Below are 55,903 nucleotides of genomic sequence, written 5' to 3'. Positions count from 1 at the left end.
GGATCACCGTCAACGGGCAGCCGCTGGACGAGCCGTATGTCTACCCGGGCAACAAGGCGGCCCCGCAGCCGTTCGACATCACGGTGCCCGCGGGCCGGGTGTGGGTGATGGGCGACCACCGCGAGGCCTCCGCCGACTCGCTGGCCAACTACAACGGCCACAACCAGGACATCATGCAGGCGACGATCCCGCTGGACGCGCTCGTCGGGCGGGCGTTCGTGCTGTTCTGGCCGTTCGACCGGGCCACCTGGCTGACCGTGCCGGAGACCTTCGAGGCCGTGCCGGATCCGTCGCCCGGCAAGTGAGCCCGCCGCGCCCGGCGTGTGCCGGTCCGGCCGCACGAATTAGGCTGCATGACATGCAGGTGGAGCCCCGGCCGAGGCGGGCCGGACGGGTGCTGTTGGTGGACGCGGCCGGACGGGTGCTGCTCTTCCGCGGCAGCGACCCGACGGCCCCCGACGTGTACTACTGGTTCACCCCCGGTGGCGGCCTCGACGACGGCGAGACGACCGCGCAGGCGGCCGCCCGTGAGCTGTACGAGGAGACCGGCCTGGCCGTGCCCACGGCCGAGCTGGGCCCCGCGGTGCACTCGGAGGTCGCGCTGTTCTCGTTCGACGGCGTCTCCTACCGCCAGGAGCAGGACTTCTATCTGGTACGGGTGCCCGAGTGGCGCGTCGACACCAGTGGCTTCGACGAGGTCGAGCAGCAGTGGGTGCACGCCCACCACTGGTGGAGCGTGCCGGAGCTGCGGGAGACCGGCGAGATGATCTACCCGGCCGACCTGGTCGCGGTGCTGGACGGCGCGGGGGTCGGCCCGTGCTGAGCCCGTCGCGCCCGGTGCTGCGCGTGGACGGCGGCGTCTACGCCCTGGAGCGCGCGCTGCAGCGGCGCGGCTTCGCGGTGGTGGCCGGAGCCGACGAGGCGGGCCGGGGCGCCTGTGCGGGGCCGCTGGTGGCCGCGGCGGTGGTGCTGCCCGACGCCAAGCGGGCCGAGATCGAGGGCCTGACCGACTCGAAACTGCTCACCCCGGCGACCCGCGACCGGATCTTCGACGTGGTGAAGGCCACCGCGTCGGCCTACGCGGTGGTGGTCGTCGGTCCCGACGAGATCGACGCGCGCGGGCTGCATGTGTGCAACGTGGCGGCGATGCGGCGGGCGCTGGCCGCGCTGTCGACGCGCCCGGCGTACGTGCTGACCGACGGCTTCCCGGTGGACGGGCTGGGCGTGCCGAACCTCGCGGTGTGGAAGGGCGACCAGGTCGCGGCATGTGTCGCGGCGGCCAGCGTGCTGGCGAAGGTGTCGCGCGACCGGATCATGACACAGCTCGATATGGTGTATCCGCAGTACGGGTTCGCGCTGCACAAGGGGTACAGCACCGCCGAGCACCAGGCGGCGCTGGAGGAGCACGGGCCGAGCCCGGTGCACCGCCGCTCGTACCAGAACGTGGCACGGGCGGAGCGGGGTCGCGTCGGGCCGCGTGGGGTGATCGAGCTGACGGCGTCGACCGGCCTCCGTGGCTAAACGCGCGCCGCTGGGCGCGGCGCGGTACGGTTCATCGGCAGGATGTGGGCCGCAGGAGGGCGAACGATGAGCGCAGAGGATCTCGAGAAGTACGAGACCGACATGGAGCTGCAGCTCTACCGGGAGTATCGCGACATCGTGCGCCAATTCTCCTACGTGGTGGAGACGGAGCGCCGGTTCTATCTGGCCAACCAGGTGGACCTGCATGTGCGCAACTCCGACGGCGAGGTCTACTTCGAGGTGGAGATGCACGACGCCTGGGTCTGGGACATGTACCGTCCCGCCCGGTTTGTGAAGAATGTCCGAGTAATGACCTTCAAGGACGTCAACGTCGAGGAGCTGGAGAAGCCCGACATCTCGCTGCCCACCGAGGGCGGATTCTGAACGTCCGGCCCTAGCACACCGGGCACGTGATCGGGCGGTTGTCCCCAACCGCCCGGTTGTCCACAGGCGCGCCCGGCAGCCCGTCGCGAGACGGCACCGCCGTCCGGCACGCTGCCGCCGTGAGTACGACCATCGCGCCCATGGCGGCGCTACTGCTGATCATCGGTGTCATCCCGCCCGCACCCGCCGTAAAGGCCATGGCGGCGGGTGCCGCCTCCTCCGCGTCGATCCCCCAGGCTGGTGCGGCCGGAGGCGCCAAGTCCCCGGCCGGGGACGTTTCTCTCGAAAGCCGAATCCGGATGGTCGCGCCGACACGTGCGCGCCCGCAGCCGAACCGCCTGACGGCCGAGCTGCGGGCCCCGAACGGCTGGCGGTGGCCGTTGACGGGCACGCCGCACCTGGTCCGCAGGTTCGACCCGCCACCGCAGCCCTGGCTCCCCGGCCACCGCGGCGTCGACCTGGCCGCGGCCGCGGGCTCGCCGGTGCTGGCCGCGAGTGCCGGAACCGTCGTCTACGCAGGCATGCTGGCCGGCCGCGGCGTCGTCAGCGTCGACCATCCGGGTGGCCTGCGCACCACCTACGAACCCGTCGAACCGCTGGTCGAAGCCGGTGATTCCGTCGCCACGGGCACTCCGCTGGGCACGCTCGCCGCCGGGCACGCGGGCTGTCCGACGGCCGCCTGCCTGCACTGGGGCCTGCGGCGCGGCGGCGTCTACCTCGACCCGCTGGCAGTGCTCGGGCTCGGCCGGGTGCGGTTGCTGCCCGGCGGCACCCACAGCCCGGTGGCGATCCCGTTCAGCCGCGCAGCAGGCCCGGCAGCCCCGCGGCGAGCCGCTCGTAGTCGGCGGCGCTGTTGTAGATCTGGGCGCTGATCCGCAGGAAGGCGCGGTCCCGCCACCACATCACGTTGGGCTCGACCCCGAGCTCGACGCTGATCCTGGTGCGCAGCGCGGCAGTGTCGGCGAAGCCGCGCGCCGCCCCCGTCGGCAGCGGAAGCAGCCGCATGGGCACTTCCGGGCCCGGCTCGGGCAACGCGTCCGGGTCCAGGCCCAGGGCCTGCCCGAGCACCCGCTGGCCGTACGCGGCGAGGGCGACGTTGTGCCGCTGGATCGTGTCGAAGCCGTAGCGGTCGAACACGTCGAGCCCGGCCGGCGCGGCCAACCAGGGGCTGTGGTCGAGGGTGCCCTGCTGCTCCAGGAACAGCGGGAAGCCGTCCGGCTGGGAGTGCGACACCACCAGCGGCACCATCCGGTCCCGCCAGTCCGGGGCCACCTGCAGCAGCGCGGTCCCCGGCGGCGCGAACGCCCACTTGTGCAGGTTGCCGACCCAGAAGTCGGCGGCCAGGCCGGCCACCGGGCGGGCCAGCATGCCGGGCGCGTGCGCGCCGTCGACCAGCAGCGGCACGCCCCGATCGCGCAGCGCGGCGGCGATCGTGTGCACCGGGTGCCGCTGCGCGGTCGCCGAGGACACCTGGTCGACGATGACGAGGCGGGTGCGCGGGCCGACCCGGTCCAGCACCGCGGCGACCGTGTCAGCCTCGGACGCGCCCAGCTCGACCGGAACGGTCACCACGCGCACCCCGCGCCGCCGGTGCTGATCGTCGACGGCCAGCTCGACGGCGTGGTAGCCGTGGTCGGTGACCACGATCTCGTCGCCCTCGCCCGGCGCGACCGCCGCCAGCACCAGCGCGGTGCCGGTGGTGGCGTTGGCGACGAACGCGCTGCCCGCGGGATCCGCCCCGCAGAACGCGGCCGCGGCGGCCCGTGCCGCGGCCACCCGCTCCCACAGGTCTGCGGTGACGAACCGGGTGGGATTCGCGTCATGCTCGTCGATCAGCCGCTGCCGGGCCTGACGCACCGGCACCGGGACCGCGCCGAACGAACCGTGGTTGACATGCGCGACGGCCGGGTCGAGCGCGAACAGCTCGCGGGCGCCGTCCAGCGGGGCCGGGGGATCACCGATCATGTACCCGGAGTCTAGGCCGTCCGCCCGGTCCGCAGGGGCCTCGCGAATCCGCCGCCGTGCTCGCGCAGGTGTCCGCGCAGCGCCAGGGACGGCAGGATCGCGAGCGCGGCCCGCAGGGACACGCCGGCGTCGGCGGCGATCTGCTCGGGATACGCCCCGCCGCGCCGCGGCACCGCGTCCACCAGCTGCCGCTCCACCGGGTCCAGCGCATCCAGCGGGCGGTCCGCGCCGCGGGGCACCGGGGCCAGCTCGCCGATGCCGCCGACCTCCTCCAGCACCTGCTCGACGGTGGCGACCGGCCGCACCGGCTCGTGCGGCTCGCGGCGCAGCTCCTCGTGGCAGCCGACGGACATCTCCGAGGTGATTGGGCCCGGCACGGCCATCGCGGCGCGGCGCAGCTGCCGGGCCCGGCGCAGGGTCTGCCGGGCCCCGCTGCGGGCGGCCGCCTCGACCAGCACCGTGCCCCGCGACAGTGCGGCGATGACCCGGTTGCGCACCAGGAAGCGCACCTTGAACGGCGCGGTGCCCGGCGGCCACTCGCTGATCAACAGGCCCTCCTCGGCGACCTGGTCGAACAGGGCGGTGTTGCTCAGCGGATACGGCCGGTCCACGCCGCAGGCCAGCACCGCGACGGTCACACCGCCCGCGGCCAGCGCGGCCCGGTGCGCGATCGCGTCGATGCCGTACGCGCCGCCGGACACCACCGACCAGCTCCGGTCGGCCAGCCCGTAGCCCAGCTCGGTCGCCGCGTGCGCGCCGTAGACGGTGTTGGCCCGTGCGCCGACCATGGCCACGGACCGCTCGACCGCGTCGTCGAGCCGGTGCGGTCCGCGCAGCCACACACACTGCGGCGGGTACGTGTCCCGGTCGATCGTGTTCGGCCCGTCGACGCTGATGTGCCGCAGATCGGCCAGCCGCACAGGCCATTCGCCCGACTCGGGCGTGAGGATGCGTACGCCCAGCCGGTCCGAGCGCTCCCACAACCGGGCAGCGAACTCCGCGGGCGGGCGGCCGTGCAGGCGCAGCGCCGCCGCCTCGGCCAGCGGCCCGTCCTCGTGGCCCTTGACGAGCCGGTCCAGCGCCTCGACCGGCCCGTACGCGGCGACCAGCTCGTACAGGCGGCGGCTGCCCGGCTCGACCAGGCTGCCCAGCACGATGCGGGCGTCGCGGACCGCCTGGTCGTCCGTGGAGCCGGTGGGGATGTCGAGGATGTTCATGTCGTGCCTCCATTGCGCAGGGTGAGGGCGATGTTGATCTCGTCCTTGCCGGGCCGGTCCAAGCCGGCCAGGTCACTCAGGGTCCAGGCCATACGCAGCACCCGGTCGTGGCCGCGGGCGGACATGTCACCGGTGTCCAGTCGGCGGCGCAGCCCCTCGGTGACGTCGTCGGGCAGCCGCCAGCGGCGCTGGCGCAGCACGGTGCCGGGCACCTCGCCGTTGCAGCGCGCGCCCAGCCCGGCCCAGCGCGCCGTGGCCGTCGCCCGCGCCGCGGCCACCCGCTGCGCCACCACGTGCGAGGACTCGCGCATGGACGAGTCGGTGAACAGGTGGGCCGCCTTCAGCGGCGGCAGCGTCAGCTGGATGTCGATGCGGTCCAGCAGCGGCCCGGAGATGCGCCCCAGGTAGCGCCGCTTCACCTGCGGGGTGCAGGCACACCCGGCGTCGCCGGCCGGCCGGGCGCACGGGCACGGGTTGGCCGCGAGCACCACCTGCACCTGCGCCGGATACACCACCACGCCGCGCGAGCGGCCCAGCGTGACGACCCCGTCCTCCAGAGGCTGGCGCAGCGTGTCCAGCGCCTGCCGGGTGAACTCGGGAGCCTCGTCGAGGAACAGCACACCCCGGTGCGCCAGCGACAGCGCGCCGGGCCGGGCCAGCCCGCTGCCGCCGCCCACCAGCGCCGGCACCGAAGCGGTGTGGTGTGGCGCCTGGTAGGGCGGCCTGCGCAGCAGCGGCTCACCCGGCGCGAGCACCCCGGCGATCGAGTGCAGGGCGGTGACCTCCAGCGAGGCCTCGTCGTCCAGGCGAGGCAGCAGCGAGGGCAGCCGCTGCGCCAGCATCGTCTTGCCCGCGCCGGGCGGGCCGAACAACGCCAGGTGATGCCCGCCCGCGGCGGCCAGCTCCACGCCCAGCCGCCCCGTCTCCTGGCCCGCGACGTCGGCCAGATCGGGCTCCGGCCCGCCCGGCCTGGGCAGCGCGTCCGGCGGTTCGAGCAGGGCGCACCGGCCGCGCAGGAAGCCGATCACCCGGCCCAGGGTGTCCGCGGCCAGCACCCGCATCCCGGGCACGAGCGCCGCCTCGGCGGCATTGCCGACCGGCACGACCGCTTTGGTGATGCCCTGCCCGGCGGCCGCGGCCACCATCGGCAGCACTCCGCGTACCGCGCGCACCGAGCCGTCCAGGCCCAGCTCGCCCAGCACCAGCACGTCGTCGAGCCCGGCCAGGGGCAGGGTGCCGGTGCCCCCGAGTATCGAAAGTGCGATGGGAAGATCGAAAGCCGATCCGCGTTTGCGAAGGTCCGCGGGGTCGAGGTTGATGGAGATGCGCTGCTGCGGCCAGCGCTCGCCAGAGTTGGTGATCGCTGCGCGCACCCGCTCGCGGGCCTCGTTGAGCGCCGTGTCGGGCAGCCCGCTCAGCACCACGACCGGCAGCCCCGCGGCCAGGTCGGCCTCGACCCGCACGAGCTGCCCGGTGACCCCTTCCAGCGCGGCGCACAGCACCATCGCGTAGCTCATCGAGTCCCTCCGCTTCGCTGCGGGTCTCGATGAGGCCTGTGCCTGCCGGGTCGCTCGCTGCGCTCGCTCATCGAGCCCCTCCGTTCTGCTCGTGCACGTCAGAACGCGCCGCGGATGTGGTCGACGACCGGGTCGGCGCCGTGCCGGGCGTACACGCTGACGACGTCGAAGCGGACCTCGGCGGGGCGTATGCCGCTGACCGCCAGCCACTGGGCGGCCAGCTGCCGCAGCCGCCGGACCTTGGCCCTGGCCACCGCCTCGGCGGGTGTGCCGTATGTCGCACCGCGGCGGGTCTTCACCTCGCAGAAGACCACCGCGTCGCCGTCGCGCGCGACGATGTCGATCTCCCCGGCCGCGCACCGCCAGTTGCGGTCGAGCAGCACCATGCCCGCGTCCAGTAGATGGGCCGCGGCCAGGCGTTCTCCCCAGGCGCCGAGGGCCTGTGTCACCTTCGTCATGGGCGCCGAGCCAACACGGTGGGCGGGCCGGATCGCACGGCGTCAGGGCCGTCGGCTGTGGACGGTGGGCCGCTTGTGGATATGCGCCTGATCATGTGGTTGATCTGTTAAGGCGGCCGCTTGTTGGCGCGAAGGTGAAATCTGCTCTACGGTGGGCGGCCGTGGACGGACATGACGACTTCGCCGACTGGCCGAACTCTTTTCGCGAGCAGCGCGGCGGCCGGGACGACCGGCGCGCACCGGACCAGTACGCATACGACTTCGATGGGGAATCCCGCGTGCCGGCACCCCGTTCCGGCGACAGCCGTTACGCCTCGCTGGCCGACCTGAGCGCAGGTCCCGGGCCTGGCGGCGGCCGCGACGACCGTGACTGGGACCGTGGCGGGGACCGCTACCAGGCTCCGCCGGACCCGGACTTCGCGCCCCGCGGCCAGCGCTCCGGGCAGCCGCTGCCGCCCCCCGACCCGGACTTCGTCCCGCGCGGGGCCCGCCCGGGCGCGCCGCTGCCCCCGCCGGACCCGGACTACGCGCCGCGCGGCCAGCGTCCGGCCGAGCCGATGCCGGACATCGACTTCGCCCCGCGAAGTCCGCGCGAGCGGGGCCCCGTGTCGCCGCCCGCGCTGGCGGGCCCGCCCATGGGCAACCCTGACCCGATCCAGCAGCCGACCTCGACCGTCGACGCGGCCGCGGTGCGCCGCTCGGTCGCCGAGTCCGACGGGCTCTACCGCAGCAAGCGGCCGGCCCTGCTGGTGGCGTTCTGGGCGCTCGCCGGGTTCGGCGAGCTGATGATGCTGCGCCCGCTGCTGGCGGGCCTGTTCCAGACAGAGGCCGGGCTCGTGCTGGCGCCGCTGCTGGCGATGACGGCCTTCCCGTTCCTCGCGCTCGGCCTGTATGCCCTGACCACGGGCGCGGCCACCGCGGTGCAGTTCCAGGGCCCGCGGGTCTGGCTGCGTACCCCGCTGGCCTATCTGCTGGTGGGTGCGGCGCTGATGTTGGCCGCGGCCACCGCCTCCTAGCGGTCGCCAGGCGTTGAGCGGTGTCCCGGGCGAGGGTGACCCGGGGCACCGCGTACACTTGGGTATCGCGACCACTTCACGTGGTCGACTTCGCGCGCCCTCCCGCCTGTAGTCAGGCAGGGCGGCGGCCTCCCTGGTCCCCGTTCGCGGGGTTCCACCATGGCCGACGACCGGGCGCCAGGCGGCAGCCGCCGGCTGCCGGTTCAACCAGGGAAAGCACGGGCCTGCGTCCGTGCCGAGAGATAGGCCTACACATGGCTGTAGTCAGCATGCGCCAGTTGCTGGAGAGCGGCGTTCACTTCGGGCACCAGACCCGTCGCTGGAACCCGAAGATGAAGCGCTTCATCTTCACCGAGCGCAACGGCATCTACATCATCGACCTGCGCCAGACGCTCGAGTACATCGAGAAGGCGTACGCGTTCGTCCGCAACACCGTCGCCGAGGGCGGCACCGTGCTGTTCGTCGGCACGAAGAAGCAGGCCCAGGAGGCCGTGGCCGAGCAGGCCGCACGCGTGGGCATGCCCTACGTCAACCACCGCTGGCTGGGCGGCATGCTCACCAACTTCCAGACGGTGTACAAGCGGCTGCAGCGGATGAAGGAGCTGGAGTCGATCGACCTGACCGGCACCGCCGCGGGGTACACCAAGAAGGAGACCCTGCAGCTGTCGCGGGAGAAGACGAAGCTCACCAAGACCCTCGGCGGTCTGCGGGACATGACCAAGCTGCCGTCGGCGGTCTGGATCGTGGACACCAAGAAGGAGCACATCGCCGTCGACGAGGCCCGCAAGCTGGGCATCCCGGTGATCGCGATCCTGGACACCAACTGCGACCCGGACGAGGTCGACTTCCCGATCCCGGGCAACGACGACGCGATCCGCTCGGCCGAGCTGCTGACCAAGGTCATCGCGACCGCGGTGGCCGACGGCCTGATCGCCCGCTCGGGCAAGGCCGCGCGTGGCGGCGACGTGAAGCCGGAGCCCGGCACCGTCGCGGCCGACGAGCCGATGGCCGAGTGGGAGCAGGAGCTGCTGGCCGGGGACAAGCCGGCCGCCGAGGCTCCGGCCGCCGAGGCCCCGGCCGCCGAGGCCGCTCCGGCCGAGACCGCGCCCGCCGCTGCCGCTGAGTGATCCGCTGTCACACGGTGCGGGTCGACGACCCGCACCGTGTGGTACGACTTGCGAAGTCTTCTACCAAAGAGGGAACTGATGTCCACTATTTCCGCTGCAGACGTCAAGCGGCTCCGTGAGCTGACCGGCTCCGGCATGATGGACTGCAAGAAGGCGCTCGAGGAGTCCGAGGGCGACTTCGACAAGGCCGTGGAGATCCTGCGCGTCAAGGGCGCCAAGGATGTCGGCAAGCGCGCCGGCCGCTCCACCGCCAACGGCCTGGTCGCCCACAAGGGCGCCGCGCTGCTGGAGCTCAACTGCGAGACGGACTTCGTCGCCAAGAACGACGCGTTCATCGCGCTGGCCGAGCAGCTGGTCGCCCACGTCGCCGAGACCAAGCCGGCCGACGTGGAGGCGCTGCTCGCCTCGAAGATCGGTGACGGCACCGTCGCCGACCTGATGCAGGACCAGTCGGCCAAGATCGGCGAGAAGCTGGTCATCGGCCGCTTCGCGGTGCTGGAGGGCGCGGTCGCGGTGTACATGCACCGCAAGAGCGCCGACCTGCCCCCGCAGGTGGGTGTCGCCGTCCAGTACAGCGGCAAGACCGACGAGGCCGGCGCGGACGACGCCCGCTCGGTGGCGATGCAGATCGCGGCCATGCGGCCGAAGTTCGTCACCCGTGACGAGGTGCCCGCCGAGGTCGTCGAGTCCGAGCGCCGCATCGCCGAGCAGACCGCTCGCGAGGAGGGCAAGCCCGAGGCGGCCCTGCCGAAGATCATCGAGGGCCGGGTGAACTCGTTCTTCAAGGACTTCGTCCTGATCGAGCAGCCGTCGGTCACCGACCAGAAGAAGACGGTGAAGCAGGTGCTGGTCGAGGCCGGTATCGAGGTCACCCGCTTCGCGCGGTTCGAGGTCGGCCAGGCCTGAGCCGCCCCGAGCGGAACGCACTAAAGAAGGGAGGTCGCTGGTGGCAGCCAACGGCCTCCCTTTTCCATACCGTCCGCGGCGTCGCCGACGGTGAGACGAAAGGTCGCTGATGTCCGGACACCAGTTCAATCGGGTCGTGCTGAAGCTCTCCGGCGAGGTCTTCGGCGGTGGTGAGGTAGGCGTCGATCCGGACGTCGTGGCCGGGGTCGCCCGCCAGATCGCCACCGTGGTGCGCCGCGGCGTGCAGGTCGCCGTGGTCGTCGGCGGAGGCAACTTCTTCCGCGGTGCCGAGCTGCAGAAGCGCGGCATGGACCGGGCCCGCGCCGACTACATGGGCATGCTGGGCACGGTGATGAACTGCCTGGCGCTGCAGGACTTCCTGGAGAAGGAGGGCATCGAGACGCGCGTGCAGACCGCGATCACGATGGCCCAGGTCGCGGAGCAGTACATCCCGCTGCGCGCCATCCGGCACCTGGAGAAGGGCCGCGTGGTGATCTTCGGTGGCGGTGCCGGCATGCCGTACTTCACCACCGACACCGTCTCGGCCCAGCGTGCCCTGGAGATCCACGCCGACGTGGTGCTGATGAGCAAGAACGGCGTGGACGCGGTGTACACGGCAGACCCGCGCACCAACCCCGACGCGGTCCGGATCGACCGGATCACGTTCAGCGAGGTGCTGCGGCAGAACATCCGGGTGGCCGACGCCGCCGCGTTCAGCCTCTGCGCCGACAACGGCCTGCCGATGCTGGTGTTCGGCGCCGAGGGCGACGACACCATCGTCCGCGCCGTCGGTGGCGACAAGATCGGCACCCTGATCACCGCCTCCTGACCCTGGCCCACCACCGCCTGGCCTCGCCCCTGCCGCAACTCTCAAAGACTCGCGGCCTGGGACCGACCCGGTAGGCGCGACTATTCAAGAGTTGCGCCGGCGGTCGGCGGTCGGCGGCTCGGCGGTCGGCGGGGTCGGTGGTGGGTGGGGCGGGGCGGACGGGTGGGGTGGACGCCTCGCGCGGGGGCGGACGTGGCGGGCGGTACCCTATGGCCGCGTGACGGACGGGTTCCGTGCGTGGAGACGGTGCGCGACTGCGGACACGTTCACGCGGGCTCGGACGTGATGCGAGCATCACGCCGCCGTCAGGCGGATGATCGAAGACAGAGCACAGCACGGAGTCAGTGCCCGGCGACCAGGTGCGCCGCGGGACGGGGCCCACAGGCCGCCGCGCCGCCACCGGCCGCGCGGCACACGATCAGAGACGGAGAAGCCCGTGATCGACGACACCCTCCTCGAAGCAGAGGAGAAGATGGACCGGGCGGTCGAGCACGCGAAGGAGGAGCTCGCGGCGATCCGCACCGGCCGTGCCAGCGCGGCGATGTTCTCCAAGATCGTGATCGACTACTACGGCACACCGACCCCGCTGCCGCAGATGGCGTCGATCGGCGTGCCCGAGCCGCGCATGGTGATCATCAAGCCGTACGACACGTCCCAGCTGGGCGCCATGGAGCGCGCGATCCGCGACTCGGACCTGGGCGTCAACCCGGGCAACGAGGGCAACCAGCTGCGCATCCTCGTGCCGCCGATGACCGAGGAGCGGCGCCGCGACATGACGAAGGTCGCGCGGAGCAAGGGCGAGGACGCAAAGGTCGCCGTCCGCAACGTGCGCCGCAAGGGCAAGGAGGAGCTCGACCGCATCGTCAAGGACGGTGAGGCGGGCGAGGACGACGGGCGCCGGGCGGAGAAGGAGCTCGACGACCTGACCGCCAAGTACGTGGCGCAGATCGACGAGCTCATCAAGCACAAGGAAGTCGAGCTGCTCGAAGTCTGATGAGCGAGCCATACGACACGGACCCTCGCCGGTCCGGCGCTTCCCGGGCGCGGCAGCCCTACGATGCCGCGCCCGACGCGTATTCCGACCCCTCCGACCTGCCTGCCGACGAGCCGCGGGGCGGTCGCCGCCGGGGCGGGCCGGGGCGCCACGGCGACCCGGCCGAGCAGCCGGATCACGAGCCGTCCGACCGCCGAGACGACGCCGACCGGCCCGAGGCGGCGGCCGAGCCGGTCAAGGACTACGGCCGAGCGGGGCGCAACGTGCCCGTCTCGATCCTGGTCGCGGTCGGCCTGCTGCTCGTCATCCTGGCGCCGCTGTTCTTCTTCAAGCCGCTGTTCCTGGTCATCCTGGTGGCCGCGGCGGGCCTGGGCATCTGGGAGATGACGCGCGCGCTGCGCACCTCCGGGGCACGGCCGCCGCTGATCCCGCTGCTCGGCGGCGGCGTGGCGATGATGTGCCTGGCCTGGTTCTCCGGCGTCGACGCGCTCAGCATCGGCCTGCTGATCACCGTGCTGGCCACCATGGTGTGGCGGATGGGCGACGGCCCGGCCGGTTACCAGCGGGACATGGGCGCTGCGGCGCTGACCATGGTGTACGTCCCGTTCCTGCTCGGCTTCGCCGCTCCGCTGACCACGCCTGACGACGGGCAGTGGCGGATCCTGGCGACGCTGGCCGCGGTCGTGCTCTCCGACACCGGCGGGTTCGTGGCGGGCGTGCTGTTCGGCAAGCATCCGATGGCCCCGACGATCAGCCCGAAGAAGTCCTGGGAGGGCTTCGCCGGCTCGATCGTGGCCACCGCGGCGGGCAGCGCGGCGATCCTGTGGGCGCTGCTGGACGTGGCGCCCTGGAAGGGCGCCCTGTTCGGCATGGTGGTCTCCGTCGCGGCGGTGCTCGGCGACCTCGCCGAGTCGCTGCTGAAGCGAGACCTCGGCATCAAGGACATGAGCAACATCCTGCCCGGCCACGGCGGCATCATGGATCGACTCGACTCGATCGTTTTCGCCGTGCCGACGGCGTACCTGTTGCTGTCCGTGCTCGCCCCACCGGCGTGAGGTGAGACACAGCGCGTGGCACAGGCGGGCGTGGCACGACCCCGAGCAGCACTGTTGGCACCATCGAGGGCTGTCGCCCTCGTGCGAACGTGGGACACTGGACCAGTCATGACGAGCCTTCCGTTGATTTCCGTTACCGATGGTGACGGCGCGACCGCGCGCCGCTCCTCCATGCCGCCGCGCCACCTCGCCGACCTGGACCTAGCGGGTCGGCGCAGCGCCGTGTCCGACCTCGGTGAGCAGGCCTTCCGCGCCACCCAGCTGTCGACGCACTACTTCGGGCGGCTGGAGCGCGACCCGGCCGGCATGACCGACATCCCGGCCGCGGCGCGCGAGCGGCTGACCGAGCAGCTCCTGCCCAAACTGCTGACCCCGGTCCGCGAGCTGGCCTGCGACGACGGCGAGACGCGCAAGGCGCTGTGGCGGCTGCACGACGGCTCGCTGGTCGAGAGCGTGCTGATGGGGTATGGCGACCGGGTCACGGTCTGCATCTCCAGCCAGGCCGGCTGCGGCATGGCGTGCCCGTTCTGCGCCACCGGTCAGGCGGGGCTGACCCGCAACCTGTCCACCGCCGAGATCGTCGACCAGGTGGTGTACCTCGCCGGGGTCGCGCAGTCCGGGGTGATGGGCGGCGAGGCGCGCCGGCTGAGCAACGTGGTCTTCATGGGCATGGGCGAGCCGCTGGCCAACTACAACCGGGTCATCGCCGCGGTGCGCCGTCTGACCAGCCCCGCGCCGGAGGGCCTGGGGCTGTCCCAGCGCCACGTCACGGTCTCCACGGTGGGTCTGGTCCCCGCGATGCGAAAGCTCGCGGAGGAAGACCTCTCCGTGACTCTTGCGCTCTCGCTGCACGCGCCCGATGATGACCTTCGCGACGAACTCGTGCCGGTGAACCAACGGTGGAAGGTCGCCGAAGTGCTCGACGCCGCGTGGGCTTATGCCGCCCGCACCGGTCGCCGGGTCAGCATCGAGTACGCCATGATCAGGGACGTGAACGACCAGCCGTGGCGGGCTGACCTGCTGGGTCGCCTGCTGGCGGGGCGGCTGGCGCACGTCAATCTCATCCCGCTCAACCCCACGCCCGGCAGCAAGTGGGACGCCAGTCCCAAGCCGGTCGAGCGGGAGTTCGTCCGGAGGTTGCGCGCGGCCGGAGTGGCCACTACGGTGCGTGACACCCGGGGACGCGAGATTGACGGCGCATGTGGACAGTTGGCTGCGAGCGAGGTTGAGGCATGAGCTGCAATTACAGGATTGAGGTTCCGGCGTGAGCTCGCATGGTCAGCGGTTCCGCCGCCGGGCGGTCCGTCGCGGTTACAAGGTCGACGAGGTGGACACCTTCCTCGACCGGGTGGAGGCGACGCTCAACGGCGCCCCGGTCGGTCCGGACGTGAGGTCGCAGGAGGTCCGGGACGTCGTGTTCCGGGTGCGCTTCGGCGGATACGACGAATGGCAGGTCGACCTGCACCTCGACCGGGTCGAGCGCCAGCTCGCCGAGCTGGAGGAGCGTCCGCCGGCCCCCGGTCGCGGCGCCGAGCTGCGGGCCGGCCTGGCCGGCCCGGCGCCGGCCCCCGCGCCGACGCCGGAGCGTATGGGCCCGCCGCCCCCGCCCCTGCCGACCCGCACCCCGGCCGCCAACGCGCCGACCGGTGCGCTGCCGCGCTACGAGCCGCGCTTCGACGAGCAGCCCTCGTACGCCGGCCAGAGTTCGATGGGCCCCGGTCCGGGCAGCCAGCAGCAGGCTCCGCCGCCCCCGCCCGGCCCGCAGGGCAGCTTCGACGGCTTCGGCGGCGGTCACGGCCGCGCCGACATGACCAGCGAGATCCGGATGGAGCGCCCGCAGCCGCCGCGTATGCCGGAGCCGCCCCGCAACGAGCCGCCGCGCGTCGACCCGTACGGGCCGAGCAGCGGTTTCGGCTCCGTCACCGCGCAGCAGCCGGTGTACGGCGGCGCGCCGCAGCGCGGCGGGTACGACAACGACGCCACGAACACGTTCGGAGCGGTGCCCCCGGCCTCGGCCAACCCGTCCACGTACGGTGGCGGCGGCGGTTTCGCGCCTCCGCCGCCTCCGCCGCCTGCCGTGCCCGCAGGCCCGGCCTACACGGGCGAGCTGGCCCGGGTGGATCAGCTGCGGCGCACGTTCCAGCTGCGGCGCTTCGGCAGCGGCTACGACCCGCAGCAGGTCGACCGGCTTTTCGAGACCGTCCTGGGCTCGCTGTCCGGCCGCACCGGCGGCGCGGTCAACGAGGGCGAGCTCGACCCGGGCCGGCTGAACCTCGTGCCCGGCGGTTACTACGAGGCCGAGGTCGAGCAGGCGCTGCGCGAGGTGCGCGACATCGTCGGCCGGCGCTGACCCCGACAGCACGACGGCCCCGGCCGCAGCCCGCAAGGGCGCGGCCGGGGCCGTTTTCTGCCAGGTCAGTCGCGCAGGCCGTTGCGGCGCAGCACGATGTCGATGATTATGATCGCGGCCAAGATCCCGGCGGTGCTGATCAGCCAGATGGTCTCGACATTGCCCTCGTGGTTGCCGAACAGCATCAGCAGCAGCAAGACGATCACCACGGTCCCGGCGATCCGGGCGGCCTTCACCGGCGTGGGGGCGTGCTGGTCGGGCGAGGTTACCGGCTCTTCTGCGGCCACGATCAGGTCCTTCTCTCTCGACTCCAGGCCTTCGCCGACGGCGTGCGTCGCGGAGGCGGCAATACAGTTTGGCATGGCGTGATCGAGAGCTCGGGGGGAGTCCGGCATCCCGCGGGCGAGGTGGCGGTGGACGGGCCCTCCGGAGCGCTCAGGTAGCGTCTATCAGGTCCACTACGCGGCGAGAAGGGAAACGGGCAGTGCGGATCACCGGTACGGGACACGCCAGCATGCGGATCGACACGGCGGCGGGTTCGATCCTGTGCGATCCGTGGGTGAACCCGGCGTACTTCGCCTCGTGGTTCCCCTTCCCCGACAACTCGCAGCTCGACTGGGAGCACCTCGGCGACGTCGACTACCTGTACGTGTCGCACCTGCACCGGGACCACTTCGACGCGGCGCACCTGAAGCGCTTCGTCAGCAAGAAGGCGACGGTGCTGCTGCCGGAGTACCCGACCTCGCAGCTGGAGGACGAGCTGCGGGCGCTGGGCTTCACGAAGTTCTTCAAGACCGTGTCGGACGAGGTGCACGAGCTCGACGGCGGCCTGAAGGTCATGATCCAGGCGCTGATCTCGCCGACGGACGGCCCGATCGGCGACTCGTCGCTGTGGGTCGAGCACGACGGCGTACGGGTCCTCAACCAGAACGACGCCCGTCCCACCGACCTCATCCGCTTCACCGAGCTGGGCCACGTGCACGCGCACATGCTGCAGTTCTCGGGCGCGATCTGGTACCCGATGGTCTACGAGCTGCCGCAGTCCGCCAAGACGGCGTTCGGCAAGCAGAAGCGCGAGCGGCAGTACGACCGCACCTGGCGCTACATCGACGACCTGAAGGCGTCGCACGTCTTCCCGATCGCCGGCCCGCCGTGCTTCCTCGACGACGAGCTGTGGCAGTTCAACGACATCCACGGCGACGAGGGCAACATCTTCCCGGACCAGTCGGACTTCGTCCGGGAGTACGCCAAGGTCGGCGGGACCAACGGCGTGGTCCTGCTGCCGGGCTCGGTGTCGGCGCTGACCGCCGACTCGTGCGAGACGACGCACCCGGTGCCGGACCTGGAGGAGTTCTTCGCGCGCAAGGAGGAGCACCTCAAGGCGTACCAGGAGCGCCAGCGGGTGGTCATCGAGCGGGAGAAGGCGTCCTGGTCGCACCCGGAGATCGACGTGCTGGCCGGCATGAAGGCGCGCATCGAGCCGCTGCTGGACGAGTCGGTGCGGCTGGCACAGGGGGTGGGCGGCCCGGTGCGCTTCGACCTGACCGACCCGTCAGGCGAGCTGGTCGAGTCGATCCTGGTGGACTTCCCGAACAAGGAGGTCCGGATCGCCGCGGACGAGAAGGTGCGCTACCGCTTCCGGACCGAGCGGCGGCTGATCGAGCACCTGCTGCACATCGACGAGGGCGACTGGGTGAACTCGCTGTTCCTGTCCTGCCGCTTCTCGGCGGCGCGGATCGGGCAGTACAACGAGTTCGTGTACGCGTTCTTCAAGTGCCTGTCCGAGGAGCGCCTGCAGTACGCGGAGGGCTGGTACGAGTCGCAGCGGCCCGACGCCGAGGACATCACCGTGGGCGGCTGGTCGTTCCAGCGGCGCTGCCCGCACCTGAAGGCGGACCTGACCCGCTTCGGCATCGTCGAGGGCGAGCAGCTCACCTGCCAGCTGCACGGCTGGAAGTGGAACCTCCGGACCGGCCGCTGCCTCACCAGCGTGGGCCACGAGATCCGCTCGGAGCCGGCCGGCCAGACGCAGCCCACTCCGGCCTGAGCCGCAGCCGGATCGCTGCCGGCCGACGCCCGGTCAGGGGTGCTCGCCCCTGGTCCGGGCTGCTTCCACCTGGGCGGCCGACACGATCTCCTGGGCCTCCTGCAGGGCCTTGCGCAGGACCTCCGTGCGGTGGCTGTGAGCCTGCTCCTCGGCCAGCCGCAGGATCTGCTCCACCCGGGTGCCCAGGTGCTCCAGACCCGGCGGTGCGTCCGCCGAGCGGGTCCCGGCGGCCTCCGGCGCACCGGGCACGGCGGCGCCGCTCCCGGGCACGAGATTGAGGAGCACGCCCGCGCACAGCAGGCCGACCCCGATCCAGGGCGCGGCCCCGCCGGCGCACGCGCCGACCAGCGTGCCGATGCCCAGCCAGACGAACGCGGCGGACCACCGCTGTGCCGTCGTCCGCATCCCGCACCTCCCCCTGGTCAATCCCATGAAAGCCGACGCGGTCAAGGCCGAGCGGTGCCACCGTCCCGCCCGTCACCGCGCCTCAGCTCGGCCCGTCGGCGTTTATGCAGGTCGAGAGGGTTTTGAGGGGTGCGGCGGGCCGGGGTGCGGTGACGGCACCGGGTCGGGGAGAGGTTCCCAACCTTCCCAGTGAATCGCAAGACAGCGATAAACATAAGTCTTCAAATATTCATAATCGCTGTATACGTTCCTCCAAACAGTTCCAGCGGGTCCTGCCACGAGCTACGAGCCAGTGCCGCGGGCCGCCGGTCCGACAGGGGAGGAACCAACCATGAAACGTGCCCGCACGTTCGTGCTGGGTGTCGCGGCGCTGCTGGCCGGCGCCACCGCTCTGCCCGCGGCTGCCGCCGCCGCGCCACCGGAAGCCGCCGTGCTCGCCGTCAGCGGCGAGGTCGTGGCCGACAGCTACGTCGTCGTCCTGAAGTCCGGTGCCGACGTCTCCGCCGCGACCGGTCTGGCCGGGCGGCACGGGGCGAGCCTGCGCAAGACGTTCCGGGCCGGGCTGAAGGGCTTCTCGTTCAGCGGCAGCGCCCTGGCCGCCCGCCGCATCGCCGCCGACCCGGCAGTGGCGTACGTGCAGCCCAACATGATCCACCGGGCGAGTGCCATGCAGTCACCCGCCACCTGGGGCATCGACCGCATCGACCAGCGCAACCTGCCGCTGAGCAACTCCTACACCTACTCGAACACCGCGTCGTCGGTGCGGGCGTACATCATCGACACCGGCATCCGGTTCGCGCACGGCGAGTTCGGCGGGCGGGCCGTCACCGGCTTCGACGCCATCGACGGCGGCACGGCCGACGACGCCAACGGGCATGGCACCCACGTCGCGGGCACGGTCGGCGGGACCACGTACGGCGTGGCCAAGGGCGTGACCCTGGTCGCGGTGCGGGTGCTCGACGCCGAGGGCAGCGGCACCACCGAGCAGGTCGTCGCGGGCATCGACTGGGTGACCGGCGACCACGACCCCGGCGAGCCCGCGGTGGCCAACATGAGCCTCGGCGGCGGCGCGGACACGGTGCTGGACAACGCGGTGAAGGCGTCGATCGCCGACGGGGTCACGTACGCCATCGCGGCGGGCAACGGCATCCTGGGCATCTTCGCCGCCAACGCCTGCAACTACTCGCCCGCCCGGGTCCCCGAGGCGATCACGGTGTCGGCGACGCAGAGCAACGACAGCAAGGTCTCCTGGGCCAACCGGGGCACCTGTGTCGACATCTTCGCCCCCGGCGTGAACATCACCTCGTCGTGGTTCACGAACAACACGGCCACCAACACGATCAGCGGCACCTCGATGGCCACCCCGCACGTGGCCGGCGCGGTCGCGCTGTACCTGCAGAACAACCCGGGTGCGACCCCGGCCCAGGTGCAGTCCGCGCTCATCGCCAACGCCACCACCGGCGTCGTCGGCTCGCCCGGCAGCGGGTCGCCGAACCGCCTGCTCTACACGGGCAACTTCTGACCGCACCGCCCCATGCTCCGGCGGGGTCCTCAGACCCCCGGGTCCCGCCGGGCACCGGCAGGGCGTGTCGAGGGGGCCGCCTTGCAACGACGCTGGCCTATCTCATCGAATTTGATCGCGGCTTTTTCGATGAGATAGGCCAGCGTCTATGAAAAATCGGGGTCGTCGCGCTGTGCGGACGGTTGGGTGTCACATTTTGATGCGCTCGTTTTTCGGGTCGTAGAGGGCGCGCAGGGACGCGGTGGCCGGGTACACCCGCTCCGCGATCTCCACGGTCCAGCTGCCCGCGTCGATCCAGGCCTGGTCCAGCGGTACGTCACCGGCGTCGATCATCGCGAGGCCGACTGCTCCGCCGAGCGTGTGGCCGTACGACGCGGCCCGGATGTAGCCGACCGGCACCCCGTCGCGGCGGACCACCTCGGCGTGGAACATCAGCGCCGCCGGGTCGGTGACCAGGATCTGCAGCAGGCGGCGGCGCAGCGGGCCCTCGGCCTTCTTCGCCAGCACCGCCTCGCGGCCGATGAAGCCGCCCGGCTTGTCCAGCGCCACCGCGAACCCGAGGCCTGCCTCCAGCACCGAGTCGGTGTTGTCGATGTCGTGGCCGTAGTCGCGGTAGCCCTTCTCCATGCGCAGGCTCGACAGCGCCTTGAGGCCCGCGTGGCGCAGCCCCAGCGGGCGCCCGGCCTCGACCAGCCGGTCGTACGCGTGCACCGCCTGCTCGGCCGGGATGTACAGCTCGTAGCCCAGCTCGCCCAGGTAGGTGATCCGGATGCAGAGCGCGCGGGCGAAGCCGAGGTCGATCTCGCGGGCGGCGCGGAAAGCGAACGCCTCGTTCGACATGTCCGCCGTGGTCACCGCCGTCAGCAGCTCCCGCGACCGCGGCCCCTGGATGTTGATCTGGGCGTACGCCCCGGTCATGTCGGTCGCGAACGCGTGCGCCCCGGTCGCCTCGAAGTGCCGGCGCATCCGCGTCTCGACGTGCCGGTGCGCGGTGTCGGAGGCGACCACCCAGAACCGGTCGTCGGCCAGCTTGGTGACGGTCAGGTCGGCCTCCAGCGTGCCGCCCTCGTTCAGCCACTGGGTGTACGTGATCACGCCCGGCTCGCCGTCGACCCGGTTCGCGCTCAGCCGCTCCAGCGCCGCCCCCGCATCCCGGCCCTGCACCAGGAACTTCGCCATGAACGACATGTCCATGAGGATCACGTTCTCGCGCGCGGCCCGGTGCTCCTCGGCCCAGTGCCCGAACCAGTTCTGCCGCCCCCAGGACAGCTTCTCGACCTTCGGCTGCCGGCCCTCGGGCGCGTACCAGTCGGGGCTCTCCCAGCCGCTGACGTCCTTGAAGTAGCCGCGCTGGGCGCGCAGGCGCTCGTGGATCGGGGACAGCTTGGCGTCGCGGGCGGTCTCCATGGACTTGCCCGGGTAGTGCGGCGCGTAGACCATGCCCAGCGACTCCACGGTGCGGGTCGCCCGGTAGGCCGGGTTGCTCTGGTACGTGTGCAGGCGGTCGATGTTCATGCCGGTCACGTCGATGTCGGGACGGCCGTTGAGGATCCAGTGCGCCATCGCTCGGCCGATGCCGCCGCCGGTCAGGATGCCGATCGAGTTCAGGCCCGCCGCGACGAAGTAGTTCTTCAGCTCCGGGGCCTCGCCCACGATCGGGGCCAGGTCGGGGGTGAAGCTCTCCGGGCCGCAGAAGAACTTGCGCACGCCGACCTCCGTGGAGATCGGGATGCGGGCCATCGCCTTCTCCAGGTAGGGGGCCATGCGGTCCCAGTCCGGGGGCAGCTCGCCGAAGGAGAACGTGTCCGGGATGCCGTCGACCTTCCACGGCGCGCACAGCGCCTCGAACAGGCCGATCATGAGACCGGCGCCCTCCTCGCGGAAGTAGCCGTACGACGACGGGTCCTCCAGCACCGGCAGGTCGCCGTGCATACCGTCGATGGGCTCAGTGATCAGGTAGTAGTGCTCGGCGGCCTGCAGCGGGATGTTCACGCCGGCCTTCTCGCCGAGCTGGCGGGCCCACATGCCCGCGCAGTTGACCACGAACTCGGCCTCGATGTCGCCGTACGGCGTGCGCACGCCGGTGACCGTGTTGCCCTGCTTCAGGAAGCCGGTGGCGGGGACGTTCTCGATGATGCGTACGCCCTGCATCCGGGCGCCCTTGGCGAGCGACATGGTGACGTCGACCGGGTTGGCCCGGCCGTCCTCGGCGACGTAGAACCCGGCCAGCACGTCGTCCACGTTCGCGAGCGGGAACAGGCCCTTGACCTCGCCGGGGGAGACCTCCTGCACGTCCACGCCGCACAGCCGGTTGAACGCCGACACCCGGCGGTACTCCTCCAGCCGGTCCGCGTCCGTGGCGACCTGCACGAAGCCGACCTGCTTCAGGCCCGTGGCGAGGCCCGTCTCGGCCTCCAGCCGGCTGTACAGGTCGCGGGTGTACTTGCGCATCTCCGTCGAGGTCTCCGACATCGAGCCGAAGGTGACCATGAGCCCGGCGGCGTGCCAGGTGGTGCCGGAGGTGAGCTTGTCCCGCTCCAGCAGCACCACGTCTTTGCAGCCCATGTGCGCCAGGTGGTACGCGATGGAGGTGCCGATGATGCCGCCCCCGACGACCACCACGCGGGCGCGCTCAGGCAACTGGGGACCGGAAGTGTCGCTCGTCATAGCGCGCGAGCCTACCTTCCTGACCCGCCAATCAGTCACCCGCCGGGCGGCTCGCGCCCCACCTGCGACGACTCTTAGCGACCAGCGGTCTCCGGAGCGACCTGAGCCCGCGCGTCGGCAAGAGTCGCGATCGGGGGGATCTGGGCGGCGAAGAAGGCGAGTTCGGCTTCGAACAGCGGCTCGGTGTCGGTGGCGGCCCAGGTCAGCTGGCCGAACAGCTCGGCGGCGAGCACGCCGTAGAGCCGGGTCCATGAGGTCAGGAAGAACGCGGTGACCTCGATCGGCAGCTCGCCCTGCGCGGGCAGGGCCCCGGCCAGCTTGTCCAGGTCCAGGTGGCGGACGTCGGGCAGTCGCCCGGCCTGCCACAGCTCCAGCATGGGCTGCACGAACACGGCGCCGAAGCAGGCGCCCGCGTGCTGGAGGTCCACGCACTGCTCGTGGAACTGCTCGACCCCGGGCACCGGCGGTCCGAAGATCAGCGTCGCCTCGGGCCGGTGTGCCAGCGCCCAGCGCCGCAGGCTCCGGGCCATGGCCGTCAGCTGCTGCACCGGGTCGGCATCGCCGAGGGCGTCCCGGGCGGCCTCGCACTCGGTGCGGACCTCGTTGTAGAGATCCGTGCACAGCTCGATGACCAGGGCGTCCAAGGCCGGGAAGTAGCGGTAGAGCGCGGCGGCGGTCATGCCCATGTCGCGGGCGATGGCGCGCAGCGAGACGCTCGCCGGGCCGCCCGCGACCAGCTGCGCCCGTGCCAGCTCCTTGATCTCGCCCAGGGTGCGCTCGCGCACGCGCTCACGGCGGTGTGAGGTGTCCGACATGGAGCTCCCTTGACTGAAGTGAACGTCGTCCGCGAAAGTAAACACCGTTCACTCAAATGAGTGGCGTAAACAAGCATATCTGTTCCGGGAAGGAACGCGATGTTCGCGTGGTGGGGGCGAGCCGTGGTGCGGCTGCGCTGGCTGGTGCTCGGGATCGCTGCGGCGGTGCTGGTCATCGGGGCGTCGTGGGGCGGCGGCGTGTTCGGCGATCTGATCAGCGGCGGGTTCGACGACCCGGCGAGCGCGTCCAGCCGGGCGCACCGGGAGATCACCGCCCAGCTGGGCCGCCAGGACGTCGACATCCTGGCGCTGTACTCCTCGGACACCGAGTCCTACGACCAGGAACCGTTCCGGGCCGCGGTCACCGAGGTCGCCACGCGGCTGTCCGGCCGGCCCGAGGTGGTCAGCGTGGTCGGCGCGTACACCCCGGGGGTGCCCGGCAGGTTCTCCTCCACCGACGGGCACGCCACCTATCTGGCCGTCCAGCTTCGCGACGGGGACGAGAACAGCAAGCTCGACGACCTCGCCGCGCTGCGCGACGACCTGGTCGCCGAGCGGTTGCACACCGAGATCGGCGGCCTGATCCCGTTCCTGGACGACGCCAACACGCAGATCAACGGCGACATCACCAAGGCCGAGCTGATCAGCCTGCCGATCCTGCTGGTGCTGCTGGTCTTCATCTTCCGCGGCCTGGTCGCCGCGGCCACCCCGCTGTTCGTCGGGGTGCTCGCCGTGCTCGGCGCGTTCATCGCGGTACGCCTGATCGCGCAGGTCACCGACGTCTCCGTGTTCGCCGTCAACATCATCACGATGCTCGGCCTGGGTATGGCGATCGACTACGCGCTGTTCGTGGTCAGCCGGTTCAGAGAAGAGCTTGCGGCGGGGCGCAGCCCGGCCGATGCGGTCGCGCACACCCTGTCCACCGCTGGGCGCACCGTGCTGGTCTCCGGCCTGACCGTGGCGCTCGCCCTGGCCAGTCTGCTGATCTTCCCGATGGACTTCCTCAAGTCCATGGCCTGGGGCGGCATGGCCGCGGTGCTCGTCGCCATGCTGGCCTCGCTCACCGCCCTGCCCGCCCTGCTGGCCGTGCTCGGCCCGAAGATCAATGCGCTGCGCGTGCCGCTGCCGAAGCTGTTCCAGGCACGTCCGGAGGGTGAGGGCGGTTGGGCCCGCATCGCCCGCAGCGTGATGAGCCGGCCCGTGCTGTACGCCCTCGGCGTCGCCGCGATCCTGGCGCTCACCGCGACCCCGTTCCTGCGGGCGCAGTTCGGCGGCTTCGACGAGCGGGTGCTGCCCGCGGGCACCGAGTCGCGCACCGTCACCGAACGCATCGCCGAGGAGTTCCCCGGCGGGAGCGCCGCCCCGATCAGCGTCCTGATCCTCGGCCCCGGCGCGGACACCATGCTGGCCCGCGTCCAGGCCGTCGAGAACGTGCCCGACGCGAGGATCGCGGCGCAGAAGGGGGACGCCACCCTCATCACGGCGTCGTACCCCGGCGAGCCGGCCGACGAGAGCGCCCGCGAGGTCGTGCAGGCGATCCGGGACCTGCCCGTGCCCGCCGGCACGCAGATGCTGGTCGGCGGGCGTACCGCGGCGGACCTGGACCAGCTCGACTCCATCGGCGGGCGGCTGCCGTGGATGCTCGGCATGGTCGCAGTGAGCACGTTCCTGCTGCTGTTCCTGGCGTTCGGCTCGGTCGTGCTGCCGCTGAAGGCCATCATCATGAACGTCATCTCGATCGGGGCCTCGTTCGGCGTGGTCGTCTGGATCTTCCAGGACGGGCACCTGTCCGAGTGGCTCGGCTTCACCGTGACCGGCTTCCTGGAACCCGGCAACATGGTGCTGATGCTGGCGGTCCTGTTCGGACTGGCCACCGACTACGAGGTGTTCCTGCTGTCGCGGGTCCGGGAGGAGTGGGACGCCACCGGCGACAACACCCAGGCCGTCGCGTCCGGGCTGCAGCGCACCGGCGGGATCATCACCGCGGCGGCGCTGCTGCTGATGGTGGTGCTCGGCGGCTTCGCCACCGGCGGCACGACCACGATCAAGGTGCTCGGCATCGGCATGGTGGTCGCCGTGGCCATCGACGCCGCGCTGGTACGGGCGGTGCTGGTGCCCGCCACCATGCGCCTGCTGGGCCGCTGGAACTGGTGGGCCCCCGGCCCGCTGGGCCTGGTCTACCGCCGCTACGGCCTCAAGGAGGCCTGACCCCGCACCATGATCACTGGACTTGCCTGGCAGGTGTGCATATCCGGCGTCAAGATACGCACAGGTGCCAGGCAAGTCCGGCGATCACGGACGGGCGGCGGCCGGACCTTTCCGGGGCGTATCGCGGGAGGGGCTACCGCGGATCGGGGTCTGTGATGCGGTGGCGGATCACGTGGTAGGCGAGGCCGCAGGCGAGGTTCGCGCGGGCTTGGGACGGCCACATTGCTGCGTACTCCTGGCGCTGCTCGGCCGTGGCCTGGCCGCGTGCCTTCAGCGTGCCCAGTTCGCGAGAACGTTGCGTGAGTGCGGCGACCCGATCCGCGTCCCCGACGGCGGCGATGCCCTTGCCCGCCCATTCCTCGACCTGGGCCGTCGCCGCGCTCCGCACCGCGCTGGCGTCGTCGGGCATGGGGGAGTGGTACAGGGCCACGGCGAGCTCGCCGTACGGGAGGTTCGACAGGTGGTCTGTCGGTTCAGTGCCCATGGGAACTCCACTCGAAGGCAGTGACAGCTGTCGCTGCCATACCTTACTGCCTTACTACATAAGTCATCAAGGTTGTCCGCGAGTAGAGTGCGCGGCATGGGACCTCCGGGCGAACGAGCGGCCGAGCCGATCTCCTATGTGCTGCCGCAGCCCGTGGGTGCTTCTGACGCGTGGACGGCGGACGCCGCGCAGCTGGGCCGCGTGGGCTCGCAGCGGCTGCTGGAGGTCGCCGAGGTGGCCGCACCGGCGGTGGTGGCGGACGTCATCGGCGCCCGCGTGGTGGTGCGCCGCCGCCTGGTGCTGCTCGACGGGCAGCCGGTGGAGCTGGCCGACTCGTACTTCCCGCTGGAGGTCGCGCAGGGCACCGGCCTCGCGGAGGCCGGGCGGATTCGCGGCGGCGCGCCGACACTGCTCGCCGCATTGGGGTTCCTGCCCGACGAGGTGGCCGAGGAGCTGGTGGTCAGGCCGGCCACCGGGGCGGAGGCGGCGGCGCTGGATCTGGCAGGCGACAGCCTGGTGGTGGAACTGCGCCGGGTGACCCGCGGACGCGACGGCAGACCGTACGAGGTCGCGGTGATGGTGATGCGGCCCGAGGGTCGCGTGTTCCGTTATCGAATGAAGGTGGACGTCGATGGCGTATCGCGACAGTAGGCCGCGCCACCACCAGATCGCAGCCGAGCTGCGTGCCCTGATCATGTCGGGCGAGTTACCACCCGGTGCCCGCCTGGAGTCGACGCAGCAGCTCATGGCCCGGTTCGCGGTGACCAACCAGACCGTGCAACGTGCCCTGACCGTGCTCAAGGACGAGGGGTTCATCATCGGCCGGGCTGGGCTCGGGGTGTTCGTGCGGGACCTGTCGCCGTTGGTCATCGAGCCTGCCGTCTACATGCCGCCCGCTGTGCCCGGCGCCGGCTCGCGTTGGACGGGCGATGCCGGCGGGCGTCGCGGCCGGGTGCAGCTGATCGATGTGCGAGAGGTCGAGCCGCCCGAGGCCGTGGCTGCCGCCCTGGGGCTCGCCGACCGCGGCTCAGTCCAGTTGCGCCAGCAGGTGCTGCTGCTCGACGACGAGCCGGTCGAGCTGGCCTGGTTGTACTTCCCGCTGGAGCTGGCGCGGGGCACCGCGCTGGCGGAGCGGCGGCTGATCCGCGGTGGCATACCTCGCCTGCTGGCAGATGCGGGGCATCCGCCGGAAGAGTGGACGGACCACATCTCGGCCCGCCCCGCCACCGCCGAGGAGGCGCGGCTGCTCGGCCTGCCCGGCGAGGTCCCGGTGCTGCGCACCGCCCGCACGGTGCTGACCACGGGCCGCCGCCCGATCGAGGCGAGCGTGCTCGTCAAAGGCGCGCACCGGTACGAGCTCTCGTACCGGCAGACGGTGCCGCCGGAGACCGCTGGGGCGTGACACGTTCGGGCGGCTACGATTCGCGGCCATGTCGTCGTTGAGCGAACTCGCCGAGAGTGCCCGGCAGACGCTGGCAGTCGCGCTCGTTCCGGACGCCGAACCGCAGCGGGACCTTCGGCGCATGAAGACTATGGCGCTCAAGCGGCTCAGCTTCACCCGTTTGGAGGCGTTGCAGCGCCTGGACGAGCTGGCCACGCGGCTGCACCTGCACCGCCGCGACGGTGAGGTGCTGGCCGTTGGCCGGGAACTGCTTGCCTACCCCTTCGATGGGAACTTCACCCGCTACGGCCCGGTCGAGAGCGTGCTGGCACTCGCGGCCCGCGTTGCTGGCGAGCACGGAGACAACGTGCTCGCGGATGCGTGCCGGGCGCACATCGTCGGCGTGTACGGCCGCCCGGAGCAGTGGGACGACGCGAGGCGTGACGCGATGCAGCGGCGGCTGGGCGGTTGGCAGGTCGAGTGGCAGGAACGCAACCGCCCGGCGGACGACCTGGCGTACACCAGCGCGCAGCTGGGCGAGTTGGCCTTCCTTCGCCTGTGGGGCGGCCACGGACAGTGGTCGCTGGAGCGGGTCGACCGTGAGTTCGCGGCGAAGACCGTGTATCTGCGGGGGCTGCTCAAGCTTTGATCCGTTTTTGTGGACGCTGGACGTCGCCAGGGCAGCATCCAGCGTCCACAAAAACGGATCATGGGGGATGCCTGCCTCGGCAGGAAACCGTTGGGACATAAGACGTTCATCTGACCACGGGATGGGCGACGTCTGGGGCTCTTAGCGTGCTCGCTGACAGACATCGACCATCGTGGAGGTCTATCGTGGACCGTCGTAACGTGTTGCGCGCCGGGGTCGTGGGCGGCGCCGCTGCCGCCTTCTCGGGCGCACTGTGGAAAGAGGCGTTCGCCGCACCCGCCCAGCCCGGTCCGGGCCCGTACGGGGCGCTGCAGGCCGCCGACGCGAACGGCATCATGCTGCCCTCCGGCTTCACCAGCCGGGTCATCGCACGGTCCAGCCAGACCGTGCCCGGCACCTCGTACACCTGGCACGCCGCGCCCGACGGCGGCGCGTGCTTCGCCGACGGCTCGGGCTGGATCTACGTGTCCAACTCCGAGGTGTCCGCGGGCGGGGCGTCGGCGGTGAAGTTCAACTCCGGCGGCACCGTCACCGGCGCGTACCGGATCCTGTCCGGCACCTCCACCAACTGCGCGGGCGGGCACACCCCCTGGAACACCTGGCTGTCCTGCGAGGAGACGACGACCGGCCGGGTCTGGGAGACCGACCCGTGGGGCGTGAACGCGGCCGTGGCCCGCCCCGCGATGGGCCGCTTCAAGCACGAGGCCGCCGCCTGCGATCCGGTCAACCGCGTCATCTATCTGACCGAGGACGAGAGCAACGGGTGTTTCTACCGGTTCATCCCCAACACCTGGGGAAACCTCGCCTCCGGCGTGCTTCAGGTGGCCAAGGGCGGTTCCGGTACGTCCGTCACGCTCACCTGGGCCACCGTGCCCGACCCGGACGGCTCGCCGACCGCGACCCGCAGCCAGGTCAGCGGCGTGAAGCGGTTCAACGGCGGCGAGGGATGCTGGTACGACAACGGCATCGTCTACTTCACCACCAAGGGCGACAATCGAGTCTGGGCCTACAACACCGCGACGTCGCAGATCGAGCTGGCGTACGACGACTCGCTGGTGAGCGGCACACCGCCGCTGACCGGGGTCGACAACATCACCGGCAGCGCCACCAGCGGAGATCTGTTCGTCGCCGAGGACGGCGGCAACCTGGAGATCTGCGTCATCACCCCGGACGACGTCATCGCGCCGTTCCTGCGCATCACGGGGCAGAGCTCCTCGGAGGTCACCGGACCGGCGTTCAACCCGGCCGGCAACCGCTTCTATTTCTCGTCCCAGCGGGGCACCTCGGGTTCCTCGTCCGGCGGGATCACGTACGAGGTCACCGGGCCGTTCCGGTCCTGAGCCGGACGGGAGGGACGTGATGGACCGACGTCAGGTGCTGCGGGCAGGCGTCGTCGGCGCCGGAGCGGCCGCGTTCTCGGGCGCGCTGTGGCAGGAGGCGTTCGCCGCGGTCGCCCAGCCCGGGCAGAGTCCCTACGGCGGGCTGGTGGCGGCCGACGGCAACGGCGTGCAGCTGCCCGCGGGCTTCACCAGCCGGGTGATCGCGCGCTCCGGGCAGAGCGTGCCGGGCACGGCGTACGGCTGGCACTGGGCGCCCGACGGCGGCGCGTGCTTCGCCGACGGCGCGGGCTGGATCTACGTGTCCAACTCGGAGATCCCGGTCGTCGGCGGCGCGTCGGCGATCAGGTTCGGCCCGGACGGGAGCATCCACTCGGCGTACCGGATCCTGTCCGGCACCAGCGTGAACTGCGCGGGCGGGGCCACGCCGTGGCACACCTGGCTGTCGTGCGAGGAGATCGCCCTCGGCCGGGTCATGGAGACCGACCCGTGGGGCGTGCAGCCGGCCCGCGAGCGCACCCGGATGGGCCGGTTCAAGCACGAGGCCGCCGCGTGCGACCCGGACCGCCGGGTCGTCTACCTCACCGAGGACGAGGGCGACGGCTGCTTCTACCGCTTCGTGCCCGACGTGTGGGGCGACCTGAACACCGGACGGCTCCAGGTGCTCTGCGCTCCGTCGGGCACCACGTCCGGCCCGGTCACCTGGCAGGACGTCCCGGACCGGGACGGCTTCCCGGTGCCCACCCGCAAGCAGGTGAGCGCCGCGCTGCGGTTCGACGGCGGCGAGGGCTGCTGGTACGACCGCGGGACCTGCTACTTCACCACCAAGGGCGACAACCGGGTGTGGGCGTACGACGCCGTCGACTCGACCGTCGGCCTGGCGTACGACGACTCGCTGGTGAGCGGCACGCCTCCGCTGACCGGCGTGGACAACATCACCGGCGCGCCCCGCGGCGCCGACCTGTACGTGGCCGAGGACGGCGGCAACATGGAGATCAACGTCATCACCGCGGAGGGCGTCATCGCGCCGTTCCTGCGCCTGACCGGGCAGGGCGCTTCGGAGATCACCGGCCCGGCCTTCAACCCGGTCGGCAACCGGCTCTACTTCTCCTCCCAGCGCGGCGTATCCGGCGCGAAGTCGGGTTCCGGCGGCATCACGTACGAGGTCACCGGCCCCTTCCGCGGCTGAGTGGATCGGCTTGCCGGGCCCGGCCGCCGCCGGGTCCGGCAGGTTTCGCCGTCGGCAGCCGTAAGCGCTGCCACCCGTAGGCTCCGCCGTTCGCCAGGAGGTGAGCAGGGCCTGACCTGGGGCCGCGGAGTGCGCGTTGACCTTCCACGGGCGCCTGGCGATACTGCCCCGATGCAGCTGCACGGTGAGGATGCGGTCCAGGTGACCTGGCTGTGGGATCGGACCGAATACAGTCGCCTCGCCGGGCAGCACCGTGCGGACCAGAACCGGGTGAGCACGGTGCTGGCGCTGGTGAGCGCCACGGTCACGGCCTGGATGTTCTACCTGTGGGACGAAGGGCTGGCCTGGCCTTTCCCGTTCGGCGCGGTCTGGCTCGGACTGCTCACCGTGATCTTCGCGGGCGATGCGGCGCTGACCGCGTGGCTGATGGTGCGCAACACCCCCGACGTGAAGTACGCCCCGATGACGATCCTGGTCGACGTGCTGGGGGTGCGGCTGACGACCGGCAGCGGGGAGGTCTTCTTCCACTGGTCCGGCCTGTCCCAGGTCGTCCGGCTCGAGCACTTCTGGAAGTTCGTCGCCGCCGGGGTGGGCGAGGTCGCGGTGCCGCGGCGGCTGATCACCCCGGCCGACGACGCGGCGCTGGCCGCCGTCGTCGACCGGTACGCCCACCGGGTGGGCCGACCCGACGACGTGCCCCCACCGGCGGAGGTCTGATGCACCTGGAGACCGGGCGGCTGCTCGTCCGCGAGTGGACCGACAGCCCCGCCGACCTGGCGCGCAACTACGACATCTACCGGCGGCAAGAGGTCACCCGCTGGCTCGGCATGCCCACGCCGCTGGCCGAACCGGCGCAGTCGCAGCTCGTCATCGACCGGCGACGCGAGTTCTACGCCGCCGAACCCGGTTACGGCGTGTGGGCCGTCGAGCAACGCGACACCGGCGTGATCGCCGGGTCGGTGCTGCTCAAGCCGCTGCCCGAGCCGGCCGACGGGCCCGGTCGGGGCGAGGTCGAGATCGGCTGGCACTTCCACCCCGACTGCTGGGGGCACGGGTATGCCACGGAGTCGGCACGGGCCGTGCTCGCGTACGGGTGGGCGCTGGGGCTGGCCGAGATCCACGCCATCGCCCGCCCCGACAACGCGCCCTCGCTGGCCGTGATGCGCCGCATCGGCATGACCCGCGTCGGCCGCACCCACCGCTGGTACGACATCGAGGCCGAGCTCTACATGATCGGGAAAGAGGGGACCGCATGACAGGCGACGTCCGATTGAGCTTCACGCCGACGGCGGGGCATTGGCGTTGGGTGTATCAGACCTGGGGGGCGCGCCGCTGGACGCTGATGCGCACCGCGGCGCTGTGCGTACTCGCGATGGGGCTCCTGGTGCTGGTCACCGGTGGCGGCGTGACCGCGTGGGTGCTCATCGTCGGCGGTGCCGTCTCCTGGTTCCTGCCGCGCGTGGTGGTGCGCCGGGAGGTGCGCGGACTGCCGCCGCTCGCGCTGCTCGCCCGCGAGATGGTCTTGTCCGCCGACACCGTCGAGGTGACGACGGCGCAGTCCTTCAGCCGGTACTCGGCCTCGCTGGCCACCGCTCAGCACGTGGACGGCGACGGCCTGCTGGTGTTCAGCGGTCCCCAGGTGCTGTTCTTCGTCCCGCGCGAAGCCGTGCAGACCGAGCACTTCGAGCAGGCCTGCCGCCTCGCTGCGGCGCTGGTGGAGAACGGCCGTGTCGCGGCGCACGCGGCCTGACACCGCCCTGATCCGATATGCGACACCTGCCGCGGTACGGAATGCGCCGTTAGGCTGGTGTCGGCAGAATCTCCCCGCGGAAGGGGGTGAAGCGCGATGGCGGCACCGGCGAGAGCACGGCAGTTGCACACGATCGAGGAGTGGACCTCGATCGAGGAGTGGACTGCCGACCTTGCGCTGCGGCTCCTCCCGGAAACGAATGGCCGCAAGATCGAGGTCTTCCGCGGGAGTGTGATCGTGTCCCCCCACGCGAATGTGGATCATCAGACCGTCAGCACTGAGCTCGTCTATGCGCTCCGGCAGGCGGCGAAGGCGGTCGGGCTGTTCGCCTATCCGGAGGTCAATCTGATCTCAGGCGATGATCTCTTCATTCCGGACTTCGGAGTCTTCCGGCAGTCGGGTGGCGGCAAGGTGGCCATGAACATCGCGGACGCGCTGTTACTGGGCGAGATCGTCTCGCCCGGGAATCGGCGCAAGGACATCATCGACCGGCCCAAGCAGTACGCGGCGGCGGGCGTGCCCTGGTTCATGCGGGTCGAGTGCCGCAACCGGGTGCCGGTGGTGGCGCTGCACTCCCTCGTCGAGGGGGAGTACCAGCCGGTGGCGGCGGCTGCGGCGGGCACCCGGTTCGTGATGCGGGAGCCGTTCGCGTTCGAGATCGACCCGGCCGACCTGCTCGACGAGTAGCCCGCTCAGTGGGCACCCGGCGGGCTCGGCGAGAATGAAGGCATGATCCCCCGCGAGATCGTGCTGCTCGGCTCCACCGGGTCGATCGGCACCCAGGCCATAGACATCGTGCGCCGCAACCCGGACCGGTTCCGGGTGGTCGCCCTGGGCGCGGGCGGCGGCAACGTGGCCCTGCTGGCACAGCAGGCGCTGGAGCTGGGGGTCGAGGCCGTCGGCGTGGCGAAATCCACCTCCGCGCAGGACCTGCAGCTGGCGTTCTACGCCGAGGCGCAGCGCCGCGGGTGGTCGTCCGGCGACTTCAAGCTGCCGAAGATCCTCGCCGGCCCGCAGGCGATGACGGAACTGGCCCAGTGGCCCGCGGACATCGTGCTCAACGGCGTGGTCGGCTCGCTCGGGCTCGCGCCGACGCTGGCCGCGCTGCGGGCCGGGCGCATCCTCGCGCTGGCCAACAAGGAGTCGCTGGTGGCCGGCGGCCCGCTGGTGCGGGCGGTGGCAAAGCCGGGCCAGCTCGTGCCGGTGGACAGCGAGCACTCGGCGCTGGCGCAGTGCCTGCGCGGCGGCACGCGGGCCGAGGTGCGCAAGCTGATCCTGACCGCGAGCGGGGGCGCGTTCCGCGGCCGCCGCCGCGAGGAGCTGGGCGCGGTCACCGTCGAGGAGGCGCTCAAGCACCCGACCTGGGACATGGGCCCGGTGGTGACGATCAACTCGGCGACGCTGGTGAACAAGGGCCTCGAGGTGATCGAGGCGCACGAGCTGTTCGACGTGGCGTACGACGACATCGAGGTGATGGTGCACCCGCAGTCGGTGCTGCACTCCCTCGTCGAGTTCACCGACGGCTCGACGCTGGCCCAGGCCAGCCCGCCGGACATGCGGCTGCCGATCGCGCTGGCGCTGGGCTGGCCGGACCGGGTGCCCGAGGCGGCCGCGCCGGTCGACTGGACGCTGGCGCACAACTGGGAGCTGCGCCCGCTGGACAACGAGGCGTTCCCGGCGGTGGAGCTGGCCAAGGCCGCGGGCCGGGCCGGGCGCTGCCGACCGGCGATCTACAACGCCGCGAACGAGGAGTGTGTGGCGGCTTTCACAGCGGGCCGTCTGCCGTTCCTGGCCATCGTCGACACCGTCGCGGAGATCCTCGAGGGTGCGCCCGACTTCGACGAACCGGGTACCGTCGAGGACGTGCTCGCCGCGGAGCACTGGGCGCGCACGCGCGCACATGACCTGATCAAGGAGAAGAGCGCCTGATGAACGCCCTGGGGATCACCCTCTTCGCGCTTGTCATCCTGATCTCCGTAAGCCTGCACGAAGCCGGCCACATGGGCACGGCGAAGGCCTTCGGCATGAAGGTGACCCGTTATTTCGTAGGCTTCGGTCCCACTCTCTGGTCGTTCCGCCGCGGCGAGACCGAGTACGGCGTCAAGGGCATCCCGCTCGGCGGCTTCGTCAAGATCGTCGGCATGACGCCGCAGGACGAGGACGCCGACGACCCGAAGGCGATGTGGCGCTTCCCGGTGTGGAAGCGCTCGATCGTGATGTCGGCCGGCTCGATCGTGCACTTCATCCTGGCCGCGGTCGCGATCTGGGGGCTGGCGGTCTTCTCCGGCCTGCCCAACCCGGCACTGCCGGAGGGCAATGCCTCGCAGCCCGCGATCATCAACGTCACCGACTGCGTGGTGCCCAAGGCGGAGCTGCGCGAGTGCGTGCCCGGCCAGGACCCGAAGAGCCCGGCCAGTCTGGCGGGGCTGCGCGACGGCGACAAGCTGATCGCGATCAACGGCAAGCCCGTCGCCGACTACGGCGACGTCATCGAGGGCATCCGCCCGCTGACGGCCGGCCAGGTCGCCACGATGACGGTGCTCCGTGACGGCGCCCCGGCCGAACTGAAGGTCACCCCGCTGCCGGTCGAGCGGGAGATGAGCGACGGCAGCGTGCGCCCGGTGTCCGCGATCGGCGTCGGGTTGACCCCGACGATCGCGCCCCTGGTCAAGTACGGCCCCGGCGAGGCGTTCGGGGCGAGTGCCCGCTACGCCGGCTCGCTGGTGAGCGCCACGTTCGACGCGCTCAAGGAGTTCCCGAAGCGGATCCCGGCACTGTTCTCGGCGATCGGCGGGGAGAAGCGCGACCCGAACACCCCGATCAGCGTGGTGGGCATCAGCCTGCTGGGCGGCGAGGCGGTGCAGGAGGGCGCGTGGGGCATGTTCGTCGGACTGTTCATCGCGTTCAACCTGTTCATCGGCATCTTCAACCTGCTGCCGCTGCTTCCCCTGGACGGGGGACACCTGTTCATCGCCTGGTTCGAGAGAATTCGTTCATGGGTGTACGCGCGGTTGCACAAGCCCGACCCGGGCCGGGTCGACTACTTCAAACTGATGCCCCTGACCTACACGGTCATCCTGATCTTCGGTGCGTTCACCCTGCTGACCGTCACCGCGGACCTCGTCAACCCCATCTCGATCTACAAGTGAGTGTGCTGTGACTGCGATCAACCTTGGTATGCCGGCTGCTCCCCCCGTGCCGCTCGCGCCGCGGCGCCAGAGCCGGCAGATCATGGTCGGCAGCGTGCCGGTCGGCGGCGGAGCGCCGATCAGCGTGCAGTCGATGACGACCACCCTGACCTCCGACGTCAACGCGACCCTGCAGCAGATCGCGGAGCTCACCGCGTCCGGCTGCCAGATCGTGCGGGTGGCGGTGCCGTCCCAGGACGACGTCGAGGCGCTGCCCGCGATCGCGCGCAAGTCGCCGATCCCGGTGATCGCCGACATCCACTTCCAGCCCAAGTACGTGTTCGCGGCGATCGACGCCGGGTGCGCGGCGGTGCGGGTGAACCCGGGCAACATCCGGCAGTTCGACGACAAGGTCAAGGAGATCGCCGCGGCGGCCGCGGCGGCCGGCGTGCCGATCCGCATCGGCGTGAACGCGGGCTCGCTGGACAAGCGCCTGCTGGAGAAGTACGGCAAGCCCACCGCAGAGGCGCTGGTCGAATCGGCGCTGTGGGAGTGCTCGCTGTTCGAGGAGCACGGCTTCCGTGACATCAAGATCAGCGTGAAGCACAACGACCCGGTCGTGATGATCCGGGCGTACCGGCTGCTCGCGCAGCAGTGCGACTATCCGCTGCACCTCGGGGTGACCGAGGCGGGCCCGGCTTTCCAGGGCACCGTGAAGTCGGCGGTCGCTTTCGGCGCGCTGCTGGCCGAGGGCATCGGCGACACCATCCGGGTGTCGCTGTCCGCCCCGCCGGTCGAGGAGATCAAGGTCGGCACCGCGATCCTGGAGTCGCTGAACCTCAAGGAGCGGGGCCTGGAGATCGTGTCCTGCCCGTCCTGCGGCCGCGCCCAGGTCGACGTGTACACGCTCGCCGAGCAGGTCACCGCGGCGCTGGAGGGCTTCCCGGCACCGCTGCGGGTCGCCGTCATGGGCTGCGTCGTCAACGGCCCCGGCGAGGCCCGCGAGGCCGACCTCGGCGTGGCGTCCGGCAACGGCAAGGGCCAGATCTTCGTCAAGGGCCAGGTCATCAAGACCGTCCCCGAGTCGATGATCGTCGAGACCCTGGTCGAAGAAGCCATGAAGATCGCCGCCGACATGGGCATCGACCCCCTCGGCGACGACGCCCCCACCCCCGCGGTTGTCTCCGTCCAGTGACCCCCGAACACCCGAGAAGGCCCCGTTCCTCAGGAACGGGGCCTTCTCTCGTTACCCGCCACCGGCCGTGATCGCGACGATCTTGCGCGAACTGTTGCCCTTCTGTCCGGTAGGGGCGTGTCGTCCCCACGGCTCGCGCAAGATCGTCGCGATCATGGGGCGCGGGGGTCATTCGGCGAGGATGGAGTAGAGCTTGCGTTTGGTGTCCTGGAGGGTTTCCAGGGCTTTTTGGCGCTGGGTGGGGGTGCCGGACATGGCTACCTGGCGTAGGGCGGTCATGATGGCGAAGCCCGCCTCGCGGAATTCCTGGGACTGGGCGATGTGCTCGGCGTCGAAGTCCTGCCAGGGGCGGCCGTGGCCGGACTCGCTGACCTGGGTGGCCTCGGTGCGGCCGGTCTCGGTGAGGGTGAACCGCTTGCGGCCGTGCTTACCGGGGATACCACTGGCGGGCCGCACGGATCTCATTAGGCTGTGGTCATGCTCACCCTTCCGGTGCGGCAGCTGGCCGAAGCTGACCGCGCCGCAGTGGAACGCCTGCTGGCGGCGTATCCGATCGCGGCGGCGCAGGTGGCTGAGCGGGTGGCGATACGCGGGCTGGGCTGGCGGGCCGACGGCCGGCTCTACGGTTACGGCAGCCGCCGGCACCCGGAAGCCGTGCTCTGGTCCGGCGGGCAGGTCTCCCCGGTCGGCGCCGACGCCGCCGCGGTGGCCGCGTTCGCCGAGATGGTCTCCGGGCAGCCGCGGGTGTGCGCGTCACTGGTGGGCGAGTCCGGGGCCGTGCTGGGCCTGTGGGAGCTGCTGCGGCCGGCCTGGGGCCCCGAGCGCACGGTGCGTGCCGAGCAGCCGCTGCTGGTCGTGGAGACCCCGCCCGCGGTGGCGGCCGACCCGCTGGTGCGCCAGGTCCGGCCGGACGAGGTCGACCTCGTCTTCCCGGCGTCGGTGGCGATGTACACCGAGGAGGTCGGCGTCTCGCCGCTGGGCGACGACGGGGGACGGGGTTACCGCGGGCGCGTCGCGGAGCTGGTCAAGGCGGGGCGGTCGTACGCCCGGATCGTCGACGGCACGGTGGTGTTCAAGGCCGAGCTGGCGGTGGTGACCCGGCATACCGCGCAGGTCCAAGGGGTCTGGGTGGACCCGTCGTGGCGCGGGCGCGGCTTCGCGATAGCCGGTATGGCGGCCGTGGTGCGCGACGCGCTGCGCCGGGTCGCGCCGACCGTGAGCCTGTACGTCAACGACTTCAACACCCCGGCCCGCCGGGTGTACCAGCGGCTGGGCTTCCGGCAGGTGGGCGCGTTCGCGACCGTCCTGTTCTGACGGTCCCGCCGGACGGCGCGCCACGCCGAAGCCACGACCATTTTCGTGACTTTGAGCACCTAGCTAACTACGTTAAGTAACGATAGTGGCTGACCAGATGTGACGGCCGGCGAGGTGACTACCCCTATGGGGCGGATCGTTAAACAGCTCTCTGACACCACCACCAAGTACTACTGGTATCCCGGAGAGAAGCAGGAGTGGATCCGCGCCGTGGTCGCCGTCGGCACCGGCGGCGCGTCCGCCGCGTTGCTGATGATGCTGACCCGCAACACCCTCGCCGCCGTGGTGACCGGCTGTGCGGTCACCCTCGCCGTGTCGGGGTTCAACTTCGGACGCCGGGACGCGAAGGCGCTGTCCGGCTTCCCCAACCTCAGCGACAAGGCCGCCCGCCGCGCCGCGATCTCCCACTCCGGCCGTGCCGCCTGGCGGGCGAGCGCGCACGGGGTCGGCGGCGCGGTGGCCGCGATCGTCGTGCTCAACCTGGCCCACCACGGCTGGGTCGCCGACTGGCTGCTGCCCGTGGTGCCGGCCGTGGTCGGCGCGCTGGCCCACCAGACCGGCATGATCTGGGAACAGCTGGCCAGCACCGTCGCCGCCCCCGGCCCCGCCGCCGCCCCGGCCGCCAAACCCTCCACCGAGTGACCCGGACCGATCTCCGTCCGGCTGGCTGGCTGCAGTTTCGGGGAAACTGCGGCAATGGAGCCGCCGATTCCGGCTGTTTCCCTGAAACTGCAGCCCGAGCGGGGTACGTCAGCGGCGCAGCGTGTCGAGGGCGCGGGAGGTGGTCCAGTCGCGGTTGGCGGCGGGGGCGCCGAAGCGCTCGGGAAGCAGGGCGTCGAGCTCCCAGCTCGGGGTGCCCGACGTGATCCACTCGGCGAGGTGTCGGCCGATGCCGCCGGACAGACCCATGCCGTGCAGGCCGAACCCGGCCGCGATCCACAGGCCGGGCAGGGCGGAGCGGCCCGCCAGCGGGGCGCCGTCGGGGGTGAACGCCTCCACCCCGTGCATGATCTTCGCGAGCTTGGTGCGGCGCAGTTCCGGCATACGGTCACCGGCCAGCTGCCACAGCGGGGCGAAGGCCTCCTCGTCGGGCGCGGCCAGCTCGCGGGCCTTGGCCAGGGGTTCGGCGTCGCCGGCCGGCCAGGCGGGCACCGGGTCGGGCCGGCTGCCGCCGACGATGACGCAGCCGTTGGCGGCCCGCAGGTAGAGCGACTGCTCAGGGATGCGGCAGGTCGGAGTCGTGTCCGGGTCCAGCGCGGGGTGCAGCACCTCGCTCACGCCGTACTGGTGCAGGATCGGCACGACCGGGACGACGACGCCGGCCATCGCCCCGACGGCGCCCGCCGCCGCGCCGGCCGCGTTGATCACGAGCGGGGTCTCGATGACGCCGTCGCTGGTGTGCACGGCGCGGACCTGCCCGCCGGTGGTGTCGATGGCGGTCACCCGGACTCCGGTGCGGATGCTCACCCCGTGCGAGACGGCTCCCGCGACCAGCGCGTTCACGAAGTCCTTCGGCCGTACGAAACCCTCGCCGGGCAGCCAGGCCGCGGCCTGCACGTCGGACAGGTCGAGCCGGGGGACCCGGTTCATGGTCGCCGACGCGCCGTGCAGTTCGAGGGGCACGCCCAGCTCATCGGCGCGGTGGGCCAGCCGGCGCAGCTCGTCGACGTGGGTGTGGCTGAGGGCGAGCCGCAGCCCGCCGACCGGGCGCCAGCCGGAGTCGTGTCCCGTCTCGGCGCGCAGCATGGCCGCCAGCGCGGGCAGGTATCCGGCCAGCCGGGCGTGCCAGCCGGGGCCGTCCGGGCCGCGCATGGAGGTCACGAACCCGGCGGTGTGCCAGGTGCTGCCCTCGGTGAGCTCGTGCTGCTCCAGCAGCACGGTGTCGCGCCACCCGGCCCGGCCGAGGTGGTAGGCCAGGGAGCAGCCGACCACGCCGCCCCCGATGATCACCGCCCGTGCACTCGCTCCCATCTGGTCAGTCGTACCCGCTACGACCCCCGAACGGAAGCCCTCCGTCACAACTTTGCGCCCCCGCAGGCCCTCACTCGCCGCAACTCTTGAAGACTCGCGGCCTGAACCGGCGGCGCGAGCGGCAAGTCTTCAAGAGTTGCGGCGGGGGGTGGGGCGGCGCGCGGCGGCGGGTTCGCCACGATCAGCGATGTATTCGGGTTTGTTGACGTGGGTGGGTGGGGGCGGTAGACCTTGTGGGCATGTGGTCGGTGGAGCGCCTGCGCGCGATGGTGGAGGCGGGCGACATCGACACGGTGTTGCTGGCCATGACGGACATGCAGGGCCGCCTGCAGGGCAAGCGGCTGCACGCGGCGTACTTCCTGGACGAGGTGGTGGGGCACGGCAGCGAGGCGTGCAACTACCTGCTGGCGGTGGACGTGGAGATGACCCCGGTGGACGGGTACGCCGTCTCCGGCTGGTCGCAGGGCTACGGCGACTTCGTGCTCCGGCCCGATCTGGACACGCTGCGCCCGATCCCGTGGCTGCCCGGCACGGTGCTGGTGATGTCCGATGTGCTGTGGCACGACGGCTCCCCGGTGGTGCAGTCGCCGCGGCAGATCCTGCGCCGGCAGCTGGAGCGCCTGGCCGAGCGCGGCCTGACCGCGTACATCGGCACGGAGCTGGAGTTCGTGGTCTACGCCGACACTTACGAGCAGGCGGCGGCCAAGCGATACCAGGGGCTGACCCCGGCCAACGGCTACAACGTGGACTACTCGCTGCTCGGCACGTCCCGGGTGGAGCCGCTGCTGCGGGCGATCCGGCTGGGCATGGCCGGGGCGGGGCTGGCCCCGGAGAGCGCCAAGGGCGAGTGCAACCTCGGCCAGCACGAGATCGCCTTCCGGTACGCCGAGGCGCTGAAGACGGCCGACCAGCACTCCATCTACAAGCACGGGGCCAAGGAGATCGCCGCCGAGCAGGGTATGTCGCTGACCTTCATGGCCAAGCCGAACCAGCGCGAGGGCAACTCGTGCCACATCCACTTCTCGCTGCGTGACGAGGAGGGGCGGCCGGTGATGGCCGAGCACGACCGGTTGAGCCCGCTCGGCGAGCAGGTGCTGGCCGGGCTGCTGGCGACCACGGCCGAGATGAGCGTGCTGTACGCGCCGAACATCAACTCGTACAAGCGGTACCAGGCGGGCTCGTTCGCGCCGACGGCGCTGCGCTGGGGGCGCGACAACCGCACCTGCGCGCTGCGCCTGGTCGGCCACGAGCACTCGCTGCGGGTGGAGCACCGCTCCCCGGGCGGCGACGTCAACCCGTACCTGGCGATCGCGGCGCTGGTCGCCGGGGCGCTGCACGGCATGGACAACGAGCTGCCGCTGGAACCGGTGTTCACCGGCAACGCCTACGAGGACCCGGCGGCCGCCCGGATGCCCGCCACGCTGCGCGACGCGCTGCTGCGCTGGGAGTCGAGCGCGGTGGCCCGGGAGGCGTTCGGCGACGCCGTGGTGGAGCACTACGGGCACGCCGCGCAGGTGGAGCTGGCCGCGTACGACGCCGCGGTGACGGACTGGGAACTGGTGCGGGGGTTCGAACGGCTGTGAAGATCATCAACCCGGTCACCGAGGAGCTGATCACCTCGGTGGAGCCGGTCGACGCGGCCGGGGTGGACACGGCCGTACGGGCCGCCGCCAAGGCGTTCGAGAGCTGGCGCGACGTGTCCCCGGGCGACCGGGCCAGGCTGCTGCGCCGCTTCGCGGCCGTGGTCGACGCGCACGTCGAGGAGCTGGCGCTGCTGGAGGTGCGCAACGCCGGGCACACGATCGGCAACGCGCGCTGGGAGGCGGGCAACGTCCGGGACCTGCTCGACTACTACTCCGGCGCGCCGGAGCGGCTGTGCGGGCGGCAGATCCCCGTCGCGGGCGGCGTGGACGTGACGTTCCACGAGCCGCTCGGCGTGGTCGGCGTGATCGTGCCGTGGAACTTCCCGATGCCGATCGCCGCGTGGGGCTTCGCCCCGGCGCTGGCCGCGGGCAACACGGTCATCCTGAAACCGGCCGAGACGACGCCGCTGACCGCGCTGCGGCTGGCCGAGCTGGCCCTCGAAGCGGGCCTGCCCGAAGGCGTGCTGACCGTGCTGCCGGGCCACGGCGAGGTCACCGGGCAGGCGCTGGTGACCCATCCGGGCGTACGCAAGATCTGCTTCACCGGGTCCGCCGAGGTGGGCCGCCAGATCATGGCCGCCTGCGCGGCCGACCTGACCCGGCTGACCCTGGAACTGGGCGGCAAGAACTCCACCCTGCTGTTCGCCGACGCCGACCTGGAGCGGGCCGCCGCCGCGCTGCCCGGGGCCGTCTTCGACAACGCCGGACAGGACTGCTGCGCCCGTTCCCGCCTGCTCGTCCAGCGCGCGGTGTACGACGAGTTCCTGGCCCTGCTGGAGCCCCACGTCTCGGCCTGGCGCTGCGGCGACCCGATGGACCCGGCCACCGGCATGGGCCCGCTGATCACCGCTGAGCAGCGCACCCGGGTCGCGGGTTACGCGGCGGGCGCGGACGTGCTGATGCGCGGCGACGCGCCCACCGGGCCCGGCTACTGGCACCCGGCGACGGTACTGGCCGCTCGTGACCCCGGCGAGCGGCACTGGCGCGAGGAGGTGTTCGGGCCGGTGCTGTCCGTGCTGCCGTTCGACGACGAGGACGAGGCGGTGTGGCTGGCCAACGACACCGAGTACGGCCTGTCCGGTTCGATCTGGACCCGCGACGTGGGCCGCGCGCTACGGCTGGCCCGCAGGGTCGAGGCGGGCGTGCTCAGCGTCAACTCGCACTCCTCGGTGCGCTACTGGACCCCGTTCGGCGGAGCCAAGCAGTCCGGCCTGGGCCGCGAGCTGGGTCCGGACGCCCCGCTGGCGTTCACCGAGACCAAGAACGTCTTCATCTCCACCGAGTGAAACACCAGCGGTGTCCCGCCCGCGTCCCGCACGCTGTAAGCACGGGTCGTGGTCGCCACCGGTCACGCGACAGCGAAGGGCAGGCAGAGGCAGGGCATGGGGCGGTTGCAGGACCGGGTGGCGGTCATCAGCGGAGCGGCCAGCGGCATCGGCGCGGCCACGGCGCGGCGGTTCGCGTCGGAGGGCGCGTACGTCGTCGCCGTCGACCTCGCCGAGCAGGCGGGCAAGAAGATCGCCGAGGAGGTCGGCGGCGAGTTCGTGATGTGCGACGTCTCCGACGAGGCGCAGGTGCGTGAGCTGTTCGACGGCGTCGCGGCGCGGCGCGGGCGCGTGGACATCGCGTTCAACAACGCGGGGATCTCCCCGCCCGACGACGACTCGATCCTCGACACCGGGCTCGACGCCTGGGAGCGGGTGCTGCGGGTCAACACCACCAGCGTCTACCTGTGCTGCAAGTACGCCCTGCCGCACATGCTCGCCGCGGGCAAGGGCTCGATCATCAACACGGCCAGCTTCGTCGCCCTGATGGGTGCGGCCACCAGTCAGATCGCTTACACCGCCAGCAAGGGCGGCGTGCTCGCGATGAGCCGCGAGCTGGGCGTGCAGTTCGCCCGCCAGGGGGTACGCGTCAATGCGCTGTGCCCGGGCCCGGTCGCCACCCCGCTGCTGATGGAGCTGTTCGCGAAGGATCCGGAGCGGGCGGCTCGCCGACTCGTCCATGTGCCGATGGGCCGGTTCGCCGAGCCCGAAGAAATCGCCGCGGCGGTAGCGTTTCTCGCCAGTGACGACTCCTCATTCATCACCGCCTCCCAGTTCGTCGTCGACGGGGGCATTACCGGGGCCTATGTGACGCCGTTGTGAGCGATGTGACCAGACCGTTGATCGGTATCACCACCTATGTGGAAACGACCCGATTCCTCGTGCACGACACCCGCGCCGCGGTGGTGCCCTGGGCCTATACGGAGCAGGTGGCCAAGGCGGGCGGCCGGCCGGTGCTCGTGCCGCCGATGCCCGACGGCGGCGTCGAGGTCCTCGAAGGCCTCGACGGGCTGATCGTCGCGGGCGGCGCCGACGTGGAGCCGGCCCGCTACGGCGAGGCCCCGCACCCGAAGGTGTACACCAGCCCGCTGCGCGACGCGGGCGAGCTGCCGCTGGTGCGCATCGCGCTGAAGACCGGCGTGCCGCTGCTCGGCGTCTGCCGCGGCATGCAGGTGATGGCGGTGGCCTCCGGCGGGCGGCTGCACCAGCACCTGCCCGACGTGGCCGGTGTCGGCGAGCACTCCACCCACGGCCCGATCAAGGTGTACGCCGAGCACCCGGTGCGCTTCGCCACCAGCTCCCGCCTGCGGGAGCTGTACGGGGCGGAGGCGGTCGTGAACTCGTACCACCATCAGGCGGTCAAGGATCCGGGGCGGCTGGTGCCTACGGGCTGGTGCAGCACCGACGACGTGATCGAGGCGGTGGAGCATCCGGATCATCCGTTCGCGGTCGGTGTGCAGTGGCACCCGGAGGACATGGCCGGCAACGCCCTGTTCCAGGCTCTGGTGAACGCGGCCACTCAGGTCCGCCACGCCCGCGCCTCCCGCGCCGAGTTCTTCGCGACCGTCTGACGCGGCCCGTTTTCAATAGACGGTGGCCTATTACATCGACTCCGATCTCCCCTGAGCCGATGTAATAGGCCACCGTCTATGTAGGGCGGGGTGGTGGGAGTCTCGTCAGGTGGCCGGGGGGCGGCGAGGGGGCGCGGGGCGGGGTAGCGTCGCGGGCATGGGCAAGGTGTACGAGAAGATCGACGACCGGATCCGCGACTTCCTGATGGCGCAGCGGGTCTTCTTCGTGGCCACCGCGCCGTCCGACCCGGACGGCCACGTCAACCTCTCGCCCAAGGGCCTGACCGACTCCTTCGCGGTGCTCAGCCCGCATAAGGTGGCGTACTACGAGTACGGCGGCTCGGGCATCGAGACCATGGCACACCTGCGCGACAACAACCGCATCGTGCTGATGGTGTGCGCGTTCGACGGCCCGCCCAAGATCTACCGCCTGCACGGGCACGGTGAGTCGGTGCTCGCCGATGACCCGCGGGCCGTCGAGCTGATCAAGCACTTCCCGGCCCCGCCGCACGTCGGCCTGCGCAGCATCGTCGTGATCGACGTCACCCGCGTGTCCGACTCCTGCGGCTACGGCGTGCCGCTGATGTCCTACGAGGGCGACCGCGACCTGCTCGTCCAGTTCTGGGACCACAAGACGCCCGAACAGCGTGAGCACTACCGGGCCACCCGCAACGCGCACAGCATCGACGGAGCCCCGGTCTTCGCCGAGCGCTAGAGTTCAGGGCATGAACGGCCGTGCGACGCTGACCCCAGGCAAGCTCTCCCCGTGGCGGGAGGTGCCCGCCCACATCCCCCGTCCCGAGTACGTCGGCCGCAAGCAGCCGAAGCGCTGGGACGGGCCGCTGACCCAGGACGCCGAGTCCATCGAGAAGATGCGGGTCGCGGGGCGGATCGCGGCGCAGGCCGTGCAGCTCGCCGGGGAGCACTGCAAGCCGGGTGTCACCACCGACGAGCTCGACCGGCTGGTGCACGAGTTCCTGCTCGACCACGACGCGTACCCGTCGACCCTGGGCTACAAGGGCTTCCCCAAGTCCTGCTGCACCAGCCTCAACGAGGTCATCTGCCACGGCATCCCGGACTCGACCGTGATCGAGGACGGCGACATCATCAACGTCGACGTGACGGCGTTCAAGGACGGGGTGCACGGCGACACCGACGCGACGTTCTGCGTCGGTGACGTCGCCGAGGAGGCCCGGCTGCTGGTCGAGCGCACCCACGAGGCCATGATGCGGGGCATCAAGGCGGTCGCGCCGGGCCGCCCGATCAACGTGATCGGGCGGGTCATCGAGTCGTACGCCAAGCGCTTCGGCTACGGCGTGGTGCGCGACTTCGGTGGGCACGGCATCGGCCAGTCCTTCCACAGCGGACTGTTCGTGCCGCACTACGACAACCCCAACGCCGACACCATCATGGTGCCGGGCATGACGTTCACCATCGAGCCCATGATCACGCTCGGCTCCATCGCGTACGAGACCTGGCGCGACTCCTGGACGGTGGTCACCAAGGACCGCCGCTGGACCGCCCAGTTCGAGCACACGCTGGTGGTCACCGAGTCCGGCGCGGACATCCTGACGCTGCCGTGAACCCCGACAAGCCCGATCCTGCCGTGGCCGCCGAAACCGGCGCGCGCCAGGTCGGGCCCGTGCCGCCGGACGATCGTCCCCGCTTCGCACCCGGGCAGGAGGAGACCGACACGCGCTCCGCGCCCGGGCCGGGTGACGGCGTCGCGCATCCCGGGGCGGTGCCGGCCGACGGTGGTCGGCGCCCGGCCGGGGCCATGGCACCGATCGACCACGAGCATGCGGACGTCTCCGGCGGCTGGCTGCGCGCGGCGACGTTCGGTGCGATGGACGGGCTGGTCACCAACATCGGTCTGATCGCGGGTGTGGGCGGCGCCGGGGTGAGCGCCCACACGGTCGTGCTCACCGGCGTGGCCGGCCTGGTCGCCGGGGCGATCTCGATGGGGCTGGGCGAGTACGCCAGCGTGCGCACCGCCAACGAGCAGATCGAGGCCGAAGTCGCCAAGGAGCGCCGGGAGCTGCGGCACAACCCCGCCGCGGAGGCAGCCGAGCTGGCGCAGCGCTGGATCGACCGGGGCATCTCGCCCGAGCTGGCCCGGCAGCTCGCCGAGGACCTGCGTACCCAGCCGGACGAGGCGCTGCGCATGCACGTGCGCGAGGAGCTGGGCATCGACCCGGACAGCAAACCGAGCCCGTGGACGGCAGCGATCTCGTCGTTCGTCTGCTTCTCGGTCGGCGCGCTGATCCCGCTGCTCAGCTACCTGTTCGGCAGCGAGTCCCTGTGGCTGGCGCTGAGCATCGGCGGCCTGGGCCTCTTCGTCGTGGGCGCCCTGACCGCCCGCTTCACCCGCCGCCGCTGGTGGGCCGCCGGCCTGCGCCAGCTCCTGCTCGGCGCGGCGGCCGCCGGTGCCACCTACCTCATCGGCGCCGCCATCGGCGTCAACACCGCCTGAGAAAGCAAGGGCACCTTCCCATCGCTATGCGTGGAGGAAGGTGCCCTTGTTGACGCTCCTGAGGCCCTGAGCTGGGCGGCAGCGGGTCAGCGGGGGACGAGGCTGAAGATCCGGATCACGCGGTTCGAGGCGCGCTCCTGGTAGGTCTGGTAGGCGGGCCATACCGTCAGCAGCAGTTGCCACAGGCGGTCGCGCTCGGCTCCGTCGGCGAGCACGCCGCGCACCGGGAGCTCGCGGCCGTCGAGGGTGACCACCGCGTCCGGCGTGGCGAGCAGGTTCACCGACCAGGCCGGGTGGCCCTGCTGGCCCCAGTTCGAGCCGGTCACGACGAAGTTCTCGCCGTCGCGCACGTACAGCAGCGGTTGCGTGCGCGGCTGGCCGGACTTGCGGCCGGTGGTGGTGAGAATGAGCGTGGGCAGCAGGCCCAGCGCCACGACCCGTCCCTTGGTCAGCTTGGCGACCGCGCGGTCGGCCGGGACGAGGAACCTGCCCATGCGGGCGAACCAACGGCGATGGCCCAGGTAACGGGCGAGGCGGGGCAGCATCGGCACAGTGTGCCGCAACCACCCGGCCTACGAAAGACCACAACCCCGACCCACTCCACCCCGACCTCTCCGCCGACCCGGGCGGGTCCGTGCCCCCGCCGACCCGGGCGGGTCCGTGCCCCCGCCGACCCGGGCGGGTCCGTGCCCCCGCCGACCCGGGCGGGTCCGTGCCCCCGCCGACCCGGGCGGGTCCGTGCCTCGCCGCGCAGTTTCGGGGAAAGTGCAGGAACGGCCGGGGCCGAAGGCAGTTTCCCCGAAACAGCAACGTCGGCGCGACCGGCCGCAGGTCCCGGCGTCGGCCGGCGCCCCCCGACGTCCGCATCAGCCCAGGTCACGGCCGAATGATGTTAGGAAGGGCACCTTCCTCTACGCATAGCGATGGGAAGGTGCCCTTCCTTTCCTACAGGCGGCGTTCGATGGGGAGGCGGGAACGGGTGAGGAGGCCTGCGCCGGTCATCGCGATCAGGGGGACGGCCAGCACGATGGCGATGGTCTCCCAGGGCAGGAACAGGCGCATCGGGGCGTCGCCGAACCGGATGTGGTCACCGCCCGCGTTGAGCGCGGCGATCAGCACGGCCGTGGTGCCCAGGCCTGCGAGCACCCCGAGCACGGCGCCCAATCCGGAGATCACCCCGGACTGGCTCAGCGACAGCAGACGGCGCACCCTGGGGCTGGCCCCGACAGCGCCGAGGGTGGCCAGGTCGGCACGGCCGTCCGCGACGGCCAGGCCGGTGGCGATGCCTGCGGCGGCCAGCGCGACGAGCGCCGCGACCAGGCCGAGGATCCAGACGATCGGGTCCGCGATGTACTGTGCCCCGAGCTCGACCTCCACGCGGAGGTTCCCGGCCACGGCGTGCACGGCTCCGTTGAGCCGCTCGGTCTCCTCGGTGGTGGCGACGTGCTCGACGGCGGCGATCACCAGGTCGCGGCGCACGCCCAGCCCGAGCCGCTGGATCAGGGCGGGTGTGGCCACGGCGAACGCGGCGGTCTGCGTGCCGCTCGGCAGTGCCACGGCAGGCACCGTCACCGGCGGCCGGTCGGCCGGATCCTGCTGCGCCCGCTTCGCGGTCGGCTGTTGCCATTCGGTCACGATGACCGACACCGTGCCGCCGCTGACATAGCGGGGATCGGCGACCACCAGGCCGCCCGCCGCCAACGTCTGCCGGGCCTGGGCCAGGTCGGCCGCGGGCGCGCTGCTGATCGCCTCCAGAGCCGCCGCATCGTCCACGATGGCGAACTGGATCGAGCCGATGCCCCGCTCCCACCTGCAGCGCGCGTCCTCGATCGCGGCCTGGTCCCGCTGTTCTTTGCCGGGGCCAGAGTAGTCCCAGGCGGGACAGCGCGCAGCGGGCGGCATGTCGAGGCGGAGCGTGCAGCCGCGCCCCTCGGCCGGTTCCGCGCAGACGGGAGACTGCAGCACGTACGCCCGCGCGCCGGGCAGCACCTGGCGCACCGCCTCCTGCACCCGGGCCACGTCCGGCGGCGGAGCGGTGTCCGGAGCGTCCTGTCGCACCAGTACGTTGCCGACCGGCATCCTCGGTTCGTAGCTGTCGAACCGCTGCTGCGCGTCGCTGCCGAGGAACGCCCCGACGGCGACCGCTCCGGCGACCGCGGCCATCACGGCGGAGATCGCGGGCGCGGCCGAGCCGCGGTTGCGGGCGGTGTCGCGCAGCGCGATCCGCGGCGCGAGCGGCAGCCACCGTCCGGTGCGGGCGATGAGCCCGACCAGTGACGGAGTGAGCAGCACCAGACCGAGCTCGCCGAGCACCAGGCCAGCCATGATGGCGGTGGTCCCGCCGACCCCGGCACCGGCGAAGGCGATCACCGCGCCGCCCGCCGCGAGCACCGTGCCGAGGGTGATCCAGCGTTTGCGGGACCGGGTGACGCCCCGGCGGCCCGCGAGCACGGTGACCACGCTCTGCCGCGCGGCGGTGAACGCGGGCACCATGGCGGCCGCCAGGCCCGCGCCGACCGCGAGCAGCACGACGCCGAGCTGGGCGGCGGGGAAGATCCGCAGGCCTCCGGCCCGGGCGTGGACCAGGTACTGCTCGAACAGCGGCAGGGTGAGCACGGCCACGGTGACGCCGAGCGCGACGGCGGCGATCGCCGCGCCGAGGCCCAGCACCACGCCGTCGGCCAGCACGATGCGCCGCAGGTGGGCGGGGGTCCCGCCGGCGGCGGCGACCAGCGCGAGGTCGCGGCTGCGCCGCCGCGCTCCGACGGCGAACGCCGGACCGGCCAGCAGCACGACCTCCAGCATGATCAGTACGACCATGATCGCGCCGATGGCGACCTCCTCGACCTGGTGACGGTCCATGGAGTCGTCCTCGGGGACGGCCGGCGGATCGAGGGCAACCGCCCGGCTCCGGACGACGAGGCCGTGCTCGTTGAGCTTCTGTACGTCGGCCCACAGCACCGGGGACGGGGTGTCGACCAGCCAGTCGACCGGCGGCGGGAGGACGTCCGGCCGGAAGACGACGGTCTCGTGCAGCGAGCCCGGGAACTCGACGACGGCCGTGACGGTGTACGTGTACTCGGGGTTCGCCGTGCGGATCTTCCCGCCGACGCCCACCCCCAGCCGGTCGGCCAGCCCTTCGTTGAGCGCGACCTCGTCGGCACGGGCGGGCGCTACGCCCGACAGCAGCTCCACGAAACCGCTCAGCCGCTTGTCGGCCAGATCGACCCCGCGGGCGCTGACACCGCCGATGCCGTCCGGGGTGAACACGTCGACGCCGCCCTCGGCGACCTGGCTGACCGTCGACCCGGTGGGCAGCACCGCCAGCAGCTCGGCCGCGGTCGGCGGCGACTGGCGCATGCCGCTGTTGGTGGCGTAGCCGTCGCCCAAGGGGGGCTGGGTGACCGGTCCGTCGGCGACCCATTCGACCTGTGCGTCGTGCTGCCCGATCTGGCGGGTCAGCTCCTCGACGGGCGTGAGCCGGTGCATGTCGTAGGTGGCTGCGACGAACGACATCATCGCGACCGGCAATCCGATCATGGCGATGACCAGGACGGAGCGGCCACGGAAGCGCAGCGCCTCCCGGCGCGACATGCGCAGCGCGGGAGCCCAGGCCCGCAGCCACCTCATGACGCGGTCTCCAGCAGCTGCTCGGGCTGGGTCAGCGGGCCGGACGCGTCGACGATCCGGCCGTCGCGCAGGAAGACGACCCGGTCGGCCCAGGCGGCGTGCCGGGCCTCGTGGGTCACCAGCACCGCGGCCGCTCCGGCGTCGACCCGGGCGCGCAGCAGGCGCAGCACCGCCTCACCGGTCACCGAGTCCAGGGCGCCGGTCGGCTCGTCGGCGAGCACCAGGCGGCGCTGCCCGACCAGGGCGCGGGCGATGGCGACGCGCTGCTGCTGGCCGCCGGACATGTCGTCGGGGAAGCGGTCGGCGTACCCGTCGAGTTCCACCTCGGCCAGCGCGGCCTCAACCAGCGGGCGGGCCTTGCGGGCGGCGACGCCCTCCAGCTCCAGGGGCAGTGCCACGTTCTCTGCGGCGGTGAGGCTCGGCAGCAGGTTGAGGGCCTGGAACACGTATCCGATGCTGCGGCGGCGCAGCCCGGCCAGCTCCCGGCGGCGCAGCGTGGACAGGGCGACGCCCTCGACCAGCACCTCGCCCGCGTCCGGCGCGTCGAGCCCGCCGGCGAGGTTCAGCAGCGTCGACTTGCCGGAGCCGGACGGGCCCATCACAGCCACCAGCTCCCCGGCGAGCACGTCGAGGGTGACCCCGGCCAGGGCGTGCACGGCGGCCTCGCCGGTGCCGTGGGTGCGGTGCACGTGACGCAGTTGCAGGACGGCGCTCATCGCCGGGCCTCCCGTGGGGTTTCGTCGTGCGACGGCAGCGGGGCGGCGGCGGGTCTCTCGTAGCGCACCAGGGCCGTCTCGCAGTGGTCGAGCCAGCGCAGCTCGGCCTCGGACTGGAAGATCATCGCCTCGAGCACGAGCCGCCAGGGCAGCCCGGCGTCGGTGCGTTTGAGCCGCGTGTACTCCTGCAGCGCGCGCATGGTCGCGCTGCGCTGGGTCTGCACCACCGCCTGCACGTCGATGCCGGGCGTGGTGATGGCGAGCGCGAGCTTGATGGCCAGCTCGTCGCGCGGCCGGTCGGCGCGGGCGATCGGGGTGGCGAACCAGAGCGTGAGCTCGGTCCGTCCCTCCTCGGTGATCTCGTAGGGGCGCTGCCCCCCGTCGTTCTCCGGCAGCGCACGCACGAGGCCGTCGCGTTCGAGGCGGTTGAGGGTGGTGTAGACCTGGCCGATGTTGAGCGGCCAGGTGGAGCCGGTCGAGTCCTCGAACTCGGCCCGCAACTGGTAGCCGTAGCGAGGACCGCGTTCGAGCAGGGCGAGCAAACCATGCCGGATGGACATAGCTACTGAGTATGCATACTCGGTATGCGGAAGACAAGGCGTCCGGCGGACCGGAGGGAAAGCCCTGCTACTGGGTCTTGCGGCCGGGATACGGCACGGTGGCGGGGGAGACCGCGCCGAGCCGGCGCCAGCGGGTGCCGCGTACCGCGGCGTCGGTGTAGGCGACCAGGACCTGGCGGCGCACCTCCCCCTCGGCGTCGGCCAGCGCGGCGCGCCAGGTCGCCGCCACCCCGTCCTCGACGTAGGCCGCGAGCTTCAGCGCCGTGGCCGGGTCGGTCAGCGGGAACGGCAGCGCGTAACCGGCCTGGGCCACCGGCGCGGCCACCTTCAGTTCGGCGAGCTGCACCAGCAGCGCGTCGCGCCGGGTCCGGTGCATCTCCTCGCCGGCCCGGGCCTCCTTCTGCATGGCCTTGGCGAGCAGCACGCCGAACCGGGCGTACGCGAAGATCGCGCTGTGCTCCGCGTTCAGCGCGGCCTGCAGCCGCTCTGCCAGCTTCTCGCTCACGCCTGCTCCTCGCTGCGCTCGTCGGCGGCCCGCGTCCGCGCCCGTCTGATGAGTTCGCCGCGCCCGCCGGTGACATCGGTCGACGACGTGATCCGCTCGCTCATACCAGCACCTCCACGTGGGTGGCGCGGGCGGCGGCGATCTCGCCGACGAGCACGGCGCGAGCCACGGTGGTGGCCACGCAGGCCTCGACGGCCTGCTTGGCGGCGGACACCTCGGCGGTACGCAGGCTCTTGAGGATCGTCTTGCGGTCGCCGGTGACCGGCGCGGCGCTGGGCGCGCTGAAGGCGCTCGGCGACGGTCGCGGGCTCATGATCGCATCCAGCGCGGCGGCGTGCACGCGGTGCGTCTCGCGCAGCGGGGTGAGCAGCGCGGTGAGGCTGGCGTCGGCCGCCAGCGCGGCGTCGTACGTCGCCACCAGCGCGTGGGTGCCGGCCAGCAGGCCCATCAGCGCGTCCGGCGGCGGCGGCGCGTCCGGAGTGGGGTCGAGCAGGTCGCAACCCGTCAGTGTGGTCGCGGCCACGGCGGCCGTCGCCGTCACCGCGCCGGCCCGCAGCAGCTGCCGTCGATTCGGCCGGGAGCCCCCCGACCAGCTATGATCATTTCCCCGCGTACGCACCGCGCCAGTCTTCCTTAAGCCAGCCGCTGCTGCCACTCCGCCACCAGCGAAGCCTCGACCGCAGCGCGCCGCTGGTCGTTGCCGCGTGCTCGCGGGTTACGCTCTGCGCAGTCGATGAATCACCGAGAGGGGTGCCCCAGATGGCTCAGCGTGGCCGTGCCTCAGGACGTCAGGCGGGCCGGACGCCCGCCCGGGCGGCGGCACCGGCTCCGGCCAGGACCTCTCCGACCGAACTGGCGGCGCGCCGCGCCCGGTTGCAGGCCGTGATCGATCCTGTGGTGGCCGAGACCGGCTACGACCTGGAGGAGCTGTCGGTCAAGCAGGTGGGCCGCCGGCACCTCGTTCGAGTGATCATCGACGGCGACGGCGGGGTCGGGCTCGACGCCATCGCCGAGGTCTCCCGCGCCGTGTCACGAGCGCTGGACGAGGCCGAGGAGTCCGGCACAGATCTGATCATGGGCGAGTACCAGTTGGAGGTCTCCTCGCCCGGGGTGGACCGGCCGCTGACCCTGCCGCGCCACTGGGTCCGCAATGCGGGCCGGCTGGTGAAGGTGAAGGCGGGGGAGAAGACGCTGACCGGCCGCGTGCTCGCCGCCGATGCCGACGGGATCACCCTCGACGTGGACGGCAAGGAGCACGCGCTCGGCTACGACGCGCTGGGCCCCGGACACGTCCAGGTCGAGTTCAAACGCATGAATGAGATCTCCGATGAGGAGCTCGCGGAGTTCGACGACGACTCGTCCGACGACGAGGACCTCGGTGACGACGAACTGGACGACGAGCGGGACGATGAAGGAGAAGAGCGGTGAACATCGATCTTGCGGCGCTTCGTGCGCTGGCACGCGACAAGGAGATCTCCGAGGAGACCATCCTGCAGGCAATCGAGTCTGCGCTGCTCACCGCATACCGGCACACCGAGGGCGCGCAGTCGCACGCGCGCGTGGAGATCAACCGTCAGTCCGGCGCGGCCGTGGTGTACGCGCAGGAGTACGGCGGCGAGAACGAGCTGCTGCGGGAGTGGGACGACACCCCGCACGACTTCGGCCGGATCGCGGCGATGACGGCCAAGCAGGTCATCCTGCAGCGCCTGCGCGAGGCGACCGACGAGGTGCACTTCGGTGAGTACGTCAACCGCGACGGTGACCTGGTCACCGGCGTGATCCAGGCGCACGAGAGCCGCACCGAGAAGGGCATCGTCTCGGTCGACCTGGGCAAGGTCGAGGCCGTGCTGCCGCAGTCGGAGCAGGTGCCCGGCGAGACGTACCCGCACGGCCAGCGCATCCGCTGCGTGGTGGTGCACGTCGCCAAGAGCTTCCGCGGCCCGCAGGTGACCCTTTCGCGCTCGCACCCGGCCCTGGTGAAGAAGCTGTTCGCGCTGGAGGTCCCGGAGATCGCCGACGGCACCGTCGAGATCGCCGCGATCGCGCGCGAGGCCGGCCATCGCACGAAGATCGCGGTGCGGTCCAACGTGCAGGGGGTCAACCCGAAGGGCGCCTGCATCGGCCCGATGGGCCAGCGGGTGCGCGCGGTCATGAGCGAACTGCACGGCGAGAAGATCGACATCATCGACTGGTCGGACGACCCGGCGGAGTTCGTGGGCAACGCGCTCTCCCCGGCGAAGGCGCTGAAGGTCGAAGTGGTGGATCTCGCAACCCGTGCGGCGCGCGTCACCGTGCCTGACTATCAGCTCTCCCTGGCCATCGGGCGGGAAGGGCAGAATGCCAGGTTGGCTGCCCGTCTGACCGGTTGGCGGATCGACATCCGCTCCGATGCGGCCGACTCCGGGGCTGCGCAACCGCGTGGACCGCGCTCCGCGGCTGATCACGAGACGGAGCCGGGCGGCACCCCCGTCTCCGCGTAGGGGTAGACTCATCAGGTGGTACGACGCTCGCGGCCCGCACCGCTTGTGGCGGCCTCATCAGTCACGCCTGTGCCGCCTCCGGTGCGCACGTGCGTCGGATGCAGGCAGCGGGCGTCCGCTACCGAACTGCTCCGCGTCGTGGCGGTGGCGTCGGGAGCTGACCAGTTCAGTCTCCGACCCGACCCGCGACGCAGATTGACCGGCCGGGGTGCCCACGTGCACCCGACAGCGGCCTGTCTCGAGCTGGCGCTGCGGCGTCGTGCCTTCGGGCGCGCGCTGCGGATCACCGGGGTCATCGACACCGGTGAGCTGGCCGAGGCGATCCACGGACCGTGACGGCCCGAGGGTCACGAACCGATCCGAAGGATCACCGTCAGACCAGTCACGGGGTGGCGGACCCACCGTAGGCGGCGGCCTCATCAGCCCCGTCTGAGGATCAAGCAAGGTAGGACTACCGGCATGGGCACACGATGAAGTCGCAAAAATGATCAGGCTTCAAGTGCACAAGTGAGGTCGTAGCGGGTCACTGCCCGTGCGACCTCGGAGTGAGGAGTGCAGTGGCAGGCAAGGCCCGCGTACACGAGCTTGCTAAGGAGCTCGGCGTCGAGAGCAAGAACGTTCTCGCCAAACTCAAAGAGATGGGCGAGTTCGTCAAGTCCGCGTCGAGCACCGTAGAGGCTCCCGTCGCCCGTCGGCTGAAGGACGCCTTCGCGGCCGGCTCGGGAGCGCCCAGCGCCCCGAGTGCGCCGTCGGCGCCCGCTGCGGGGACGACCACGGCGGCGACCGCGAACGAACCCAGGGTGACGGCACGGCCGGCGCCCCCCAAGAAGCCCTCGGCGCCCATGAAGCCGAAGGCACCGACCTCCATGGTCCCGCCCGCCCCGGTGACGAAGCCGGCGAGCGCCCATGACATCGAGGTCGCCGCAGCCGAGGCCCGCGCCTCGGCGCTCAAGGCCGAGCAGGAGGCCTCCGTCCGGGCGGCCCAGCAGGCCGCCAAGCAGCGTGAGGACCAGCCCCGCGGTGACGGCCCGAAGCCCAGCTTCATGCCGCCCCGGCCCGGTTCCAGCGCCGCTCGTCCGGCAGCCGCTCCGACGAGCGGCCGTCCCGGCGCGCCCGGTGGCGAGCGCCGCGACGCACGTCCCGGCGGCCCGCGTCCCGAGGGCGGCCGTGACGGCCGTCCGGCCGGTCCGCGTACGGAGGGCGGCGCCCGTGAGGGCCGTCCCGCCGCGCCCGGTGGCGCTCGCCCGCCGCGCAGCGGCGGCAACAACCCGTTCGGCATCTCGCAGGGCGGCGCTCCGTCGCGTCCGTCCCCGGCGGGCATGCCCCGACCCAACCCGGCTTCCATGCCGCCTCGGCCCAGCCCGGCTTCCATGCCGCCGCGGCCGAACCCGGCGTCGATGCCCAGCCAGCGTCCGGCCCGTCCGGGTGGTGGCGCAGGCCGTCCCGGTGGTCCCGGTGGCGGCGCAGGTCGCCCCGGTGGTCCCGGTGGCGGCGGCTTCCGCGGCGGCCCTGGTGGCGGCGCGGGCGGCGGCGGCTTCCGTGGCGGTCCCGGTGGCGGCGGTGGCGCCGGCACGGGCTTCCGTCCCGGCGGCGGTGCGC

General features: G+C 71.8%; 57 protein-coding genes and 1 pseudogene (2 of these 58 only partly in view). 41 read left to right on the top strand and 17 right to left on the bottom strand.

The features are described from left to right. From lepB to FLL47_RS03745, 5 genes are all read left to right on the top strand, one after another. Window positions 1–305: the 3' portion of a signal peptidase I gene (lepB, locus tag FLL47_RS03765; RefSeq protein WP_144118977.1), read on the top strand. 337 nt of this gene lie to the left of the window's left edge; only the last 305 of its 642 coding nucleotides appear in the window; its start codon lies beyond the left edge, outside the window; it ends in the stop codon at window positions 303–305. A 53-nt stretch (window positions 306–358) separates the two neighbouring features. Beyond that, window positions 359–823 carry an NUDIX hydrolase gene (locus FLL47_RS03760; protein ID WP_144118976.1) on the top strand — a complete coding sequence of 155 codons (465 nt, stop codon included), beginning with the start codon at window positions 359–361 and terminating at the stop codon, window positions 821–823. Continuing rightward, window positions 817–1,521, top strand: coding sequence for a ribonuclease HII (locus tag FLL47_RS03755; RefSeq protein WP_144118975.1), 705 nt, complete (start codon window positions 817–819; stop codon window positions 1,519–1,521). The genes FLL47_RS03760 and FLL47_RS03755 overlap by 7 nt, the downstream gene beginning before the upstream one ends. Before the next feature lie 66 nt (window positions 1,522–1,587). Continuing rightward, window positions 1,588–1,905, top strand: a complete 318-nt coding sequence (locus FLL47_RS03750; RefSeq protein WP_020523399.1) for a DUF2469 domain-containing protein — start codon at window positions 1,588–1,590, stop codon at window positions 1,903–1,905. 140 nt (window positions 1,906–2,045) lie between these two features. Then, entirely contained in the window at window positions 2,046–2,777 is a 732-nt protein-coding gene (locus FLL47_RS03745; RefSeq protein ID WP_144119039.1) for a murein hydrolase activator EnvC family protein, read from the top strand. Here FLL47_RS03745 and FLL47_RS03740 read toward each other — a convergent pair. From FLL47_RS03740 to FLL47_RS03725, 4 genes are all read right to left on the bottom strand, one after another. Further along, window positions 2,701–3,870: an aminotransferase class V-fold PLP-dependent enzyme gene (locus FLL47_RS03740; protein ID WP_144118974.1), complete on the bottom strand. Its 1,170-nt coding sequence runs from the start codon at window positions 3,868–3,870 to the stop codon at window positions 2,701–2,703. The genes FLL47_RS03745 and FLL47_RS03740 overlap by 77 nt on opposite strands. Before the next feature lie 11 nt (window positions 3,871–3,881). Then, complete coding sequence (locus tag FLL47_RS03735; RefSeq protein WP_144118973.1) at window positions 3,882–5,087, bottom strand: DNA-processing protein DprA; 1,206 nt, start codon at window positions 5,085–5,087, stop codon at window positions 3,882–3,884. Then, a complete protein-coding gene (locus tag FLL47_RS03730; protein ID WP_144118972.1) occupies window positions 5,084–6,604 on the bottom strand; it encodes a YifB family Mg chelatase-like AAA ATPase in 1,521 nt (506 codons plus the stop codon). Before FLL47_RS03730 ends, FLL47_RS03735 begins: the two co-directional genes overlap by 4 nt. Window positions 6,605–6,702: 98 nt before the next feature. After that, entirely contained in the window at window positions 6,703–7,062 is a 360-nt protein-coding gene (locus FLL47_RS03725; protein WP_144118971.1) for a YraN family protein, read from the bottom strand. A 161-nt stretch (window positions 7,063–7,223) separates the two neighbouring features. On the opposite strand from FLL47_RS03725, the gene FLL47_RS03720 reads away from it, so the two are divergent. The 8 genes from FLL47_RS03720 (at window position 7,224) to FLL47_RS03685 (ending at window position 15,339) form a co-directional block, all read left to right on the top strand. Beyond that, on the top strand, window positions 7,224–8,078 hold the full coding sequence (locus FLL47_RS03720) for a hypothetical protein (protein ID WP_144118970.1): 855 nt from the start codon (window positions 7,224–7,226) through the stop codon (window positions 8,076–8,078). Between the two features lie 254 nt (window positions 8,079–8,332). Beyond that, complete coding sequence (rpsB, locus tag FLL47_RS03715; RefSeq protein WP_144118969.1) at window positions 8,333–9,205, top strand: 30S ribosomal protein S2; 873 nt, start codon at window positions 8,333–8,335, stop codon at window positions 9,203–9,205. 78 nt (window positions 9,206–9,283) lie between these two features. Next, window positions 9,284–10,111, top strand: coding sequence for a translation elongation factor Ts (gene tsf, locus FLL47_RS03710; protein ID WP_144118968.1), 828 nt, complete (start codon window positions 9,284–9,286; stop codon window positions 10,109–10,111). A gap of 109 nt (window positions 10,112–10,220) precedes the next feature. Further along, window positions 10,221–10,940, top strand: a complete 720-nt coding sequence (gene pyrH, locus FLL47_RS03705; protein WP_144118967.1) for a UMP kinase — start codon at window positions 10,221–10,223, stop codon at window positions 10,938–10,940. Between the two features lie 436 nt (window positions 10,941–11,376). Beyond that, window positions 11,377–11,934, top strand: a complete 558-nt coding sequence (gene frr, locus FLL47_RS03700) for a ribosome recycling factor (RefSeq protein WP_144118966.1) — start codon at window positions 11,377–11,379, stop codon at window positions 11,932–11,934. Continuing rightward, window positions 11,934–12,989: a phosphatidate cytidylyltransferase gene (locus FLL47_RS03695; RefSeq protein WP_144118965.1), complete on the top strand. Its 1,056-nt coding sequence runs from the start codon at window positions 11,934–11,936 to the stop codon at window positions 12,987–12,989. The genes frr and FLL47_RS03695 overlap by 1 nt, the downstream gene beginning before the upstream one ends. Window positions 12,990–13,097: 108 nt before the next feature. Beyond that, complete coding sequence (gene rlmN, locus FLL47_RS03690) at window positions 13,098–14,225, top strand: dual-specificity RNA methyltransferase RlmN (protein ID WP_144118964.1); 1,128 nt, start codon at window positions 13,098–13,100, stop codon at window positions 14,223–14,225. 28 nt (window positions 14,226–14,253) lie between these two features. Further along, window positions 14,254–15,339 carry a DivIVA domain-containing protein gene (locus tag FLL47_RS03685; protein ID WP_144118963.1) on the top strand — a complete coding sequence of 362 codons (1,086 nt, stop codon included), beginning with the start codon at window positions 14,254–14,256 and terminating at the stop codon, window positions 15,337–15,339. A 65-nt stretch (window positions 15,340–15,404) separates the two neighbouring features. Here FLL47_RS03685 and FLL47_RS03680 read toward each other — a convergent pair whose 3' ends face one another. Continuing rightward, window positions 15,405–15,734 (bottom strand): DUF2631 domain-containing protein, encoded by a 330-nt coding sequence (locus tag FLL47_RS03680; RefSeq protein WP_425457649.1) that lies wholly within the window; start codon window positions 15,732–15,734, stop codon window positions 15,405–15,407. Between the two features lie 95 nt (window positions 15,735–15,829). Here FLL47_RS03680 and FLL47_RS03675 point away from each other — a divergent pair, with 95 nt between their 5' ends. Continuing rightward, window positions 15,830–17,386 (top strand): Rieske 2Fe-2S domain-containing protein, encoded by a 1,557-nt coding sequence (locus FLL47_RS03675; RefSeq protein WP_186315545.1) that lies wholly within the window; start codon window positions 15,830–15,832, stop codon window positions 17,384–17,386. 57 nt (window positions 17,387–17,443) lie between these two features. Here the strand turns inward: FLL47_RS03675 and FLL47_RS44635 are convergent. After that, window positions 17,444–17,587 (bottom strand): annotated as a pseudogene (locus tag FLL47_RS44635) (cell division protein DivIVA); the annotation flags it as partial. Window positions 17,588–18,122: 535 nt separating this feature from the next. Here FLL47_RS44635 and FLL47_RS03665 point away from each other — a divergent pair. After that, window positions 18,123–19,313, top strand: a complete 1,191-nt coding sequence (locus FLL47_RS03665; protein ID WP_144118960.1) for a S8 family peptidase — start codon at window positions 18,123–18,125, stop codon at window positions 19,311–19,313. 189 nt (window positions 19,314–19,502) lie between these two features. On the opposite strand, the gene FLL47_RS03660 is transcribed toward FLL47_RS03665, so the two are convergent. Both FLL47_RS03660 and FLL47_RS03655 read right to left on the bottom strand, forming a co-directional pair. Then, the gene (locus FLL47_RS03660) at window positions 19,503–21,980 is read right to left on the bottom strand and encodes a GcvT family protein (protein WP_144118959.1); all 2,478 of its coding nucleotides are present in this window, start codon (window positions 21,978–21,980) and stop codon (window positions 19,503–19,505) included. A 74-nt stretch (window positions 21,981–22,054) separates the two neighbouring features. Then, window positions 22,055–22,795: a TetR/AcrR family transcriptional regulator gene (locus tag FLL47_RS03655; protein ID WP_144118958.1), complete on the bottom strand. Its 741-nt coding sequence runs from the start codon at window positions 22,793–22,795 to the stop codon at window positions 22,055–22,057. 99 nt (window positions 22,796–22,894) lie between these two features. Between FLL47_RS03655 and FLL47_RS03650 the strand changes: the two genes are divergently transcribed. After that, window positions 22,895–25,003, top strand: a complete 2,109-nt coding sequence (locus tag FLL47_RS03650) for an MMPL family transporter (RefSeq protein WP_144118957.1) — start codon at window positions 22,895–22,897, stop codon at window positions 25,001–25,003. 133 nt (window positions 25,004–25,136) lie between these two features. Here the strand turns inward: FLL47_RS03650 and FLL47_RS03645 are convergent, their stop codons facing one another. Beyond that, window positions 25,137–25,487, bottom strand: a complete 351-nt coding sequence (locus tag FLL47_RS03645; RefSeq protein WP_144118956.1) for a hypothetical protein — start codon at window positions 25,485–25,487, stop codon at window positions 25,137–25,139. Between the two features lie 96 nt (window positions 25,488–25,583). On the opposite strand from FLL47_RS03645, the gene FLL47_RS03640 reads away from it, so the two are divergent. From FLL47_RS03640 to ispG, 12 genes are all read left to right on the top strand, one after another. Next, window positions 25,584–26,138 (top strand): UTRA domain-containing protein, encoded by a 555-nt coding sequence (locus tag FLL47_RS03640; protein WP_144118955.1) that lies wholly within the window; start codon window positions 25,584–25,586, stop codon window positions 26,136–26,138. Then, window positions 26,119–26,889 (top strand): GntR family transcriptional regulator, encoded by a 771-nt coding sequence (locus FLL47_RS03635; protein WP_144118954.1) that lies wholly within the window; start codon window positions 26,119–26,121, stop codon window positions 26,887–26,889. The genes FLL47_RS03640 and FLL47_RS03635 overlap by 20 nt, the downstream gene beginning before the upstream one ends. Before the next feature lie 28 nt (window positions 26,890–26,917). Next, window positions 26,918–27,517, top strand: coding sequence for a DUF6707 family protein (locus FLL47_RS03630; RefSeq protein WP_144118953.1), 600 nt, complete (start codon window positions 26,918–26,920; stop codon window positions 27,515–27,517). A gap of 185 nt (window positions 27,518–27,702) precedes the next feature. Beyond that, a complete protein-coding gene (locus FLL47_RS03625) occupies window positions 27,703–28,857 on the top strand; it encodes an alkaline phosphatase PhoX (RefSeq protein ID WP_144118952.1) in 1,155 nt (384 codons plus the stop codon). Between the two features lie 19 nt (window positions 28,858–28,876). Then, window positions 28,877–30,043, top strand: coding sequence for an alkaline phosphatase PhoX (locus tag FLL47_RS03620; protein ID WP_144118951.1), 1,167 nt, complete (start codon window positions 28,877–28,879; stop codon window positions 30,041–30,043). 171 nt (window positions 30,044–30,214) lie between these two features. Beyond that, the gene (locus FLL47_RS42670; protein WP_186315539.1) at window positions 30,215–30,760 is read left to right on the top strand and encodes a hypothetical protein; all 546 of its coding nucleotides are present in this window, start codon (window positions 30,215–30,217) and stop codon (window positions 30,758–30,760) included. Beyond that, on the top strand, window positions 30,760–31,299 hold the full coding sequence (locus tag FLL47_RS03615) for a GNAT family N-acetyltransferase (protein ID WP_186315538.1): 540 nt from the start codon (window positions 30,760–30,762) through the stop codon (window positions 31,297–31,299). The genes FLL47_RS42670 and FLL47_RS03615 overlap by 1 nt, the downstream gene beginning before the upstream one ends. Before the next feature lie 50 nt (window positions 31,300–31,349). After that, window positions 31,350–31,793: a hypothetical protein gene (locus FLL47_RS03610; RefSeq protein WP_144118950.1), complete on the top strand. Its 444-nt coding sequence runs from the start codon at window positions 31,350–31,352 to the stop codon at window positions 31,791–31,793. Between the two features lie 123 nt (window positions 31,794–31,916). Continuing rightward, window positions 31,917–32,480, top strand: coding sequence for a Uma2 family endonuclease (locus tag FLL47_RS03605; RefSeq protein WP_186315537.1), 564 nt, complete (start codon window positions 31,917–31,919; stop codon window positions 32,478–32,480). A gap of 60 nt (window positions 32,481–32,540) precedes the next feature. Continuing rightward, window positions 32,541–33,722 carry a 1-deoxy-D-xylulose-5-phosphate reductoisomerase gene (gene dxr / locus FLL47_RS03600; protein ID WP_144119036.1) on the top strand — a complete coding sequence of 394 codons (1,182 nt, stop codon included), beginning with the start codon at window positions 32,541–32,543 and terminating at the stop codon, window positions 33,720–33,722. Beyond that, window positions 33,719–34,942 carry a M50 family metallopeptidase gene (locus FLL47_RS03595; protein WP_144118948.1) on the top strand — a complete coding sequence of 408 codons (1,224 nt, stop codon included), beginning with the start codon at window positions 33,719–33,721 and terminating at the stop codon, window positions 34,940–34,942. The genes dxr and FLL47_RS03595 overlap by 4 nt, the downstream gene beginning before the upstream one ends. 7 nt (window positions 34,943–34,949) lie before the next feature. After that, window positions 34,950–36,116, top strand: a complete 1,167-nt coding sequence (gene ispG, locus FLL47_RS03590; RefSeq protein WP_144118947.1) for a flavodoxin-dependent (E)-4-hydroxy-3-methylbut-2-enyl-diphosphate synthase — start codon at window positions 34,950–34,952, stop codon at window positions 36,114–36,116. Between the two features lie 168 nt (window positions 36,117–36,284). Here ispG and FLL47_RS03585 read toward each other — a convergent pair whose 3' ends face one another. Continuing rightward, window positions 36,285–36,572 (bottom strand): hypothetical protein, encoded by a 288-nt coding sequence (locus FLL47_RS03585; protein ID WP_144118946.1) that lies wholly within the window; start codon window positions 36,570–36,572, stop codon window positions 36,285–36,287. 21 nt (window positions 36,573–36,593) lie between these two features. On the opposite strand from FLL47_RS03585, the gene FLL47_RS03580 reads away from it, so the two are divergent. Then, window positions 36,594–37,430, top strand: a complete 837-nt coding sequence (locus FLL47_RS03580) for a GNAT family N-acetyltransferase (protein ID WP_144118945.1) — start codon at window positions 36,594–36,596, stop codon at window positions 37,428–37,430. 126 nt (window positions 37,431–37,556) lie between these two features. Continuing rightward, the gene (locus FLL47_RS03575; protein ID WP_144118944.1) at window positions 37,557–38,072 is read left to right on the top strand and encodes a hypothetical protein; all 516 of its coding nucleotides are present in this window, start codon (window positions 37,557–37,559) and stop codon (window positions 38,070–38,072) included. Window positions 38,073–38,180: 108 nt separating this feature from the next. On the opposite strand, the gene FLL47_RS03570 is transcribed toward FLL47_RS03575, so the two are convergent. Further along, window positions 38,181–39,401: an NAD(P)/FAD-dependent oxidoreductase gene (locus FLL47_RS03570; protein ID WP_144118943.1), complete on the bottom strand. Its 1,221-nt coding sequence runs from the start codon at window positions 39,399–39,401 to the stop codon at window positions 38,181–38,183. Window positions 39,402–39,640: 239 nt separating this feature from the next. Between FLL47_RS03570 and FLL47_RS03565 the strand changes: the two genes are divergently transcribed. The 7 genes from FLL47_RS03565 to FLL47_RS03535 all read left to right on the top strand — a co-directional run bounded on the left by FLL47_RS03565 (window position 39,641) and on the right by FLL47_RS03535 (window position 46,413). Further along, a complete protein-coding gene (locus FLL47_RS03565; RefSeq protein ID WP_144118942.1) occupies window positions 39,641–40,984 on the top strand; it encodes a glutamine synthetase family protein in 1,344 nt (447 codons plus the stop codon). Between the two features lie 2 nt (window positions 40,985–40,986). Further along, window positions 40,987–42,330, top strand: a complete 1,344-nt coding sequence (locus FLL47_RS03560; protein ID WP_246157503.1) for an aldehyde dehydrogenase family protein — start codon at window positions 40,987–40,989, stop codon at window positions 42,328–42,330. 96 nt (window positions 42,331–42,426) lie between these two features. After that, the gene (locus tag FLL47_RS03555) at window positions 42,427–43,191 is read left to right on the top strand and encodes a 3-oxoacyl-ACP reductase (protein WP_144118940.1); all 765 of its coding nucleotides are present in this window, start codon (window positions 42,427–42,429) and stop codon (window positions 43,189–43,191) included. Then, on the top strand, window positions 43,188–43,940 hold the full coding sequence (locus tag FLL47_RS03550; RefSeq protein WP_144118939.1) for a gamma-glutamyl-gamma-aminobutyrate hydrolase family protein: 753 nt from the start codon (window positions 43,188–43,190) through the stop codon (window positions 43,938–43,940). The genes FLL47_RS03555 and FLL47_RS03550 overlap by 4 nt, the downstream gene beginning before the upstream one ends. Window positions 43,941–44,097: 157 nt before the next feature. Continuing rightward, window positions 44,098–44,655: a pyridoxamine 5'-phosphate oxidase family protein gene (locus tag FLL47_RS03545; protein ID WP_144118938.1), complete on the top strand. Its 558-nt coding sequence runs from the start codon at window positions 44,098–44,100 to the stop codon at window positions 44,653–44,655. Between the two features lie 10 nt (window positions 44,656–44,665). Next, window positions 44,666–45,523 carry a type I methionyl aminopeptidase gene (gene map, locus FLL47_RS03540; protein WP_144118937.1) on the top strand — a complete coding sequence of 286 codons (858 nt, stop codon included), beginning with the start codon at window positions 44,666–44,668 and terminating at the stop codon, window positions 45,521–45,523. A 194-nt stretch (window positions 45,524–45,717) separates the two neighbouring features. Beyond that, a complete protein-coding gene (locus tag FLL47_RS03535) occupies window positions 45,718–46,413 on the top strand; it encodes a VIT1/CCC1 transporter family protein (RefSeq protein ID WP_144119035.1) in 696 nt (231 codons plus the stop codon). Window positions 46,414–46,499: 86 nt separating this feature from the next. Here FLL47_RS03535 and FLL47_RS03530 read toward each other — a convergent pair whose 3' ends face one another. From FLL47_RS03530 to FLL47_RS03505, 6 genes are all read right to left on the bottom strand, one after another. Continuing rightward, a complete protein-coding gene (locus FLL47_RS03530; RefSeq protein ID WP_144119034.1) occupies window positions 46,500–46,964 on the bottom strand; it encodes a nitroreductase/quinone reductase family protein in 465 nt (154 codons plus the stop codon). A gap of 394 nt (window positions 46,965–47,358) precedes the next feature. Continuing rightward, window positions 47,359–50,043, bottom strand: a complete 2,685-nt coding sequence (locus tag FLL47_RS03525; protein WP_144118936.1) for an FtsX-like permease family protein — start codon at window positions 50,041–50,043, stop codon at window positions 47,359–47,361. Next, complete coding sequence (locus FLL47_RS03520; protein ID WP_144118935.1) at window positions 50,040–50,759, bottom strand: ABC transporter ATP-binding protein; 720 nt, start codon at window positions 50,757–50,759, stop codon at window positions 50,040–50,042. Before FLL47_RS03520 ends, FLL47_RS03525 begins: the two co-directional genes overlap by 4 nt. Continuing rightward, window positions 50,756–51,319 carry a PadR family transcriptional regulator gene (locus FLL47_RS03515; protein WP_144118934.1) on the bottom strand — a complete coding sequence of 188 codons (564 nt, stop codon included), beginning with the start codon at window positions 51,317–51,319 and terminating at the stop codon, window positions 50,756–50,758. Before FLL47_RS03515 ends, FLL47_RS03520 begins: the two co-directional genes overlap by 4 nt. 67 nt (window positions 51,320–51,386) lie before the next feature. Next, window positions 51,387–51,824 (bottom strand): ferritin-like domain-containing protein, encoded by a 438-nt coding sequence (locus tag FLL47_RS03510; RefSeq protein ID WP_246157472.1) that lies wholly within the window; start codon window positions 51,822–51,824, stop codon window positions 51,387–51,389. A gap of 100 nt (window positions 51,825–51,924) precedes the next feature. Further along, a complete protein-coding gene (locus FLL47_RS03505; RefSeq protein ID WP_246157470.1) occupies window positions 51,925–52,365 on the bottom strand; it encodes a hypothetical protein in 441 nt (146 codons plus the stop codon). 218 nt (window positions 52,366–52,583) lie between these two features. On the opposite strand from FLL47_RS03505, the gene rimP reads away from it, so the two are divergent. The 4 genes from rimP to infB form a co-directional block, all read left to right on the top strand. After that, complete coding sequence (gene rimP / locus FLL47_RS03500) at window positions 52,584–53,252, top strand: ribosome maturation factor RimP (protein WP_144118933.1); 669 nt, start codon at window positions 52,584–52,586, stop codon at window positions 53,250–53,252. Further along, the gene (nusA, locus tag FLL47_RS03495; protein ID WP_144118932.1) at window positions 53,249–54,304 is read left to right on the top strand and encodes a transcription termination factor NusA; all 1,056 of its coding nucleotides are present in this window, start codon (window positions 53,249–53,251) and stop codon (window positions 54,302–54,304) included. The genes rimP and nusA overlap by 4 nt, the downstream gene beginning before the upstream one ends. 69 nt (window positions 54,305–54,373) lie before the next feature. After that, window positions 54,374–54,640 (top strand): YlxR family protein, encoded by a 267-nt coding sequence (locus tag FLL47_RS03490; protein WP_222105947.1) that lies wholly within the window; start codon window positions 54,374–54,376, stop codon window positions 54,638–54,640. 221 nt (window positions 54,641–54,861) lie between these two features. Next, window positions 54,862–55,903, top strand: partial view of a translation initiation factor IF-2 gene (gene infB / locus FLL47_RS03485; protein ID WP_144118930.1) — the 5' portion only. 2,039 nt of this gene lie beyond the right edge of the window; 1,042 of the gene's 3,081 nt are visible here — the first part of the coding sequence; it begins with the start codon at window positions 54,862–54,864; its stop codon lies off the right edge, out of view.

The organism is Catellatospora sichuanensis (assembly GCF_007483665.1).
GTDB lineage: Bacteria > Actinomycetota > Actinomycetes > Mycobacteriales > Micromonosporaceae > Catellatospora > Catellatospora sichuanensis.
Note: the sequence above shows the minus strand (reverse complement) of the source record. Positions and strands in the feature narration are given on the sequence as shown.

What these genes read in the sequence shown, in the direction of transcription:
- FLL47_RS03760 (WP_144118976.1), top strand. Translation starts at nt 359, where the DNA reads ATGCAGGTGGAGCCCCGGCCGAGGCGGGCCGGACGGGTGCTGTTGGTG.
- FLL47_RS03750 (WP_020523399.1), top strand. Translation starts at nt 1,588, where the DNA reads ATGAGCGCAGAGGATCTCGAGAAGTACGAGACCGACATGGAGCTGCAG.
- FLL47_RS03745 (WP_144119039.1), top strand. Translation starts at nt 2,046, where the DNA reads ATGGCGGCGCTACTGCTGATCATCGGTGTCATCCCGCCCGCACCCGCC.
- FLL47_RS03740 (WP_144118974.1), bottom strand. Translation starts at nt 3,870, where the DNA reads ATGATCGGTGATCCCCCGGCCCCGCTGGACGGCGCCCGCGAGCTGTTC.
- FLL47_RS03735 (WP_144118973.1), bottom strand. Translation starts at nt 5,087, where the DNA reads ATGAACATCCTCGACATCCCCACCGGCTCCACGGACGACCAGGCGGTC.
- FLL47_RS03730 (WP_144118972.1), bottom strand. Translation starts at nt 6,604, where the DNA reads ATGAGCTACGCGATGGTGCTGTGCGCCGCGCTGGAAGGGGTCACCGGG.
- FLL47_RS03725 (WP_144118971.1), bottom strand. Translation starts at nt 7,062, where the DNA reads ATGACGAAGGTGACACAGGCCCTCGGCGCCTGGGGAGAACGCCTGGCC.
- rpsB (WP_144118969.1), top strand. Translation starts at nt 8,333, where the DNA reads ATGGCTGTAGTCAGCATGCGCCAGTTGCTGGAGAGCGGCGTTCACTTC.
- tsf (WP_144118968.1), top strand. Translation starts at nt 9,284, where the DNA reads ATGTCCACTATTTCCGCTGCAGACGTCAAGCGGCTCCGTGAGCTGACC.
- pyrH (WP_144118967.1), top strand. Translation starts at nt 10,221, where the DNA reads ATGTCCGGACACCAGTTCAATCGGGTCGTGCTGAAGCTCTCCGGCGAG.
- FLL47_RS03695 (WP_144118965.1), top strand. Translation starts at nt 11,934, where the DNA reads ATGAGCGAGCCATACGACACGGACCCTCGCCGGTCCGGCGCTTCCCGG.
- rlmN (WP_144118964.1), top strand. Translation starts at nt 13,098, where the DNA reads ATGACGAGCCTTCCGTTGATTTCCGTTACCGATGGTGACGGCGCGACC.
- FLL47_RS03680 (WP_425457649.1), bottom strand. Translation starts at nt 15,734, where the DNA reads ATGCCGGACTCCCCCCGAGCTCTCGATCACGCCATGCCAAACTGTATT.
- FLL47_RS03665 (WP_144118960.1), top strand. Translation starts at nt 18,123, where the DNA reads ATGAAACGTGCCCGCACGTTCGTGCTGGGTGTCGCGGCGCTGCTGGCC.
- FLL47_RS03660 (WP_144118959.1), bottom strand. Translation starts at nt 21,980, where the DNA reads ATGACGAGCGACACTTCCGGTCCCCAGTTGCCTGAGCGCGCCCGCGTG.
- FLL47_RS03655 (WP_144118958.1), bottom strand. Translation starts at nt 22,795, where the DNA reads ATGTCGGACACCTCACACCGCCGTGAGCGCGTGCGCGAGCGCACCCTG.
- FLL47_RS03650 (WP_144118957.1), top strand. Translation starts at nt 22,895, where the DNA reads ATGTTCGCGTGGTGGGGGCGAGCCGTGGTGCGGCTGCGCTGGCTGGTG.
- FLL47_RS03645 (WP_144118956.1), bottom strand. Translation starts at nt 25,487, where the DNA reads ATGGGCACTGAACCGACAGACCACCTGTCGAACCTCCCGTACGGCGAG.
- FLL47_RS03640 (WP_144118955.1), top strand. Translation starts at nt 25,584, where the DNA reads ATGGGACCTCCGGGCGAACGAGCGGCCGAGCCGATCTCCTATGTGCTG.
- FLL47_RS03635 (WP_144118954.1), top strand. Translation starts at nt 26,119, where the DNA reads ATGGCGTATCGCGACAGTAGGCCGCGCCACCACCAGATCGCAGCCGAG.
- FLL47_RS03630 (WP_144118953.1), top strand. Translation starts at nt 26,918, where the DNA reads ATGTCGTCGTTGAGCGAACTCGCCGAGAGTGCCCGGCAGACGCTGGCA.
- FLL47_RS03620 (WP_144118951.1), top strand. Translation starts at nt 28,877, where the DNA reads ATGGACCGACGTCAGGTGCTGCGGGCAGGCGTCGTCGGCGCCGGAGCG.
- FLL47_RS42670 (WP_186315539.1), top strand. Translation starts at nt 30,215, where the DNA reads ATGCAGCTGCACGGTGAGGATGCGGTCCAGGTGACCTGGCTGTGGGAT.
- FLL47_RS03615 (WP_186315538.1), top strand. Translation starts at nt 30,760, where the DNA reads ATGCACCTGGAGACCGGGCGGCTGCTCGTCCGCGAGTGGACCGACAGC.
- FLL47_RS03580 (WP_144118945.1), top strand. Translation starts at nt 36,594, where the DNA reads ATGCTCACCCTTCCGGTGCGGCAGCTGGCCGAAGCTGACCGCGCCGCA.
- FLL47_RS03575 (WP_144118944.1), top strand. Translation starts at nt 37,557, where the DNA reads ATGGGGCGGATCGTTAAACAGCTCTCTGACACCACCACCAAGTACTAC.
- FLL47_RS03570 (WP_144118943.1), bottom strand. Translation starts at nt 39,401, where the DNA reads ATGGGAGCGAGTGCACGGGCGGTGATCATCGGGGGCGGCGTGGTCGGC.
- FLL47_RS03565 (WP_144118942.1), top strand. Translation starts at nt 39,641, where the DNA reads ATGTGGTCGGTGGAGCGCCTGCGCGCGATGGTGGAGGCGGGCGACATC.
- FLL47_RS03555 (WP_144118940.1), top strand. Translation starts at nt 42,427, where the DNA reads ATGGGGCGGTTGCAGGACCGGGTGGCGGTCATCAGCGGAGCGGCCAGC.
- FLL47_RS03545 (WP_144118938.1), top strand. Translation starts at nt 44,098, where the DNA reads ATGGGCAAGGTGTACGAGAAGATCGACGACCGGATCCGCGACTTCCTG.
- map (WP_144118937.1), top strand. Translation starts at nt 44,666, where the DNA reads ATGAACGGCCGTGCGACGCTGACCCCAGGCAAGCTCTCCCCGTGGCGG.
- FLL47_RS03535 (WP_144119035.1), top strand. Translation starts at nt 45,718, where the DNA reads ATGGCACCGATCGACCACGAGCATGCGGACGTCTCCGGCGGCTGGCTG.
- FLL47_RS03525 (WP_144118936.1), bottom strand. Translation starts at nt 50,043, where the DNA reads ATGAGGTGGCTGCGGGCCTGGGCTCCCGCGCTGCGCATGTCGCGCCGG.
- FLL47_RS03520 (WP_144118935.1), bottom strand. Translation starts at nt 50,759, where the DNA reads ATGAGCGCCGTCCTGCAACTGCGTCACGTGCACCGCACCCACGGCACC.
- FLL47_RS03515 (WP_144118934.1), bottom strand. Translation starts at nt 51,319, where the DNA reads ATGTCCATCCGGCATGGTTTGCTCGCCCTGCTCGAACGCGGTCCTCGC.
- rimP (WP_144118933.1), top strand. Translation starts at nt 52,584, where the DNA reads ATGGCTCAGCGTGGCCGTGCCTCAGGACGTCAGGCGGGCCGGACGCCC.